Consider the following 56,957-nt stretch of genomic DNA (forward strand, 5'->3'; position numbering starts at 1 on the left):
GCCGGCGAGGAAGCGCGCTGATGGAATACCTGTCCTATATCGTCGCCGCCTATGCGGTCTTCGTCGTCGTGCTGGGCTGGGACTTCGTCGCCGGCCACTGGCAGGTGCGGCGCGAGCTGCGCCAGGCCCGCGCCCGCGCCGCGCGCGTCGCGGCTGCGGCGGCACGGCCTCGCAGCGGAGAACTGAGCCGATGAACCCCACCCGTCGCCGTCGCCTGCTGTGGGTGCTGGGCCTGGTCGCCGCCGCCGGCGTCGCCACCGCCCTGGTCGCCACCGCTCTGCAACGCAACATCGCTTATCTGTACACGCCCAGCGAAGTGCTGCGCGGCGAAGCCGGCGAGACCGCCCGCTTCCGCCTCGGCGGGATGGTCGCCGCCGGGTCGTTCCAGCGCACCCGCGGCTCGCTGGAATCGCAATTCCGCGTCACCGACGGCGACGCCGAACTGGCGGTGCGCTACAGCGGCATCCTGCCGGACCTGTTCCGCGAGAGGCAGGCGGTGGTCGCGACCGGCCGCATGCAGGGCGACATCTTCGTCGCCGAGGAAATCCTGGCCAAGCACGACGAGACCTACATGCCGAAGGAAGTCGCCGACAAGATGGGCAAGGCGCACCAGAAGCACGACGTCGCGGCGCCGGGCGGCAAGGAGACGGCGCGTTGATCCCGGTCGGCGTTGCGGGCAAGAGCAAATCCCCCCTACCCCCCTTTTTCAAAGGGGGGAACAGCGAAAGCATCGGCGTGAACGTGAACGTGGACGTGGACGCACGAATCTGTTCGCACCTACCCGCCAGCCTCCCCCCTTTGAAAAAGGGGGGCCGGGGGGGATTTGCTGTTGCTGTTGCTGTCGCCGCCCCCGCGACGCCCGCCTCACGTCCCACCCCGTCCAGCGAGCCGCGCCATGCTGCCTGAACTCGGCCAGATCGCCCTGATCCTCGCCCTGCTGGTCTCGCTGGTGCAGTCGGTGCTGCCGATGCTCGGCGCCCAGCGCGGCATCGGCCCGTGGATGGCGATCGCGCGCCCGGCCGCCTACGCGCAGTTGCTGTTGGTCGGCCTGGCGTTCGCCATCCTGACCCACGCCTTCGTGGTCCAGGACTTCTCGCTGCGCTACGTCGCCGAGAACAGCAACAGTCTGCTGCCGATGGGCTATCGCTACTCGGCGGTGTGGGGCGCGCACGAGGGTTCGCTGCTGTTGTGGGCGCTGGTGCTGGCGCTGTGGACCGGCGCGGTGGCGCGGTTCTCGCGCGCGCTGCCGGCGCCGGTGATCGCGCGCGTGCTGGCGGTGATGGGCGTGGTCAGCGTCGGCTTCCTGGCCTTCCTGATCTTCACCAGCAATCCCTTCGCCCGCCTGCTGCCGGCGGTGGCCGAAGGCCGCGACCTCAATCCGCTGCTGCAGGACCCGGGCCTGATCATCCACCCGCCGATGCTCTACATCGGCTACGTCGGCTTCGCGGTGCCGTTCGCGTTCGCGATCGCGGCCCTGCTCGACGGCAAGGTCGACGCGCGCTGGCTGCGCTGGACCCGGCCCTGGACCAATATCGCCTGGGCTTTTCTGACCCTGGGCATCGCCCTGGGCTCGTGGTGGGCGTATTACGAACTGGGCTGGGGCGGCTGGTGGTTCTGGGACCCGGTCGAGAACGCCAGCTTCATGCCCTGGCTGGCCGGCGCGGCGCTGCTGCATTCGCAGGCAGTGACCGAAAAGCGCGGCAGCTTCCGCGGCTGGACCCTGCTGCTGGCGATCGCCGCGTTCTCGCTGTCCCTGCTCGGCACCTTCCTGGTCCGCTCCGGCGTGCTGACCAGCGTGCACGCCTTCGCCGCCGATCCCTCGCGCGGCCTGTTCGTGCTGGTGTTCCTCGGCCTGGTGATCGGCGGCTCGCTGCTGCTGTACGCGCTGCGCGCGCCCTCGGCCACGGACGACCCCGGCAAGCCGTTCGAGCCGGCGTCGCGCGAGACCCTGCTGCTGATCAACAACCTGTTGCTCGCCACCGCCTGCGCGATGGTCTTGCTGGGCACTTTGTACCCGCTGCTGGCCGATGCGCTGGAGCTGGGCAAGATCTCGGTCGGTCCGCCGTACTTCGCGCTGATGTTCGTGCTGCTGATGACGCCGCTGGTGCTGCTGCTGCCGTTCGGGCCGCTGTTCCGCTGGCAGCGCGAACAGCCGGCACGACCGCTGGCGATGCTGGTGCCCTGGCTGGGCCTGGCCCTGGGCGCGGCGATCGGCGCGTTCTTCCTCGCTCCGCAGGGGCCGTGGAAGGTCGCCGCCGGCGTCGGCGGCGCGGTCTGGGTCGGCGCCGGCACCCTGCGCTTCGTCTGGACCCGCCTGCGCGGCGACGGCACGCGCTATACCGCGGAAATGCTCGGCATGACCCTGGCCCACCTCGGCGTCGCCGTGTTCCTGGTCGGCGCGCTGCTGGTCGAGGGCCTGAGCGTGCAGCGCGAAGTCGCGCTGGCGCCGGGCCAGAGCGTCGACCTGGGCCGCTACGCGTTCCGCTTCGACCGGGTCGCGCACCGGGTCGGGCCGAACTACGAGGCCGACTACGGCACCGTCACCGTGTTCGACCGCGGCCGCGAGCTGACCGTGCTGCATCCGGAGAAGCGCGCCTACGCCAGCGGCGGCCAGGTCATGACCGAGGCCGCGATCGAGCGCGGCCTGAGCCGCGACCTGTACGTCGCCCTGGGCGAGTCGCTGGGCGACGGCGCCTGGGCGCTGCGCGTGCACGTCAAGCCGTTCGTGCGCTGGGTCTGGGCCGGCGCCTTGCTGATGATGCTGGGCGGCTTCGTCGCCGCCGCCGACCGCCGTTTCCGGCCTGCGCTGGCGCAAGCGAAGCAGCCGGCCCGCGCCGAGTCGGCCGCTTTGGCCATGGCCGACGGCCCGCAAGGGTTTTTCGAACACGAGCGTCACCGCCGCAACGACGACAGGCCGAACGCGGACGCGGCGGACGATGGAGATTGACCGATGAACAAGAGCCGCTGGCTGCCGCTGGCCGTCTTCGCCGCCCTCGCCGTGCTGCTCGCCGCGGGCGTGTGGCTGAGCCGCAACCCCAACCGCGAGGCCCTGCCTTCGCCGCTGATCGGCAAGCCGGCGCCGGCGTTTTCGTTGCCGGTGCTGCACGAAGCCGGGCGCCTGCTGTCGTCCGAGGAACTGCGCGGCGCGCCTTACCTGCTCAACGTCTGGGGCAGCTGGTGCCCGGCCTGCCGCGACGAGCATCCGGTGCTGACCCGTTTCGCCGAAACCAAGCGCGTGCGCGTGCTCGGTTTCAACTGGAAGGACGAACACGCCGACGCGCTGCGCTGGCTGGAGCAGTACGGCAATCCGTACTGGGTCGTGGTCACCGACTACGACGGCAAGTCGGCGATCGACTGGGGCATCTACGGCGCGCCGGAGACCTTCCTGGTCGACGCGCGCGGCATCGTGCGCTGGAAGTACGTCGGCCCGTTGAACGACAAGGTCATCGCCGAGCAGCTGCTGCCGATGCTGGACGAGGTCGAGAAGACGCGATGAAGGCGGCTACGGCGATCGAGAGCAAATCCCCCCTGCCCCCCCTTTTTCAAAGGGGGGAATCCGATGGGAGAGAACGACGCTGCCGGCCGGCGCATCGCCACGCTGTTCCCCCCTTTGAAAAAGGGGGGCAGGGGGGATTTGCTGTTGCTGTTGCCTTCTCCCACTCGCGCCGACTCCTGGCGACCATCGCCCTCGCTCTCGGCCTCGCGCTGAGCGCCCCGCTGCTCGCCCAGCCCGCCAACGACCCGGCGCCGCTGAGCTTCCACAGCGACGCCGAAGAACGCCGCTTCCACGCCCTGGTCGCCGAGCTGCGCTGCGTGATGTGCCAGAACCAGTCGCTGGCCGATTCCAATGCGCAGATCGCCCACGACCTGCGCCGCGAGGTGCTGGACCTGATGCGCCAAGGCCAGGACGACGCCCAGATCAAGCAGTTCCTGGTCGCGCGCTACGGCGAGTTCGTGCTGTACCGGCCGCAGGTCGAATCCAAGACCTGGCTGCTGTGGTTCGGTCCGGCGCTGGTGCTGCTGGCCGGCGGCTTCGCGGTCGTGCGCCTGGCGCGCGGCCGCCGCGCTCCGGGCGACCGTGCGCCCGCCGACGCACGCAGCGATGAGGAACAGGAATGGTGAGCGCGGGAATGGTGAGCGCAGTGGCCATGGGCAGCGCGTCGATGTCGATGTTCGTCGCCGCCGCGGCGCTGTTGGTGGTGCTCGGCCTGGGCGTCACCCTGTATCCGCTGTGGCGCGCGCGGCCGCTGCTCGGCGCCGGCCTCGGCCTGGCGCTGGGCCTGGCGACGCTGGCGATCTACCTGGCGATCGGCACTCCGCGCGCGCTGGACGCGCAGCAGAGCAAGGCGCCGCAGAACCTGGCCGACGCCATCGTCCAGCTCGAAGCCGAACTGCAACGCGATCCGCGCCAGATCGAAGGCTGGCGCCTGCTCGGCAGCGCCTACACCGCCGAAGGCCAGAGCGCCAAGGCGCGCGACGCCTACGCGCGCGCGGTCGCGCTGGCGCCGGACAATCCCGATCTGCTCGCCGAAGCCGCCGAAGCGCGCGCCCTGGCGACCCGCGACCGGCGCTTCGACGAGCAAGCGGTGAGCATGCTGCAGCACGCGCTCAAGCAGCAGCCGATGCATCAGCGCGCGCGCTGGTTCCTCGGCATCGCCCATCGCCAGGCCGAACGCCCGGCCGAAGCGGCGCAAACCTGGGAGCCGTTGCTCGGCGTGGTCGACGCCGGCACCGCCGCCAGCCTGCTGGAGCAGATCAACGGCGCGCGCCAGGAAGCCGGCCTGGAACCGCTGCCGGCGCCAGTCGCGGCTGCGGCCAACGCAGGGTTGAAGATCAAGGTCGAACTGGCGCCGACCCTGGCCGCGCGCGTGCCGGCCGGCGCCAGCGTGTTCGTGATCGCGCGCCAGGCCGACGGCCGGCCGATGCCGGTCGCGGTGGAAAAGCTGGCCGCCACCCGGTTCCCGGTGCAGGTCGTGCTCGACGACGGCGACAGCCCGATGCCGACCGCCAAGCTGTCCCAGCTCGAGCAGGTGCAGGTGCTGGCGCGGATCTCCGCCACCGGCAACGCCATGCCGCAGGCTGGCGACCTGGCTTCGCCGCCGGTCGTGGTCAAGGTGCGCGGCAACGCCGACGAGATCGTGTTGCGCATCGACCGCACCGTCGAGTGAAACCGATGGCACGACGCCGGACGCAGCGCCAGTGCTGCGCCGGGCACAGAATCGCGCCGGCGCGCAGCGCGTCCGGCGACGATGGTTTACCCTGCTTCGCGGGCCGGAGCGCGCACTCGAGCGCGCACTCGCCGACGCCCGCCGACGCCCTCCAAGGACACCGGCTCCGCCGGCCAGACGAGTTACAGGCATGACCGAATTCATTCCCCCCGGCACCCGTCATATCGACCTGCCCTCGCCGTTCGCGATGAAGCGCGGCGGCGCCCTGCACGGCGCGCGCATCGCTTATGAGACCTGGGGCGAACTCAATGCCGAGCGCGACAACGCGATCCTGATCGTGACCGGCCTGTCGCCCGACGCCCACGCCGCAGCCAACGCCGCCAACCCGGAACCGGGCTGGTGGGAAGCGATGCTCGGCCCGGGCAAGCCGATCGACAGCGCGCACTGGTTCGTGATCTGCGTGAACTCGCTCGGCAGCTGCAAGGGTTCGACCGGCCCGGCCTCGATCGAAGCCGCCACCGGCGACACCTACCGCCTGCGTTTTCCCGAGTTGTCGGTGGAGGACGGCGCCGACGCCGCCGCGCACGTGGTGCGCGCGCTCGGCGTCGAGCGGCTGGCCTGCGTGATCGGCAACTCGATGGGCGGGATGACCGCGCTGGCCCTGCTGATCCGCCATCCCGGCCTGGCCCGCGCCCACATCAACATCTCCGGCGCCGCGCGCGCGTTGCCGTTCTCGATCGCGATCCGGTCGCTGCAGCGCGAAGCGATCCGGCTGGATCCGCAATGGAACCAGGGCCGCTACGACGACGCCCACTACCCCGAGTCCGGCATGCGCATGGCGCGCAAGCTCGGCGTCATCACCTACCGTTCGGCGCTGGAGTGGGACGGCCGCTTCGGCCGGGTGCGGCTGGATTCCGACCGGGTAGAGGAAGAGCCCTTCGGCCTGGAATTCGAGGTCGAGAGCTACCTGGAAGGCCATGCGCGCCGCTTCGTGCGCCGCTTCGACCCCAATTGCTACCTCTACCTAAGCCGCTCGATGGACTGGTTCGACCTGGGCGACTACTGCGACAGCGACGGCCTCGACAACGATGAACGGGTGCGCCGCGGCCTGGCCGCGATCCGGATCGAAAAGGCCCTGGCGATCGGCGTTCACACCGACATCCTGTTCCCGCTGCAGCAGCAGCAGGAAATCGCCGACGGCCTGCGCGCCGGCGGCGCCGACGCGCGCTTCCTGCCGCTGGAGTCGCCGCAGGGCCACGATGCCTTCCTGGTCGACATCGGCCGATTCGGACCGGCGGTCGGCGGATTTCTCGCCGAGCTGCGGACCGGCGTAGAATCGCCGGCATGAACGCCACCGACGCCCTGCCCGACCTCGACTTCCCCGGCCACGACAAGCTGGTCGCCGCGATCGACGCCGCCGTCGCCGCCGGCGACGAGCACGCAGTCACCGCCGCCTTGCGCAACACCTTGTGCAAGATGATCCGCGACCGCGACGTGCACCTGCCCGAATGCGTGTTCGACCCGATCGACGACCACTACGCGCGGCGCGAGATCTACCGGAGCCGCGAGCTGGGCTACAGCGTGGTCGCGATGACCTGGGGCCCCGGCCAGGGCACGCCGATGCACGACCACAGCGGCCTGTGGTGCGTGGAAGGCGTCTGGGACGGCGAGCTGGAAATCACTCAGTACGAACTGCTCGAGCGCAACGGCGAGAACTTCCGTTTCCGCGCCGCCGGCGGCATGCACGCCGGCCCCGGCAGCGCCGGCAGCCTGATCCCGCCGCACGAGTACCACACCATCCGCAACGCCAGCAACGACTCGGTCGCCGTGTCGCTGCACATCTACAAGGCACCGATGGAGTGCTGTTCGATGTTCGTGCCGCGCGAGGGCGAATGGTTCCGTCGCGTCGATCGCGCCCTGGCCACCGACGAAGCGGCCTGAGCGCAGGTAGCCGCGGCTTCGATCGCCCCGCTTCCAACGATCCACCGCGGTTCCCGGATTTTCCGCGCGCAGCGCGCGCGCACCGCAGCTCCGTTTTCGACCGCCCAGGCGGCGCGATCGCGTAACGGCCGGTTCGCCGGCCGCAGGCGCGATGGCGGCCCGCCTCAGCCACGAAGGCCCCGCCATGCTCAACGACCTGCTGCTCGCCGCCGCCCATCACCTGCTGGTGTTCGCCCTGGTCGCGATGCTGGTCGCCGAATCGATGCTGTTGCGCGGCCCGATCGACGCATCCACCCTGCAGCGCCTGGCCAAGCTCGACGGCGGCTACGGCGGCTGCGCCGGACTGTTGCTGGCGATCGGCCTGGGCCGGTTGTGGTTCGGGGTCAAAGGCCTCGACTTCTACCTGCACAACCCCTGGTTCCACGCCAAGCTCGGCGCCTTCGTCCTGGTCGGCCTGCTCTCGATCCTGCCGACCGTGCGCTTCCTGCGCTGGCGCAAGGCCCTGGCCGCCGACCCGGCCTTCCTGCCCGACGCCGCCGACGTGGCCCGGATGCGCGCCATCGTGCGCTTCGAACTGGTCCTGCTCGGCGCGGTGTTCGTGCTCGCCGCGGCGATGGCGCGCTACGGCGGCTTCTGAGCCGCCCCGCCGCGGCAGCGCTTCCTGTAGGAGCGGCGTAAGCCGCGACCAACCGCAGCGACGTTCGCAAGCGCACCAGCCGAAGACCGGATGGCCGGCGCCTATTCGCGCGTCGGACCGTGCAGCCCCGCCTTTTTGAGGCGCCGCTGCCGTACACCGCTTCGGTGGTCGCGGCTCATGACCGAAGGAAATCCCCGTGGGACGCCGCTCCTACAAAAGAGCGCGCCATAGCGACGCCGCCTGCCTGTAGGAGCGGCGTAAGCCGCGACAACCGCAGCGACGTTCGCAAGCGCATCACCCGAAGACCGGATAACCGGCGCCTATTCGCGCGTCGAACCGTGCGGATCCCCGCGTTGTGAAGCATCGCTGCCGTACACCGCTTCGGCTGTCGCGGCTCACGCCGCTCCTACACAAGCCGCACTCCCCTCAATCTCCCGGCTGGGATGCCGCGCCGGCCCGCATCCGCGGGCGCTCATCGCGCAAGGCCACCGGCCACCGCGGGCTCACGCCGCGCAGGTAACGGCCCAGGCGATAACTGTCGAAACGGCAGAAATCCGCGCCGCGATGAAGGAAATTCCAGCCCCGACGCAGATCGAAGCGCAGGTCGTAGACGCAGCCTCCGGGCGGCGCTTGCAGGCGCAGCGTCTGCTCGTCGCCGGCTCCCAAACCGCGCACGGGCAGCGCGATCTTGCGCCATTCCTCGCTGCCCGTCGGCGCGATCCACACCTCGCGCACGCTCTGCGCGGTGTCGTTGAGCAAGGACACGGTCAGGGATTCGGCCCTGGCGTTCGACGCCGCCAGGATCAGGAACGAACAGCACGACAACCACAGCGCACGCATGGCGACCTCCGGTGCGAAACAGACGGATAAGCGACGAATGCGATCGGCCGTGACCGACCGGATCGCTCTTCGCCCGCAGCATCGAGCCGGCCTTCGCCCGGCGACAGCCCCATTACGACGAAGCCGGCCGCCCAGGGCGCGAACCCAGGCGGCGCGCGGCGAAACCATCGCGCTCGCGTCGGCTGCCGCCGCCTCGGGCGAGGCCCCGCATCGCCGCCCGTCCCGCCCGAACCGAGCGGAAAGACCGGGGCGCGCGGCCAAATCGCCGGTTTCGCCTCAACGTGTATGATTGCGCGCGCTCGTCCGGCCGCGATGCCGCGACCGGATCGGCACGGGCCCGAAATGCTCTACCGCCGTTCGCCGCAAACGCGCTCGCCCTCTCGCCCCGCAGGTCGCTCCCGGGCGAAAGACCGATCGTTTCGATGGATCGATCATGCTGAGCCAACACTTCCTGTTCTTCTTCTCCATGCTCGGCGCCTTCAACGGCCTCGTCGCGGCTTCGTTCCTGTGGTGGCGGGCCAAGGGCGCCCCCACCCAGCGCTGGCTGTCGCTGCTGATCCTGGCGGTGAGCATGCGGGCGGGAAAATCCGTGGCCTTCTATTTCTGGCCGGACATCCCGCGGATCGTGCTGCAGATCGGCCTGACCGCCTGCTTCATGATCGGGCCGTGCCTGTTCTTCCTGCTGCGCTCCAGCCAGGGCGATACCCCCGGCCCCGGACGGGCGGACCGCTGGCACATCGCCGGCCTGCTGACCCTCGCCGCCGCGGTCAACCTGTTCCTGCCCTACGACAGCCACGTCGAGCTGTGGCGGCAACTCGTCACCCCGGGGATCATCTACTCGTGGCTGGGCTATCTCCTGCTCGCCACCGCGCAGTTGTACCTGCACCGCGCGCGGCTCTCGGGCACGCCGGCCGGCCCGCTGTTGCTGGGCACCGTGGCGGCCATCTGGGTCATCTGGATCGCCTACTACACCTCCGGCTACACCTCCTACATCGTCGGCGCGCTGTCCTTCACCTTCGTCCTGGCGTTCAGCGTGCTGGTCTATCTGCGCCTGCGGTCAGGCCAGGCCCCGATCGAGCCCTACCAGGACCGTCGCATCCCCGAGCCCGAGGCGGCCGTGCAACTGCAGTCCCTGGCCGAGTTGATGGCGCGCGAGCGCCTGCACCTGGACCCCGGACTGACCCTGCCCCGTCTCGCGCGCCGTCTCGGCCTGCCCCAGACCCGGCTGTCGCAGTTGTTGAACGACAACAACCAGACCTCGTTCAAGCAGTACCTGGCGCAACTGCGCGTGACCCAGGCCAAGGCGCTGCTGCGGCAGACGCCGCCCAAGCCGCTCGACGTCGTGGCGACCGAAGCGGGCTTCCAGTCGATGTCGACCTTCCACAGCACCTTCAAAAAGCTGGCCGGGATCACGCCCGCCGCGTTCCGGAGCGCCGCCAGCGACTCCTGAAAGCCATTCCAGCACTCCTGGAAGATACGGCAACAGCTTGATTTAAAAGGGAACGCATAGGTTACGGACTCCTTCCGACGAGCCCGTGCCCATGCCCCTATCCCGCTTCCTCCGATCGATCCCGCTGCTGGTCCTGTCGGCCTGCCTGGGCTGCGTTCCCGACGCCCACGCGGCCCCGGGCATCGTCGGTCCGGTCGTCGTCGACGCGCTGAGCGACACCTCCGCCCAACGCGCCGGCACGCTGCCCACGGCCGCGCACGCCGATCTCCGCCAGCCCGCCCGAGGCGGCCAGGGGCGGATCCTGTTCGTCGTCGCCAGCAGCAAGGTCCACGGCAGCTCGACCCTGCCGGCCAGCATCAGCTTCGGCGAAGTCGTGCATGCCTGGGACACGTTCCAAGCCGCGGGCTACGCGGTCGACTTCGTCTCCCCCGACGGCGGCGACGTGCCGATCCTCGACCGCTACGTCGGCAAGGACATGGAGCCGCGCCTGAAGGACGAGCGGATCATGAGCGGGCTGCGCAACACCGCCCGCCCGGCCCAGATCGACCCGACCCGCTACCGCGCGGTCTACTACGTCGGCGGCAGCAACGCCATCTACGGCGTGCCGGAGCACCCCGTGCTGCAACGGATCGCCGTGCAGGTCTACGAGCGCAACGGCGGCGTCGTCTCGGCCGTCTGCCACGGCACCGCCGGCCTGGTGAACCTCAAGCTCGCCGACGGCCAGTACCTGCTGGCGGGCAAGCGCGTCACCGGCTATCCCGAAGAGCACGAGCGGCAGGGCGAGGCCTACTTCAAGCAGTTCCCCTTCCTGATGCGCAAAACCGTCGAATCCCGCGGCGGCCTGTTCCATGCCCTGGACGGCGACAAGCCCTACATCGAAGTCGACGGCAGGCTGGTGACCGGCCAGAACTACGCCTCCGCCACCCAAGTCGCGCAAGCCGTGGTCGAGATCCTGCGCCGCCAAGCCGCCCGACCGCCGGTCCGCGGCGCCAAGAAAGCCTGAACCCCGCAACCCCCTTCTCTCTCCGGCCGACGCCGGCCCTCAGCTACGTCCCAACAACCGCAGGAACCACCATGAAACTATCGATCCGATCCGCCGTTCTCGCCTCCGCCCTGCTCCTCCCCGCCTCCGCCCTCGCGCAAAGCAGCGACCGCGCCGCGGTCGACCGCGCCATGCAAAGAATGATGCAGGCCTTCGAAGCCGGCGACTCCAACATCGCCTTCGAAGTGCTGCGCCGGGACGGCGCGGTACTCGGCTACTCCGCCTCCAGAGGCCAGGTGGTCGTGCGCACCACGGAAGAATGGGCCAAGGGCTTCCCCGGCAAACCCGCCGACGACGAAGATCAGCGCCACCGCAGCTACGAAATCCTCGACGTCACCGAAAACTCGGCGGTGGTCAAAGTGAAGCTGGACTATCCGGCGTGGGACGGGGTGGACTATCTCGCACTGTCGAAGATCGACGGCAAGTGGATGATCGTCAGCAAGTCTTGGAGTGGGAGGGCTAAGGCGAAGTAAGCCCCGCGTAGCCCCATATCGGAGGCATGGGCGCCGGCTCGATGGAACATAGTCGGCGCCCTTGCCCGGCCGCCTGCCCAGGTTGAAACGGAATCCGTCTTGCGGCCCTACCGCCCGCAGTCGGACTGGTGTCGTCCCCATGTCGGGTTCCTGTCGTCACGCAGGGCCGGCCTGCGGCAGGATGATGAAGGGAACCCGAGCCGCCGGTGCCGAGGAGCATCCATGCACGTCAACAGCGCCCGCCTTCGAGAGCTGCGCATCGCCCGCCAATGGTCGCAGGAGCAATTGGCTCAGCTGAGCGGCTTGAACCTGCGCACCATCCAGCGCCTCGAATCGGGCGCGAAGATCTCGACGGAGTCCTTGCGCGCGCTGGCCGCCGTCTTCGAGGTGCCGGCCGAAAGCCTGCTGGTGGGCGACCCGACGCCCAGCCAGCCGGCCCTCAGGGCGATGCGCGAGGGCGTGCTGCGCGGCCTGGAATTCACCGGCCTCACCGCGCGCGCGGATTTCTGGTGGTTCGCGCTCGCCGTGGCCATGCTGCTGGCCTTCGCCCAACTGCTCGCCGAGGCCGTGGGCCCGCTGCCGATGCAAATCGCCTCGTTGGTCGTGCTGTTGCCGTGGATCGCGGCATGCACCCGGCGCCTGCGCGACGCCGGCTTCAACCCTTGGTGGCAGTTGATCAGCTTGGCGCCGGTCGGCGGCATCCTGGTGCTGCTGTATCTGCTCACCTACCCGAGCAAGACAGAGTCGCCGGTCGAGGGGACGGCGGGCTGAGTGCGACGTCATTGCGGGGCGGACGAACCAGCACAAAAAAGCCCGCGATCGCTCGCGGGCTTTTGATTTCCTTGGTGCCGGAGGTGGGACTCGAACCCACACGCTTTTAAGGGCGGCGGATTTTGAGTCCGCTGCGTCTACCGATTCCGCCACTCCGGCAGCGGGCTGCGCAGTATAGCGGGGCTTGCGCGCGGAGTCTGCCCCCTACGGCGCGGCCTCGAGCACCGGGGTCTGCAGCGGACCGGCCGGCCGGAAGCGGCGGCTCAGTGCGGCTCGGCCGCGACCGCGTAGGCCGGCTCGTCGAAGGCCTCGGATGCGTCCCCGGCGCGGACGGTCCGGGTGCGGGCCGACCCGGCCCCGAGCTTGCGCAGTCCGTTCTCGGCCGGCGGCGACGGCCGCTGGGGCCGCAGCGGGGCCGCTTCGGGCGGAGGGGTCACGGTGCAGTGGATGGCGGCGGCAGTGAGCATGGGATCAAGACCGATGATGGGAGCCTGGGACGGGCGGATCGACGGATCGGGATCTGCGGATCGGACGGGCGGATCGAAGCTGCGGGGCTGAGCGGGCGGCTGCGGGCGACGGCAGCCCAGGCAGCGGCGGGCGCGCCCGCGTTGCAGGGACGACGGCCGCGACAATAGGCCGCCGCACGGACATTGCGGCTCCAGGCCGCGCTCCCAGCGCCACACGCGCCAGAGCGAGTGCAGCGCCATCGCCGCGCCGACCGCCAACGCCGCCGCTTGCAGGCCGCGCGCGATCGGCGCGAACGCGGCGGCCTCGGGCGCGGCCGCGGCCTGCAGCAGGAGCGCGCCGCTGGCGACGCCGCCGGCGGCGACCACCACGGGCGGTGCGAACAACTGCAGCAACATCCTGGCACCACGATTCATGAATGCGTCTCCCCGTCTGCGCCGGCTAGCAGAACGTGGGACGGTCTCAACTGCTGAGACGATGGCCAGAATAGTGCCAGGCACGATGTGCTGCCTCTGCCATTCGTCGTGTGAAACGCGCGACCGATGCCGCTTGCGCCCGCGCCGACGCTGTGAGCAATCTGGCGCAAGCGCGAGGCTAGAATGGCCGGATGTGCCTGATTGCCCTCGCCTGGGACCACCACCCGCGTTATCGCCTGGCCCTGATCGCCAACCGCGACGAAGCCCATGCCCGTCCCAGCGCCGCCGCCGGACCCGATCCGGAGGCGCCCGAGGTTTACGGCGGCCGCGACCTGCTCCAAGGCGGCAGTTGGCTGCAGGTCTCCGCGCGCGGACGCTTCGCCGCGGTCACCAACGTCCGCGCCGGGCGCAATCCCGAAGCGCGACCGCGCTCGCGCGGCGCCCTGGTCAGCGAGTTCGTGCGCGGCGAGGCCGATGCCGAGTCCTATCTCGCCGCGCTGGCGCCGCAGGCGGCCGATTACGGCCGCTTCAATCTGCTGCTATGGGACGGCACGCAGCTGCGCTTCGCCAGCAATCACCCCGAGTTCCAGACCGCGCCGGTCGCGCCGGGGGTGCACGCCATGTCCAACGGCGCCTTCGATGCGCCCTGGCCGAAGAGCGGCCATGCCACCCGCGCCTTGTCGGCCTGGTTGGCCTCGCCCGCCTCGCAGGCCCGCGCCGCCGACAGCGCCGGCGTCGCCGAACTGCTGGCCGCGCTGGCCGACACCGCGCCGGCGCCCGACGCGGCCCTGCCCGACACCGGCGTCGGCCTGGAACTGGAACGGATGCTGTCGCCGCCGTTCGTGCTCGGCGAGGGCTACGGCACCCGCTGCAGCACCGTGGTGCTGGTCGAAGACGAAGCGGTGGTGTTCGTCGAACGCCGTTTCGGGCCCAACGGCGTGGTGGCCGGCGACAGCGCGGTGCGCTTGCCGTTCAGCGCCGATCGCCCCGCGTAAGAATCCGCGCGCGAGTTGCGCGCTGGAGTCGAAGCGGGCGCACGCTGGAGCCGAAGCGGGCGCGAACGCGCCGCGCCGGCGCCGCGCGCAAGACACAACTCGAATCGGATCGAGGCACGGAATCGAAGTCTGCAAATGAGAAGGCCCAGGCCTCGAGATTTCCTCGGGTGTCCGGGCCTTCCGTTGTCGGAGCGATTGCATCGGACTCGCGTCCGTTGGTTGTTCTCCGACGCATGCAGAGTACGTCCGGTAGCGTTACCGGCCGATCAAATTTTCGTGATCGCGCCGGCGCTCGCGCTCGCATGGCGCCTGTTCATTCGCATCGCCCGAATAAATGCGCGCTACCGTCGCCGACCCGGCGCTCTGCTCGGCCGGCAGCCGCGACCACGGCCACCAGCCCCGCCCGGTCTGGGCGTAACGGTCGGCGGCGCGCTCGAAGCGGTTGCGCACGCTGATCCCGCCGCAGAGCAGGTACAAGGGCAGGAACAGCGGCCCCAGCACCATGTATTGATAGACGTGGGCGCGTTCGTGGTCGGACAGGCGGATCGGCGCCTCGATGCAGTGGCCGGCATCGTGGGCGTAGGTGAAGCACGGCGAATCCAGGTCGGCGCCGGTGTGCAGAATCACGTTGCCGAGTGTGATCGCCCCGCCCGGCCCCCACGGCCAATGATGAAACACCAGCGCCAGGTCTTCGCCGCGCCAACGCGCGCGCGCGCCGAACGGCATCGCGGCCAGGCCGGCGAGCAAGCCGAGCACGGTCACCGGCGAGGTCCACACCGCGCCGAGCGCGCCGCCGGCGATTCGCAGCCAGGCGCTCAGTCAGCACCCCTCTTCGGGCATGACCAGCCACAGGATCAGATACAGCAGCACCATCGGCAGACCAAAGCTGGCCAGCGCGAGCACCACGAACGCGGCCCGCACCAGCACCGGATTCCAGCGCAGGCGCCGGGCGATGCCGCCGGCGACGCCGGCGATCATGCGGTCGTGCCGCGAGCGGCACAGCGGTCGCGCGGAACTGCTCATCCGGCCCAGGTCTCCGAGTACTGGCGGTCCGGAATCAGTCTAGCGCGTCACCGCGACGGCGGTGTCGAGGCGCCGGCCTTGCGTAGCTGAACGAGCTGGGCCTGCAGCCAGGCCGCCGATCCGATCGGCGCCGCCTGGCCGCAGCGCATCCGGTAAGGCTGGCCGCTGAGGCTGCTGCGGGTGGCCGCGCGTTCGATGAACAGCTCCGGAGTATCGGCCAGACCGCGCTTGCGCAGATAGGCCAGCTTCTTGCGCAGGTGCGCCTGGGCCTGGCCGGCGTCGTGCCAGCTGCCGTTGCGCTCGAACTGACAGCCGGAACGGCCTAGCGTCTGGATCAGCTGCTCGATTTCGCGTTCGGCCTGGGCGCTGGGCGCGGCCTGGACGCCGAAGCCGGCCAACAGGCCGGCCAGCAGCCAGCCGGCGCGGCGCAGGCGGCGGGGTGCCGCGGTGCGGCGCTGCATCGGATCGTCCATCGAAACTCGCAAGTCCCTGCCGTCGTTCATGGCGCAGTCGTTCATGGCGGAGCCGTTAATGACGCGATTAAAGCGCACCCAGCCAGGCCCCGACCACGTGCTTCCAGATCGCGTAGCCGTCGCCGTTCATGTGCAGCCGGTCCTGCAGGAACAGGGTCTCGCGCGGCGCGCCTTCGCCGTCGAGCATCGGCGTGTACACGTCCAGGTAATCGACGCCGTCCGCGCGCTCGGCGTAATCGCGGACTAACGCGTTGGCCGCACGCACCTGCGGCAGCAAGGCCGCGCGCGAGGGGCTGGGCTTGATCGAGACGAAACCGATCCGCGCCTGCGGCTCGGCCTGGCGTACGCGCTGGGCGAAGGCGGCGAAGTCGTCGCGCACCTGCTGCGGCGAGCGGCCTTCCGACAGATCGTTGTCGCCGGCGTAGAACACCACCGCGCGCGGCCGGTACGGCAGCACGATGCGCTCGGCATAGCGCAACGAATCGTAGACGCGCGAGCCGCCGAAGCCGCGGTTGATGCTGGCGACGCCGGGGAAATCCTGGTCCAGGCTGGTCCAGTAGCGGATCGACGAACTGCCGACGAACACCACCCCGCCCGGCCGGCGCCGGACCCGCGCATCCTCGGCTTCGAAAGCGCGGATGTCGGCTTCCCATTTATCCGGATCGCGCGGCGCGGCGCCTTCGGCGGCGAGCGCCGCCGGCGCGGATGGCGTTGCGGCCGCGGCCTCGGCGGAACGCGTCGGCGCGCCGACGCAGGCGCTCAGCGCAAGGACGAAACAGACGAGCAGGCAGCGGCGCATGCGGCGTTCCGGTCGGAAGGGAGCGACAGACTAACCCGGAAACGCCGCGGCGCGGCCGCCGCAACTGCAGCGGCGCGCAGTGTCCGCGCCGCCGCGTGGACCGCGGCGGCGGATCGCGCTCAACGCGAGCGCTGAGCCAACCAGTCGTGGATCGCGCCCGGCACCTCGCGCTGGGCGCGGCCGGACACGTAGATGCCGATGTGGCCGCCCTTGAACGACAGCTCGCTGTAGTCCTCGCTGCCGACCAGGCCCTTGAGCGCCTTCGACGCCGCCGGCGGCACCAGGTGGTCCTGCTCGGCGTAGATGTTCAGCACCGGCATGTCGACATAGCCGAGGTCGACCGCACGGCCGCCGATGTCGATCCCGCCCTCGACGAAGCCGTTGCCCTGGTAGAACTGCTTGATGAACTGGCGGAAGGCTTCGCCGGCCTGGTCGGGCGAGTCGAAGATCCACTTCTCCATGCGCAGGAAGTCTTCCAGCGCGCGCTTGTCGTCGAGGATGTCGATCAGGCCGACGTACTTCTGCACGAACAAGCGCCAGGGTTTAAGGGTCAGGTAGCACCAGTTCATGACGTCGGCCGGCACGTTGCCGAGGGTGTCGACGAATTGGTCGATGTCCAGGCCGCGGGTCCAGTTCGACAGCATGTTGTCGTCGGTGTGGAAATCCACCGGCGTCACCATGGTGATCAGATTGCGCACCTTGCGCGGATTCAAGGCCGCGTAGCACAGCGAGAACGCCCCGCCCTGGCAGATGCCGAGCAGATTGATCGCGTCCTGGCGGTACTCGCAGCGCAGGTGGTCGACGGCGCCGCCGAGGAAGCGCTGGATATAGTCTTCCAGCTCCAGATAGCGATCGGAGCGGTCCGGATAGCCCCAGTCGAGGATGTACACGTCCTCGCCGCGCTCGAGCAGGCCGCGCACGATCGATTTGTCGGCCTGCAGGTCGACCATGTACGGGCGGTTGACCAAGGCGTAAGCGATCAGCAGCGGCACCTTGGCGGTCGGCGCTTTGTCGCCGCGGAAGCGGTACAGCACCACCTTGCCGTCGCGCCAGACTTCCTCGCGCTCGGTCGCGCCGTAGTCGATGTTCTCGACCTGGCGCAGCGATTCCAGCCCGGCGCGCAGCTTCTGCTGCGCCTGCATCGCTTCCTGGGCCAGGGATTCGGCGCTGAAATTGATCGGTGCGGTCATCTCAGCGCGCTCCCTTCTTGGCCGGCTTGGCGGCGGACGACTTGCTCACCGCGGCGGACTTGCCGACGGCGGCGGGGCGCGCCGGCGGTTGCGGGCGGGCGATCGCGGTCTTGCGCGGCGGCTTGACGGCCGGCTTCGCCGCGCTGACGCTCGGCGCGGCGGCGACCGCTTGCGCCGCGCGCGGCTTGGCCGCCTTGGGCTTGCTTGCGGCGGGCTTGCTTGCGGCAGGCTTGCTCGACGCCGGTTTGGCGGCGGCGGGCTTGCTTGCAGCGGCCGGCTTGCGCGGCGGCTCGGCCGGCGCGCCGGCCGGAGCCGAGCGCGACTGCAATTCGTCGCGAAGCCGGCGCAGCTCGCGTTCGAGCTGGACGATCTTGCGGTGCGCGGCGTCGATCTCGGTGCGGGTCGGCATGCCCAGACTGCTGCTGGTCTGCTCGATCTCCTTCTGCACGCCGGCGCGCAGGCGCATCTGCGAATTGACCAGGTCGGCGTAGGCGCCGCGGAAACGCGGCGACAGCGCGATCTCGGCATAGGCCTCTTCGGCCGCGTCGATCCACAGGTCGAACAGGGCGCGCGCGGTACCGATCTGCCGGCCCGGCTCGCTGCGTTCGGCCAGCTTGTTTTCGAAGCGCGCGAACGCGTCCTGCGCGGCCTCGGCCATCAGCGCGTTATAGGCCTGGCTGCGCTGCTGATAATCCAGATAGGCCTGGCCCAGGTGTTGCACGCGTTCCTGGTGTTCGCGCGAGAAACCCAGCGCCGGCACGCCGAGCCAGGCGCGGCCTTCGCTGTGCAGGTTCTGCAGATACGGCGCGATCTGCTCGACCCAGCGCGAGAAATCCTGCTGGCCGGGGCCGCGCATCGCGCCGAACACATCGGCGAAGGGATTGCCGCCCTGCCCGCCCATCGCCTGCTTCCAGGCGCCGGCGATGTCCGCCGCGGAAGCGTCGCGGCCGGCGAACTGCGCGGCCAGTTTCTGGATTTCGCCGAACCAGGCGCGCGCCTGGCTGTTGAAGCGGTCCAGGGTATCGTCGGCCTGCGGGCTGCTGCCCTTGGCCAGCTGCGACCACCATTGCACGGCCTCGTTCCATCCCGGCATCGAGGGTTGCGCCGGCTGCGGCGCGGCGCCGCGCATCATCTCGCCCCATGCGCCCCAGTATTGTCGCGCCAGTTGCTCGAATCCATCGGAACCGACGGCGCCGAAGCCGCCGGGATTGTTCGAGCCGAAACCGAAATTCGCCATCGCCGCCTCCAGGATTTGTCCCGATCATAGCAACCGCGTGTTGCCGGGCGGTGGTTGTGTCGGATAGCACGCGAGGAAGGTGAACCCGGAAACTGCGCGGGTGAAGGCGCGGCCGACCGTTGCTGCTGCCTTCGGAAAGGGACGACACGGACGCGAGGGATTTGCTTTGGCTGTCGCGCGCAGGAGCAAAAGCGAAAGCAAATCCCCCCTGCCCCCCTTTTTCAAAGGGGGAACGGCAGGAGGCCGCAGAGAGATGGAGGTTGTGCCAGCGACGCTCGTGCCGCTTTCCCTTTGGAGCCGTTGCCCCCTTTGGAAAAGGGGGCGGCGGCCGCGCAGCGGACGCGGGGGATTTGCTTTTGCTTTTGCAGTCGCACGCTGGAGCAAGAGCGCCGCCCCTTTCGAAGGGAACGGCGCGAAAGAACGCCGAGTGCGAACGTTGTCGCCGCAGCTCAGGGCTTGGGAATGCGCAGCGTCTTGCTGATCATCAGCGAGCCCGACAGCGCGAACATCAGCACCAGCGGGTGGAACAGCCAGGGGCCGACGCGGATGCCGCCGAACCACAGGTCCGGGCCGATCGCGCCCTGCCAGGCGGCGACCGCCAGCACGATCACCAGGATCAGGCTGGTCGGAATCGGCGTGCCCTCGAAGTACTTGACCTTGCCTTCGTCGCCGGCCAGGGCCTCGGCGGTGACGTTGTAGCGCGCCAGGCGGCTGACGCCGCAGCCGACGAAGTAGCTCAGCACCACCCAGTCCCAGCCGCCCTGCAGGCCGCAGGCGTAGGCCAGCGCCGCCGGCGCGACGCCGAAGGAGATCACGTCGGCCAGCGAATCGAGCTCGCGCCCGAGCGTGGACGAGGACTTGCGCCAGCGCGCGACCTTGCCGTCCAGGGCGTCGAAAACGAACGCCAGCGGAATCAGGGCCATGCCGATCATCAGATCGCGCACGCCACCTTCCTGCAGGAAGCGCATCGCAGCGAAGATCGCGCCGGTGCCGCAGAAGGCGTTGGCGAGGGTGAACCAGTCCGCGAGGTGGAATTCGCGAAGCATCGAGAAATGACGCGCCATGCGGTGCTGCTCCGTGACGGACGGCCGCGGCCGTCCCGAGGGGGCGTCCAGCCTGCCAAAGCCGGAGCGCCGGCCGCAAGAGGCCAAGGTCGCATCCGCCGCCCCGCGGGCGGCGGACGAGCGCGATCAGCGCGGAATCGCCAACTGCGACGCCTGCAGGGCCTGCCCCGCCTCGCGCAGGCCGGTGTCGACGGTGGCGTCGGCCGGCAACGGCGCGCCGTCGGCCAGATGCGCCTCGACCCGGTCCAAGGCCGCGTACACGTAGGGCAGCAACGGCTGATAGCGGGTCGCCAGCGCCGGCAAGCCGAGGAAGGCGTCGAAATGCTGGACGTTGCGCACCTGCCAGTAAGCGACCTGCGCGCCGGCGCGGCGCGCCATCGCCACATAGGGCTCGCTGCTGAACGCCGGTGGAATCAGGCCGTCGTCGAGACCGTGCACGACCACGATCGGCAGCCCCTTGCGCGGCGCCGAAGCGCGGGTCGCGGCAATGCCCTCGCGCACCCGCCGGTGGGCGGCGGCGAGCCCGGGCGCGGGGTTGGCGTCGGCGCTCTTGCCGGTCCACAGCGCGCGCAGTCCGGCCAGCGGCGCCAGCGCCTGCGCGGGGTCGCCGCCGGACGGCGCGAACAACTGCACGCCGGCGCCGGGCGGAATGCCGCTGGCGTCGGACCACCACGCGGCGCGCTCGTTGGCGCCGGCCGCGCGCGCCAGCGGCGGCTTGGCCGCCGCATCGGCAGCGGCGTAAGCGAACGGCAGCCAGGGCTGGTCGTACTTGGATCCGCCGGCGCCCGGCTTGGCCGCCGGCGCATAGCGCCCGTAAGCCGAGGCATAAGTCGCCGCGACCGCGCGCCACAGGTCGAAGCTGACCGACAGCGCGCCGGCGCGCAGCGCGGCATCGCTCCAGCCGTTGTCGCGCAACTGCCGGTAAGCGGCCTCGGCGCGCGCCTCGTTGGACGCCTCGGCCGCGCCGTCGCCGAGCAAGCCGTGCGCTGCGGCATAGGCGCAATAAGCCTCCGCCGTGGCCCCGGCCGGCGCCGCCGGCATCGCCGCCAACGGCTTGTGCTGCAGCGCGCACGGCATCAGCAGCGCGGCTTCGGTGGTGTAGTCGTACAGGGCGCGCGCGCCGTCGACATGGACGTTGGGTTCGCCAGCCACCACCGCATCGAGCCAGGGCTCGTCGTCGAGCTCGGCCGCGCGCAGCACCGCGCCGCCGCCGTTGGAAATGCCGACCGCGATGACCCGGGTATTGGCCCAGGTGAACGGCGCCTGCTGCGGATAGGCGCGATCCAGCGCGCTCAAGCCGAACTGCGCGGCCTGGCGCACGTGCCGGCCCCAATCGGCTTCCGGGTTGTCGCCCGAGTGCGCGTGCTTGAACGCGACGCCGCCCGCCGCGGCGCGCTCGGCCGCGCTCGGCAGGAAGGCCAGATCGCCGTCCTCGGGTTTGCCGACGCTGCCGTCGGCGCGCACGCCCAGGCCGGCGTCGAGATCGAAATAGTCGGTGCCCGCGCCCTTGTCGGTGTAGGCGACCGCGCAGCCCTTGGGCAGGCCCCAGGCGCCGGCGACCGCGATCGCGCCGTAGATCCCGCGCGAGCCCGACGAGGCCGCCACCAGCAGGCAGCGCTTGCCGGCATCGAAGGCGTCCGGCACCTGCACCAGCACGCGATGCGGCTGGTGCGCGCCGGGCAGGCGGGCATAGGCGCTGTACTCGCGTCCCTCGACCCGCTGCACGCTGCCGTAGACCTCGCCGTAGCCGCCGCCGACGGCGAGGTCGGCGATGCCGCGCCAGTTCGCCCACAGCGCGCGCCGGCGCAGCTCCGCCGCGGTCGGATGGGCCGGATCGGCGAATGCCGGCGGCGCCGCCGCACGCAGGCCGTCCAGGCCGAGTCCGGCGCTGAGCAGATCGTCGTGCTCGCCGCGGTGCTCGGTCTGGCGTTGGGCGCTGAACATCGGCGAGGCGTCCTTGGTGGGCTGGGCCGCCTTCGCGCGCGGCGCGGCGACGGCGGTCGGCGCCGCAGCAGCGGCGCCGATCAGGGCGAACGCGGCGCAGGCCGCGGCAACACGGGAATGGAAGGCGTTCATCGGCGCAGGCTAGCAAGCCGTGCGCGCCGGCCCATCGTACTTTGGTACAGCCCGGCCGTCCGCGCGCGGCAGCCTCGGCGCGGCCTGCTAGGCTAACGGCGATGCCGACCCTGCTGATCGCCGACGACCATCCGCTGTTCCGCGCCGCGCTGCGCCAGGCCGCCGCCGATGCGGTGCCCGACACCTTGGTGCGCGAAGCCGGCACGCTCGACGACGCGCTGGCCGCGCTCGAAGCCGAGCCCGGCATCGACCTGGTCCTGCTCGACCTGCACATGCCCGGCAATCACGGCCTGGCCGGACTGGCGGCGATCCGCGCCCAATACCCCGGCACCGCGGTGGCGGTGGTGTCGGCCAACGACGATCCGCGGGTGGTGCGGCGCGCGCTCGATCACGGCGCCGCCGGCTACCTGCCCAAGAGCGCCGGCCTGGACGAACTGCGCGATGCGATCCGCGCCGTGCTGGCCTGCGAGCAATGGCTGCCGGCGCCGCTGCGCGCGGCGGTCGCGCGCACCCACAGCGAGCGCGGCGACGCCGACCTGGCCTCGCGCCTGGCCAGCCTGTCGCCGCAACAGTTCCGGGTCCTGACCCTGGTCGCGCAAGGCCTGCTCAACAAGCAGATCGCCGATCGCCTGGACGTGCAGGAACGCACGGTCAAGGCGCATCTGTCGGCGATCTTCGACCGCCTCGGCGTGCGCAACCGGACCCAGGCCGGGGTGGTGCTGCGCGAGCTGGAATTGTCCGATCCGGCGCGCCGGATCGAGGACTGAGCGCGCAGTCACACGCAGGTCTCTCGCTCGTTCGCGCCCGCTCACCCTGCCTCACCGGCGGCCGCTGCGTTTGTCCACACAGCCTGTGGACAAACCTGCGGACAGAAAGGTGGAGAGCATGCCGAATCCTTTGTGGCATAAGCATTGCAATAGGGTTGGCGAGAAAATGACCAGCGAAAATCCTTGACATCGCTCACGCGATCTCACCTTCGCGTTTTCTTCACCCGCCGCCTTGCGCCGCGCATTCAGGCGCCGACCCCGCCGGCCGCCAGCAGACGATCCAGAACCGACTTCAGCGCCAGCGGCTTGACCGGCTTGGCGAGCAGGGCGACGCCGGCCTCGTGCACCGCTTGCCGCACCGCAGCACCGGTATCGGCGCTGAGCAACAGGCAAGGCCGCGCGCCGAACTCGGCGCTCAGACGCCGCGCCAGGGCCAGGCCGGTGTCGTCGTGGTCGAGGTGGAAGTCGAACAGCCACAACGCCGCCGGCCGCTCGCGCAAGGCCTGACGCGCGCCCGCGTCGCCGCTGGCGGTGCTCACCTCGCAGCCCCAGCGACGCAACACCTCGTCCAGCGCCGCCAGCGCCTGCGGATCGTTGTCCACCGCCAGCACGCGCAGGCCGGCGACGCTGCGCTGCGCGCCGGCCGGCAGCGCGGTCTGCGGCGTCGGCGCATGCGGCACGCGCACCGCGAACGCGGTGCCGCGCCCGGGCGTACTGCGCAGGCTCAACGGCGCGTGCAGCAATTCGGCGATGCGGTCGGCGATAGACAGGCCCAGGCCCAGGCCCTGCCCCGGCGCGTCCTCGCCGCGGCGGAACTCTTCGAAGATCGCCGCGCGCTGCGCCTCGGGGATGCCCGGCCCGCTGTCCAGCACCTCCACTGCCAACGCGCCGCCGCGCCGGCGCACGCCGAGCAGCACGCCGCCGCGTTCGGTGTAGCGCACCGCGTTGGCGAGGAAATTCTGCAGCACCCGGCGCAGCAGTTGCGGGTCGCTGCGGGTCCAGGCGCGGCTGGCGACATAGCGGAAACGCAGCCCGCGCGCCGCCGCGATCGCGCCGAATTCCGAGGCCAACGGCTCGAGCACCTCGGCGAGCGGGAACTCGCGCGGCTGCGGCACCAACCCGCCGGCCTGCAGGCGCGACATGTCGAGCAGGCCGGTCAGCAGGTCGCCGGTGGAATCCAGCGCGCCGCCGATCTGGGCCACGGTCTCGCGCTGCGCCGGCGCGGTCAGCTGCTGGGCCAGCGCGTCGGTGAACAACTGCGCGGCGTGCAAGGGTTGCATCAAGTCGTGGCCGACCGCGGCCAGGAAGCGGCTCTTGGCTTCGTTGGCGCGCTCGGCCTCGCGCTTGGCCACTTCCAGGTCGGCGGTGCGCTCGGCCACGCGCTGCTCCAGGGTCTCGTTGGCCTGGATCAGCCCGGCTTCGGCGCGGCGGAAGGCGGTGACGTCGGTGAAGGTGGCGACGAAGCCGCCGCCGGGCATCGGGTTGCCGCGGATTTCGACGATGCTGCCGTCGGCCAGCACGCGCTCGGACAGATGCGGGGTGCCGGCGCGCATGAAGGCCAGGCGCCGCTGCAGCGCGCGCTCCAGGTCGCCCTGCATCGGCAGGCGCTGCATCGCCCAGCGCGCCAGGTCGGCGATCGGCCGGCCGACCTGCAGCAGTTCGGGCGGATAAGCGAAGAACTCGGCATAGCGACGGTTCCACGCCACCAGGCGCAGTTGCGCGTCGACCACGCTGATGCCCTGGCTCATGTTCTGCAGCGCGGCCTCGAGCACGCGCTGGTTGAAGCGCAGGTCGGCCGAGGCTTCGCCGACGATCGCCGCGACCGTGTCCAGGTCGCGCCCGGTCTCGCGCCGCGCCGCATCCAGCAGCACTCGCGCCGAAGCCGAGCCCAGCACCGCGGCCAGCTCGCGCTCCAGCGCGGCCTCGACCTCGGCCGCGACCGGCGCGCCGGTCGGCACCGCATCGAGCAACTGGGCGACGCGCTCGCGCGGCAGGAAGCGCAGCCCGGCCGCGCGCAGGGTCTGCACATCGAGGCCGCGGCGCGCGCTGTGCGGCGTCTCGCGCCGCCATACCGCGGCCAGCACGGTCGCCAGCGTGCCCAGGAACAGGCTGGCGCCGACCGCGCGGCCGAGCCGGCTCCAGCCGGTCAGGCCGAACAAACGTTCCGGCGCCAGCCACGACCAGCCTAGCGGGCCTTCGTGCAACCAGGCCGGCGCGAAGCCGCGCGCGTCGTACAGCATCGGCAGCAGCAAGGCCCAGGCCCAGGCGGCGAAGCCGACCGCGATGCCGATCACCGCCGCGCGCGCCGGCGTCTGCGGCCGCCAGACCGCGAAGGCCAGCGCCGGCGCCAGGGTCGCCAGGGCCGAGAACGACACCGCGCCGACGTCGGCCAGGGCCTCGCTGCCGGCGATCAGGCGGCTATAGCCCCAGGCCAGCAGCATGATCGCGACGATGCCGCCGCGACGCAGCGCCAGCACCCGGCCGCGCAAGTCGCTGTCGCGCGCCCAGGCGCCGCGCAGCAGCCCGGGCGCGAACCAGTGGTTGCCGATCATCAGGCTCAGGGTCAGGGTGCTGACCACGACCATGCCGGTGGCGGCGCTGAGCCCGCCCAGGAAAGCGAACAACGCCAGCAACTCGTGCCCTTGCGACAAGGGCAAGGCCAGCACGTACAGGTCCGAGGGCACCTGGCTGCCGAGCATGGCCTGCCCCACCGTCGCCAACGGCAACACAGGCAGCGCGATCAGCAACAGGTACAGCGGAAACTGCCAGCGCGCGGTGCGCACGTCGCGTTCGTCGCGGCATTCGACCACGCCGACGTGGAACTGGTGCGGCAGGATGAACATCGCCAGGCCGCCGAGCAGCACCAGCGGCGCGAAGCCGCCGGTCTCGCCGGCCGGCGGCGCCGGCGCGGCGCCGGCGACGGCCGCGCCGGCGTCCAGCCCGAACCAGACCAGGGCGCCGATCGCCAGCATCGCGGCGAGCTTGAACACCGACTCGAAGGCCATCGCCAGGACCAGGCCGCGGTTGTGCTCGGCGGCGCTGGCGCGGCGGGTGCCGAACAGCATCGCGAACAAGGCCATCGCCAGGGCCACGTACAAGGCGCTGTCGCGCCAGGCCGGCGAAGCCGCGCCGTCGGTGGCGCGGGTGGTCAGCATCGCGAAGCTCATCGCCACCGCCTTCAGCTGCAGGGCGATGTAGGGAATCAGGCCGAGCGCGGCGATCAGGGTCACGGTCGCGGCGAGCCAGGCGTCCTTGCCGAGCCGGGTGGCGATCAGGTCGGCCAGCGAGGTCGCGTTGGTTTCGCGCGCCAGCTTGACCAGCCGCACCATGAAGCCGACCGCGAAGGCGTAGAACAGGATCGAACCGAGGAAGGTCGGCGGCAGCGGCCAGCCGTAGCGCGCGGCCTGGGTGACGGTGCCGTAGAAGGTCCACGAGGTGCAGTGCACCGCCAGCGACAAAGCGTAGATGTGGCGCCAGTGCCGGGCCAACGCGGCCGGCCGGCGCTCGGCGAACAGCGCGGTGCCGAACATCAGCGCCAGCCAGGCCAGGCTGGCCAGGGCGACGACGGTGAGGCTCAGCATGGGCAGCGGGTGCGCGGCATCGGCGCAGGATAGCGCCGCGGAGGCGGGGGCGTCTTCGGGGCGGGCAAGAGCAAGAGCAAATCCCCCCTGCCCCCCTTTTTCAAAGGGGGAACGGCAACGGCAACGACGCAAGCAACGGCAACAGCAAGGGCACGACCGCGGTCGAGGCTGCGCCGGCGGCGGCCCACAGCAACGCTACTTCATGATCGCAGCACGCCCTCCCAGACCGGTTCCCCCCTTTGAAAAAGGGGGGCCAGGGGGGATTTGCCTTTGCTTTGCTTCGCCGTCGCTCCGGCTTTGCGTCGCCCACCACCCGCTCGCCGCAAAAAAACAAGCCCCCGCGCGAACGCGGAGGCTTGCCTCTCCGGAGCCCGCGCGGCCTCCTGCCGCGCGCGATCAGAAGTCGTACTTGACCGAGAAGGTGTACTGGCGCGGCGGCCCGTAGAAGCCGGTGTACACGCCCAGCGCCGAATTCAGGCTGTAACCGGTGGTGCGGTACTCCTTGTCGGTCAGGTTGCTGCCCTGCAGCGACAGCCTCCACGGCCCGCGGCTCTTCCAGGTCACGCCGGCGTTGACCAGGCCATAGCCGTCCTGGGTGATCGGCAGCGCGCCGGTGCGGACGATCTCGGTGGTCGCCACCACCTCGCTCTGGTAGCTGTAGCCCACCCGCGCCGACAGATTGCTGCCGTCGGACAGGTCGGTGCGGTACTCGACGTTGACCGCACCGGAGAAATCGGGCGCGTTGGTGAATTCCTGCTCGTCGGCGATGTTGATCCCGGCGTACATGAACTCGTCGTACTTCGCGTCCAGCCAGGCCAGGTTGCCCGAGACCAGCCAGTGCTCGTTCGGCAGCCATTGGTACTCGACTTCGAAGCCCTGCACCGTGCCCTTGCCGGCGTTGGTGAAGTCGCCGAAGAACGCGTCGTTGGTGCCGTCGCCGTTGCTGTCGTAGGCGGTGAACACCGACAGCTGGATGTCCTTGTACTTGTTGTGGAAGTAAGCCAGGTTCAGGAACAGGCGCTGGTCGAAGAAGGCCATCTTGCTACCGACCTCGTAGCTGTCGACGACCTCGTCGTCGAACGGCTCGGCCGAGCGCGGCACCGCCGCGGCCTGGGCGCGGATGTTGTAGCCGCCCGACTTGAAGCCGCGGGTGGCCAGGCCGTACAGCAGGATGTCCGGGGTGATCTGGTAATCCAGCGAGACCTTGGGCGAGGTGTTCTTGAAATTGATCTTGCGGTCGAAGTTGGCCGCGACCACCCCGCTGGGGATGGTGAAGTTCGGATCGCGATAGCCCTGGTTGAGCACCTTGGCGCGCTTGTCCTCGTCGGTGTAGCGCACGCCGACGTCGAGCTTGAGCCGGTCGGTCAGGTCGAAGGTCCAGTCGGCGTATGCGGCGATGCTCTCGGTAAAGACCGTACCCTGGGTGTCGCCGAAGCTGAGGTTGAAGAAGTTGTTCAGCACCTGGCCGCCGGCCTCGCCGTCGAAGCCGTAGATGCCCATCACTCCGCGCGCGCGGCCGCCGCCGTCGTAGTTGGCCTGCAACTCGTGGCTGACCTGCTGGTCGCGGTAGAACGCCTTCACGTCGGCGATCTTGTTCTGCAGGGTGTCGAAGTCGATGTTGGTCTCGGTATCGGACTCGCGCTTGGCCAGCACGTACTTGAAGGTCCAATCCTCGTTGGCGCGCCAGTTGACCGTCGCCGACGCGCCCTTGATGGTGGTGTCGTTGACGTTGGGCATACCGTTGCGCACGTCGTAACGGTCGTCCAGCGGCAGGGTGCCGCGGGCGAAGCGGTTCGGCGCCAGCATCTTCGCGCCGCGCACGCCGGACTGGTCGTCCATCCAGTCGAACGCGAACTGGATGTCCAGCGCGTCGCTGACATAGGCGCCGAGGCTGCCGCGCAGGGCCAGCACTTCCTTGTCGCTGACGTCCTGGCCGGTGACCACGTTCTTGCCGAAGCCGTCGCGGTTGAGGCTGGCGACCGAGATCCGCCCGCGCAGCGCGTCGTCGCCGCCGATCGGGCCGCCGATCGCGGCCTTGACGTCGAGCTGGCCGTAGTTGCCGACCGTGACCGAGGCGAAGCCGTCGAGCGAGGTCGGCAGGCCGCGCGAGATGTACTTGATCGCGCCGCCGATGGTGTTCTTGCCGTACAGCGTGCCCTGCGGGCCGCGCAATACTTCGATCCGTTCGATGTCGAACACGTCCAGCAGCGCGCCCTGCGGGCGGGCGATGTAGACGTCGTCCATGTAGATGCCGACGCCTGGGTCGACGCCCCACAGCGGATCGGACTGGCCGACGCCGCGGATGTAAGCGGTGATGGTGCTGCTGGAGCCGCGCGCGGCGTAGATGGTCAGGTTCGGCACCTGCGCGTCGAGGTCGGACAGGTCCTCGACGTTGAGCCGGTCCAGCGCCTCGGGGGTGAAGGCGGTGATCGCGACCGGCACCTCCTGCAGGGTTTCCTCGCGCTTGCGCGCGGTCACGGTCAGCCCGCCGAGGGTCTTGGCCTCGGCCTGCGCGGCCGGCGCCGCGTCCTGCGCCCAGGCCGCGGGCGCCAGCAGCGCGCCGGCGATCGCCAGGCTCAGGTAGTTGCGCGCGGTCCTGCCCACGGTGGCGCCGCGCGGTTGCTTGCCTTGCTTCACGTCTGTCTCCTCCCCAGAAACCGGTCGGCGGTCGGACCGTCGCCACCGCCGCCGCCACTCCCGTCCCTCGGCGGGAATGGCGGCGGCAGCAGGACGCTGGCCCCCGCCATGCAGCGCAGACTAGGAGGCCGCCGCCGCCGCGGCTGCTGTACCTTCGGACAATGCCGGGCTCCGGCGGGCTTGCCGACACTGCGTCCACGACGGGCGCCGGGCCCGTCACGGGGAACGAAACCGATGGCGTTTTTGATCGTGCTGGCCGCGCTGTGCTTCCTGATGTACGTCGCCTACCGCGGCCACAGCGTGATCCTGTTCGCTCCGGTGGCCGCGCTCGGCGCGGTGCTGCTGACCGATCCCAGCCTGGTCGCGCCGATGTTCACCGGCCTGTTCATGGACAAGATGGTCGGCTTCCTCAAGTTGTACTTCCCGGTGTTCCTGCTCGGCGCGATCTTCGGCAAGCTGATCGAACTGTCCGGTTTTTCCAAAGCGATAGTCGCCGCCACCATCCGCCTGCTCGGGCGCGAACGGGCGATGCTGTCGATCGTCGCGGTCTGCGCCCTGCTGACCTACGGCGGCGTGTCGCTGTTCGTGGTGGTGTTCGCGGTGTATCCGTTCGCCGCCGAGCTGTTCCGGCAGAGCGACATCCCCAAGCGGCTGATCCCCGGCACGATCGCGCTGGGTGCGTTCACCTTCACCATGGACGCCCTGCCCGGCACGCCGCAGATCCAGAACATCATCCCGACCGCGTTCTTCGGCACCGACACCTGGGCCGCGCCCTGGCTGGGCCTGCTCGGCGGCGTGTTCATCCTGATCGTCGGCCTGAGCTATCTGAACTGGCGGCGCCGGGTCGCCGCCGCGGCCGGCGAAGGCTACGGCGACAACCTGGTCAACGAACCGGCGCCGTTCGCCGGCGACGCCCTGCCCCATCCCATGCTGGCCCTGCTGCCGCTGGTCCTGGTCGGCGTCGCCAACAAACTGCTCAGCGTATGGCTGCCGCAGGTTTACGGCAGCGAGCACCGCTTCGACCCGGCGGTGATCGGCAATGCCGCGCCGGTGGTGCAGGAAGTATCCAAGGTCGCGGCGATCTGGGCGGTCGAGGGCGCGCTGTTGATCGGCATCGCCACGGTGCTGGTCTGCGCCTGGAAGGCGATCGCCGGCCGCTTCGCCGAAGGCAGCAAGGCGGCGATCGGCGGCGCCTTGCTGGCGGCGATGAACACCGCCAGCGAATACGGCTTCGGCGCGGTGATCGCAGCGCTGCCCGGCTTCCTGGTGGTCGCCAACGCGTTGGCCGCGATTCCCAACCCGCTGGTCAACGAGGCGATCACCGTGACCGCCCTGGCCGGCATCACCGGCTCGGCCTCCGGCGGCATGAGCATCGCCCTGGCGGCGATGGCCGACAGCTTCATCGCCAACGCCAACGCCGCCGGCATTCCGATGGAAGTGCTGCACCGGGTCGCGGCGATGGCCTCCGGCGGCATGGACACCCTGCCCCACAACGGCGCGGTGATCACCCTGCTCGCGGTCACCGGCCTGACCCATCGCCAGGCCTACAAGGACGTGTTCGCGATCACCCTGATCAAGACCGCGGCGGTGTTCGTGGTCATCGCCACCTTCTACGCCACCGGGCTGGTTTGAACGTCCGCTGCGCGCCGCCGGAGCGCGTCTGCGACTGTAGGAGCGGCATCCCACGGGGATGTCCTCCGGTCATGAGCCGCGACCTTCGCAGCGTTGCGCGCCGGCGTCCCATCCGAAGGCCGGCGCTCCGAGCGTCGGGAAACGCTTGGACACAGGCGCAGCGACGAAGGATCCAAGCGCAGGCAAGGATCGATTGCGCATCGCCGCCGTTTCGCGCGTAAAGATCCAAACCATTTACGCACCGCCTGCGTCGGCCGTGCCGGGTTCGCGGCACAATGCCGAGCGCGCGGACGTTTGCCATTTTTTGCCACGTCCAAAGCCTTGCCCACGCGCTCCACGGCGCTGGGCGACGCGCGCGGATCGACCTATAGTCGGCCACTCGCCTTCGCTCAGCGTGCCCGCATGCGCCTCGTTCTCGCCGCATTGTTGTGCCTGTCGTCCCTGCTCGCGCCGCCGTCGGCCCGCGCCGCGGAACCCCTCGACCACCGCGCCATCGCCTTCTACTACAACTGGTACGGCAGCCCGGCCGTCGACGGCGAGCGCCTGCATTGGGCGCACGACGTGCTGCCGGAGAACGACCGCGACACCACCCGCAAGCGCATCCCCGGCGACGGCGACATCGCCGCGAACTTCTATCCCCAGCTCGGCGAGTACAGCAGCGCCGACCCGGCGATCATCGAGCGGCATATGCGCATGCTGGTGCAGGCCCGGATCGGCACCCTGGCGGTGACCTGGCTCGGCGTCGACGACCCCAGCTACAAAAGCCTGGCGCCGCTGTTCGCCGCCGCCCAGCGCCACGGCGTAAAGATCTGCTTCCAGATCGAGCCGGCGGCGCGCAAGACCGCCGACGATGCGCGCGCGGCGATCATCGAGATCCTGGACCGCTACGGCCAGCATCCGGCGTTCTACCGCGACGCCAAGACCCAGCGGCCGCTGTTCTTCGTCTACGACTCCTATGTGATCGACCGCAAGCAGTGGGCCCGGGTCCTGAGTCCCGACGGCGCGCAGACCATCCGCGGCGGCGGCTACGACGCCGACGTGCTCGGCCTGTGGGTCGGCGCGGACGAGCACGCCTTCTTCGAGCAGTCCGGTTTCGACGGCTTCTACACCTATTTCGCCAGCCGCGGTTTCAGCTACGGCGCCACCCCGGAGCATTGGCCGGCCTTGCAACGCTGGGCGAAGCAGCACGGCAAGCTGTTCGTGCCCTCGGTCGGACCGGGCTATATCGACACCCGGGTGCGGCCGTGGAACGCCAAGAACACCAAGGACCGCGAGCGCGGCGCCTACTACGACGCGATGTTCCGCGCCGCGATCGACAGCGGCGCGCCCTTGATCGGCATCACCTCGTTCAACGAATGGCACGAGGGCACCCAGATCGAACCGGCGGTGCCGTTCGAGCACGCGGCCTTCGATTATCTCGACTATGCGCCGCGCGCGCCGGACTACTACCTGGACCGTACCGCGTACTGGCTGGAACGCTTCGGCCGCTGAGCCAGCTTTTGTAGGAGCGGCGTGAGCCGCGACAACCGAAGCGACGAAGTACCACGTTGGCTGCCGGCGCAGATCGGCTCAAAGAGCGATCCCGGTCTTCGGCAGCGGCGCTCGCGTCCGTCGCTTCGGTTGTCGCGGCTCACGCCGCTCCTACATGAGCTATGTCAACGCTCGCGCACCGGGCGTTTGGCCAGGCGCCGCTGCAGGGTGCGGCGGTCGACGCCCAGCACCCGCGCAGCGGCGGAGACGTTGCCGCCGCATTCGGCCAGCACCCGTTGCACGTGCTCCCAGCCCTGCCGGCGCAGCGAGGCGGCTTCGGCCGGCGGCTCCGGCACCGCTTCGGCCGCGGGCTCGGCGAAAGACTGCGCCAGGGCCTCGATGTCGAACGGCTTGGGCAGGTAGTTCCAGGCGCCGCGGCGCATCGCATCGACCGCGGTGGCGATGCTGGCGTAGCCGGTAGCCAGCACGATCCGCGCCTGCGGGCAGCGCTGGCGCAGGTCGCGGATCAGCAGCAGGCCGTTGTCGGCGCCGAGCTTGAGATCGAGCACGATCCCGTCCGGGGCGAATTCGTCCAGCGCCGCCAGCGCGCTGTCGGCGTCGTGGCGCGCCTGCACTTCGATCCCGCGCCGCGCCAGCAGCCGGGCCAATACCTGGCAGAACGCCAGGTCGTCGTCGATCAGCAGCATCCGCGCCGGCAGGCTCATGCCGCGCCCTCCGCCTGCGGCGCCAGCAGCGGCAGGTCGACTTCGGTCGCGCAGCCGCCGCCGTCGCGTTCGACCTGGCGCATCCGCCCGCGGCTGCGCTCGATCGCCGCCTTGGAAATCATCAGGCCGATGCCCAGCCCGCCGCCCTCGCCGTCGTGCAGGCGCGGGCGTTCGGCGATGCGCTGCGGCCCGGCGCCGCGGTCGAGGATGCTCAGGATCAGCCAGCCGCTGCGCACCGTGGTCGCGACCTCCACCGGCAGTTCGCGGCCGAGCGCGGCATTGGCGTCGGCGGCGTTGTTGATCAGGTTGATGATCGCCTGCTGCAAGCCGGGGTCGACCCGCACCTCGCCGCCCGCGGCGCCGGCGCGGAACTGGGCGCTGGCGTTGGGCCGCAGCAGGCGCCAGCGGTCGACGCAGGCGTGGACGAAACCGTCGGCCGACTCCACCGTCGGCTCGCCGGCGGCGCCGCGGCGGGCCATCTCGGCCAGTGCGCGCACGTGTTCGCGGCAATGGCTCAGCTGCGCGCGCATCAGCTCGATGTCCTCGCGCGCCGGCGGCGCTTCGTGGGCCAGCCAGTCGTCGACCAGCAGGCCCATGGTCGCCAGCGGCGTATTGAGCTCGTGTGCGGTGCCGGCGGCGAGCGAGCCCAGCGCCGACAGCGATTCGTCGCGGATCGCGCGCTCGCGCGCTTCCGACAGCCGCCGCCGCTGTTCGCGCACCACGCTCATGAACCGGCTCAGCACCACCGCCATGATTCCGGCCGAGAGCAGGAAGTTGATCCACATCCCGGTCACGTGCAGCTGGAAATCGCCGCCGTGCATATGCGGCAAGGGGATGTTGTGGCGCATCAGCCAGGTGTACAGGGCCGCGGTCAGCGCGGTCAGTCCCAGCATCGGCGCGATGTCCAGGCCGATCGCCGCCACCGCCACCGGCAACAGGTACAGCGAGACGAAGGGATTGGCCGGGCCGCCGGAGAAGTACAACAAGGCGGTCAGGGTCAGCAGGTCGACCAGCAGTTGCAGGATCAGCGCGCGCGGGCCGGCGTCGCGATGGCGCAGCGACCACCAATGGCTGAGCACGTTGAACGCCAGCAGCCCGGACGAGATCGCCAGCAGCTCGCGGGCCGGGATCGGCAGATTGAGGCGCTGGACCACGAACACCACGGTCAGCATCTGCCCGGCCACGGCCATGTATCGCAGGTAGATCAGCAATTGCAGCACGGCTCGGCCCACGGAACGCGACAGCCGGATTATCGCATCCCGGCGCGGCCGCGCCGGGGGCTGCGGCGATCGGTCCCGGGCGGCGGGTCAGTTCGCCTGGTGGTGCGCCGCGCGCCGGCGCTCAACGCCCGGTCCTGAGCGGCGCAGGCGATCGCGAAAAAGCGGGCCTGCGCCCGCTTTTTCGTCTTGCTGCGCGTCGGCGGGCGGCGCTTAGAGATCGGCCTGCACGGTAACGCCGGAGTAGTTCGAATAGCCGAACACGCCGATGTAGAACTCGCCGGTGGGCGGATTGTTGACCAGCACGCCCTCGTTGCTGCCGTCGCGCGCCGGGCTGAGGTCGAACACGTCCTCGGTCGGCGCCGAACCGTGCTTGAGGAACAGGTCGGCATCGCCGGCGCCGCTCATGGTGACGCTGAAGCTGGCCTGGCCCGGCGGCACGAACAGCTTGTAGTAGCGGAACGATCCGCTGGCTCCGGCCAGGCCGCCGACCGCGACGCCGCTGCTCAGTTCGGTGGCCGCGACCGCCTCGTCCAGCAGGTAAGGCCGCGCATGCATGCGCACCGTGCTGCCGTCGTACTGGCCCCAGATAGGCAGGAACCGGCCCGAATGGCCGACGCAGAGTTCATGGAAACCGAACACCTGCGCATCAGCCGGCGCCTGGTCGATGCGGAACACGGCACCGACCGGGCTGCCGTCCTTGCGGTACTGACGGGCCCACATCCGTGGCGACGAGTACCAATCGTCGCGGTCCTCGCCCGCGGCCCACATCACCACGAAACCGCCGTCCTCGGCCACGCCGACGCGCGGGTCCATCGCCGACGCCGCGCCCTCGTCGACCGTAACCGGCCCGCCCAGCTTGGCGCCCGACGGCGCGTAACGCTGGAAGCGGATCGCACCGCGGTAAGACAGGTCGTTGTGTTCCAGCCACACGCCGACCTGGTCGCCGTTCTGGTTTCCGGCGATGGACGAACGCGAGGCCCGCGCCCACGGGTCGCTGCCGATGTCGAAGGGCTGCACCACGTTTCCGGCGGCGTCGAAGCGGATCGTGCCGACCCGGCTGAAGGATTGCCCCTCGGCGCCGTACTCCCAGACCAGCGAGAAGCGGCCGGCGCCGTCGATGGCGAAATCCCAGGGGCCACGCGGCCGCGCCGCGCCGTTGCCGCTGGCCGCGGTCAGCACCGCACTGCGCGGGGTACCGTCACGCTCGAACACCCGTGCGCGGATCGCCTGCCAGCCGCTGCCGTCGTCCTCCTGCCAGGCCACCGCGAACACCCCGTTGTTGTTCATCGCCACACGTGCGACCCAGGCCTGGCCGTTGCCGGGATCGACGCGGAAGCGCGGCGTCAGCACACCGCCATCGCGGGTGTAGACCGCCGCATGAATCGCGGAATGATCTTCGGCTTCCTCCACCACCACGTAGTTGCCCAGGCGGTCGGTCGCCAGATCGGCCAGCGGCACGCCCGGCAGCACCTGCGGTGCGCTCCAGATCGGCGCGCCTTGGCGGTCGTAACGATTGATCCGGGTCGTGCCGGAGGCCGCGTCCGGCAGCATCAGCACGGCCTCTCCGCCCGCGCCGACCGCGCAGCGCATTTCCGCTGCGGGATTGTCCTGGGCCAGGCCCGGCACTACGTAGGCATTGCCCAGGGCGCCGGCCGAAGCCGGCGCGATCGCCAGCGCCATCAGCGCCGTCAGCCCCGCGGCTATAGCGGGTCGAGCGCCGGGTCCTAGCCGATGGTGCTTTTCGTTTGCTTCGCGCTTCCGTACTGCGTCTCGTCCTGCGGACATCCTGTTCCTCCTGTGGTGCGGCCCATGCCGGCGCATCTGCGCCTGGGCGCTCCTCATTGTCGCCCAGCCCGGTTGCACCGGTTGCGACAGGACGGATGCCGCTGCGGCCGCGGCCCGGGTCGTCCGGGCCGCAGCCACGGCGTTCAGCGGAAGCGGTAGTTCACTTCCAGCCAGAACTGGCGACCGTAAGGGTCGTAGTTGCCGACCGGATAGAACGGCCAGCCGCCGCCGCTGCGGTCGGCCGGCGGGCGCGAGTCGCGCAGGTTGTTGACGATCAGCGCGACCGATCCCTGTTCGTTGAAGCGATAGGACACGCTGCCGTTGTAGCGCGCGTACGGGGCGATGCGGCCGCTGCCGTCGCCGTTGGGCAGGCTGCCGTAGCGCAGGCCGGTCAGGTTGGCGGTCCAGTCGCCGATGTTCCAGGTCACTCCGGCATTGACCTTGCTGCGCCAATCGGTGGAATCCAGCGAGTCGCGCAGGTCGATCGCCGGATCGTCTTCGAACTGGCGGTAGTCGTGCTTGAGCACCAGGGTGTAGCCCAGGCGCGCGGCGAAGTCGCCGTAGCGGCCCGCGCTCCAGCGTAGGTTGCTCTTCAGGTCGATGCCGTCGGTGCGCTCGGAGGCGGCGTTGATCGCGTTGATCAGCACCCGCCGCACCTGGTCCGGCTGCACCGGCGCGTCGGACGGGTTGCGGATCACCCGGCTGAGCGCGTTCTGGCACAGCGGCGAACGGATGTCGCGCGGTTCGCCGCCGACGGTGCGGCCCAGGCGGCAGTCGGCCTCCTCGCGCAGGATGCGGCTGCTGCTGAGGTTGGTGACTTCGTCCTCCAGGCGGATGCTGTAGTAGTCCAGCGACACGTCGAAGCGCTCCGACGGCGACCACACCAGGCCCACGCCGTACGACTTTCCGGCCTCCGGCTTCAGGTCAGGATTGCCGCGGCTGGTGTAGTCGATCGCCAGGCCGGAGTAGTCGCAGTCGTCGTAGGGCTGGCCGGCGGTGCGGCAACGCCAGTAGTCGGTCATGCCCGGGCTATAGCCGCGGGTTTCGGCGGCGAAGATGTAGTTCATGTCCGGCGCGCGGAAGCTGGTCGCGGCGGTCGCGCGCAGCAGCAGGCTGTCGAACGGACGGAACTCCAGGCCGGCGTTCCAGGTCGCCTTGCCCGACTTGCGCCCGGCGAAGCGGAATTCGTCGTAGCGCGCCGCCGCCGAGGCGGTCAGGCGCGAGAACAGCGGCACGCTGATTTCGGCGCCGATCGCGTAACGGTCGCGTTCGCCTTCGGCGCGCACGCCGGCGCTGGTGTTCCAGAAGGTGCCGTCGCCAAGGTGCGGGTCGGGCCGGTTGATATAGCCCTGGTTGCCGGCCTCGACCACGCCGGCGAAACCGACCGGGCCGGCCGGCAGCTCGAACAGTTCGCCGTTGACGGTGAAGGCCAGGTTCTGGATCCAGGCGGCGTTGTCGCTTTCGTGGAAGCCGGTCAGGCGCTCGTAGTCGGCCGGTGTCAGCGGCCGGTACAGGCGCGAGGGGTCCGGGTTATACACGCCGATGCCGTTGCGCGTGCCCAGGCGCGGGCCGAGGTAGAACTCGTTGATCCCGGCCAGGAACTGGCGGCGCTTGGTCTGGTTCTCGTAGCGGCCGCGGTTGTAGGCCAGCTCGTAGTCCCAGCCCGATTCGCCGAAGCTGCCGCGCACGCCGGCGGTGAAGGCCCAGGAGCGCTCCAGGAAGCGGTTGTTGTTGGCGTGCGCCGAGCCGATTTCCTCCGGCGCGATGCGCCGGTACCAGATCTCGTTGAGGCCCGTGGCCTGGTTGTAGAAATAGTTGTTGTCCGAGGTCCAACTCGGCGCGCGGGTGTTGTTCTGGATGCTCGACACGCCCAACTGCACGTCGGCGAACAGGTCGGTGCGGTCGTTGAGGTGCCAAGTCAGCGAGCCGTAGGCGTCGGCGTTCTTCTTCTCGGTCTGCACGGTCCAGAACGCCGGTGCGGCCTCGTTGCTGCCGCAGTACCAGCCCTGGCGCGGATTGTTGGCGCGGAAGGTCGAACCGCCGTACAGGCCGCCGAGGGTCGCGCAGTTCGCGCCCGGGTCGATGAAGCCGTTGCTGCGCGCGTTGCGGCGGAACCCGACCTGGGTCGGCAGCAGCGCGGTGCCGGCCGGGTTGTCGAGCAGCGAATCCATGAAATCGCGCTGGTCGCCCCAGATCGCCTCGCGGTTCAGCAGTTCGATGCCGAACACCGAATCGAACCGCTCGCCGGACCAGCCGCTGACCAGTTGCAGGCGCTGGTTCTGGCCGCCGCCGTGTTCGGTGCCGCCGACGCGCAGGTTGACTTCGGTGCCTTCGAACTTGTCCTTGAGGATGATGTTGACCACGCCGGCCACCGCGTCGGAGCCGTACACCGCCGAGGCGCCGCCGGCCAGCACTTCGATCCGCTTGATCAGCGCGCTGGGAATGTTGGCCAGGTTGACCACGTTGACCGAACCCTCGTAAGCCAGCGGGTAGTCGGCCAGGCGGCGGCCGTTGACCAGCACCAGGGTGTGGTTGGGGCCGAAGCCGCGCAGGTTGATGGTGTTGGCGGCCGGCGTGAACGTGTTGCCGAAGTCTTCGCCCTGCACCGAACCGGTGTTCTGGGTCAGCGCGCTGACCGCGTCGAAGGCGCTGCGATAGCCCTGCGCGTCGATGTCTTCCTTGCTGATCACGGTGACCGGCGACGGCCCTTCCAGGCTGGCGCGCGGAATGCGCGAGCCGGTGACCACGACCTGTTCCAGATCGGTGGTGGCGCCGGCGGGCGGACCGGCGGGCGCGGTCTCCGCGGCGAGTGCGGGAGCGGCGAGCGCCGGCAGCGCCAGCGCGAGCAAAACGGAAAGCGGACGGCGTCGCAGCCGCAGGGCAGCGTGCATGGAGGATCCTCGACAGTGGGGTTGGACCGGCCGCCGGGACTGCACCCCCGTGCCCGCGGTACGGCGTTCCGGCCATGGTTGTTGCTATGCAGCATGCGCAGAAATGAACCCCGCGCATCTGCTTATGGCGAGCCGGCATTTGCCTGTCGCCAGCGAAGCTGCGCCGCACGGCGCAGCAAGGCTACGCAGCGGCGCACGCGCGATCCGCGCAACGCGTCGCGACTCTCGAACGTGGACGGCGTTCGCGCAATCGCCAGAATCGGCAAGCCGTCGCGCTCGACGCGCGCCGCGACGCACGCGACCGACGTGACTTCGCGCACGCGGACAACGGTACCGGTGACGAACGCGTCAAAGCGCGTGCGCCGGAGCGCATCGAAACGGTGACGCAGCGCAGCTCACGGCGAATGGATCTGTGACGCAGCCAAGGCTTTGCCGCGAACGGGCGGCATTAAGCTCGCGCTCCCTGAACGAGGTCGCAGGACTGCCATGAACCGCACGCTTTCCGCTTCAGAACAGGCGGCGACTCGCAGCCGGCTGGTGCAGCGCTACGGCGCGCTCGGCCGCAGCGCGCCGTCGAAGGCCGCGCGCGCCAAGCTCGCCGGCGAGGCACCGCCGCTGGCCGACGCGTTCGCCGCGGCGCTGCCGCTGGACCTGCCGCGGCCGCCGTTCTGGATCCGCGTGCTCGGCAACCTCAGCTACGGCGCCACGCCGCAGTCGATCGCCGAATTCAACGCGCTCGGCACCACCGACACCCAGCGCCTGGCCAACTACGTCGACTGGCAGTTGGACTGGCGCGCGATCGACGACAGCGCGGTCGAAACCCGCCTGGCCAACGCCGGCTACACCACCCTGGGCAAGTCGCTGATCCAGTTGTGGACCGACCACGTCAAGCCCAACCCGGCCTACGAAGTGCGCATGCGCCCGGCCTGGGAATGCCAGCGCGCGGCGCTGGTGCGCGCGGTGCACTCCAAGCGCCAGCTGCACGAGATCATGGTCGGCTTCTGGCACGACCACTTCAACGTCACCGTCGGCGACTACGACGCCGGCCCGGTGTACGTGCACTACCAGCGCGACGTGATCCGGCCGAACGCGCTGGGCAACTTCCGCACCATGCTGGAGGAAGTGGCCAAGAGCACCTCGATGCTCTACTACCTCGACAACGCCTCCAACACCCGCGCCGGCCCGAACGAGAACTTCGCCCGCGAACTGCTCGAACTGCACACGCTGGGCGCGGAGAACTACCTGGGCTTCATGGATCCGTTCCAGGTGCCGCCGGATGCGCAGGACCCGAGCTATCCGGCCGGCTATACCGACATCGACGTGTACGAGACCGCCTCGGCGTTCACCGGCTGGTCGATCAAGAACGGCCACTGGGAATTCCCCAACGACAACGACGGCAGCTTCGTCTACCGCCAGTCCTGGCACGACGCCGGCCCCAAGTTCCTGCTCGGCCGCATGCTCTACCCCGAGCAGCCGGCGATGAAGGACGGCCGCGACGTGCTCGACCGCCTCGCCAGCCATCCGGGCGTGGCGCGCTTCGTGTGCAAGAAGCTCATCCGCCGCTTCATCAGCGACACGCCGGATCCGACGATGGTGCAAAGCGCCGCGGCGATCTTCCGCCAGAACTGGCGCAGCCCGGACCAAATCGCCCTGACCCTGCGCCATATCCTGGTGTCGACCGCGCTGGCGCAGACCTGGGGCGCCAAGGCGCGGCGCCCGTTCGAGGCCGTCGCCGCGGCGATGCGCACCCTCGGCAGCGACTGGACCATCGCCGTCGGCACCCAGAAGAGCGACGAATTCGCCTGGCGCATGGGCTTCACCGGCCATGCGCCCTACGACTGGCCGGCGCCGAACGGCTACCCGGACACGCATCAGGCCTGGTCGGGTTCCAGCAGCTATGCGATGACCTGGAAGCTGCTCAACTGGATGACCGAAACCAGCGACGGCGGCGTGCCGCTGGCGCCGATCCTGGCGACCACGCGCGCGCAGGTGCCGCAGTGGACCGCGACCAAGCTGGTCGACTTCTGGTGCCGGCGCATTCTCGGCTATCTGCCGACCGCGGCGCGGCGCCAGACCCTGATCGCCTTCATGGCCCAGAACGGCGACCCGGCCACCTACGTCGTCACCGATACCAACGCCTGGGCCGGTACCGACCTCAAGCGCCACTACAACCAGGAACGGCTGCGCAGCATGGTCTCGCTGATCCTGATGTCGCCCGAATTCCTCAGCCGCTAGCAGGACGCCCGCCATGACCCTGACCCGACGCGAATTCCTCAAGGGCACCTGCGCCACCGCCGCGGCCGGCGCCGTCGCCGGCCCGTCGCTGCTGTTCGCCCCTTCCGCCCACGCCGCCGCCAACGGCCACGACACGGTGATCCACCTGTTCCTGCGCGGCGGCCTGGACGGGCTCAACCTGGTGGTGCCGATCGACGGCGCCGACCGCACGTTCTACGAACAGGCCCGGCCGAACCTGGCGATCGCCGCGACCGGCACCTACGGCGCGCTGCCGCTGACCCTGGCCAGCGGCGCCGGCACCGGCTTCGGCCTGCACCCCTCGGCGAGCGGCCTGCGCGACCTGTGGAACGCCGGCCACCTCGCCATCGTCCACGCCTGCGGCCTGGCCAGCAGCGTGACCCGCAGCCACTTCGACGCCCAGCTCTACATCGACCTGGGCACGCCGGGCCAGCAAGGCATCGGCAGCGGCTGGATGGCGCGGGCGATGAACGTGCAGCCCAACCTCAACGGCGCCGAGCAACTGCCGGCGTTGGGCGTGGCCTCGCGCCAGCCCACCGGGCTGTTGGGTTCGGTGCAGGCGCTGACCATGTCCAGCCCGGGCGATTTCGCCCTCAACGCCGGCGCCTGGTCGTGGCAGCGCACCCGCACCGATTCGCCGGCCGGGCTGCGCGGCGTCAACGAAACCCTGGGCAGCCTGTGGGCCGGCAGCACCGCGCTGGAACTCGGCGGCCAGCGCGCCGACCGTTCGCTGCAGGTGATCGCGCGCCAGTCCTACAGCGCGGCGCCGACCGGCTGGCCGAACAGCGACTTCGCCCGCCAGTTGTGGACCATCGCCCAATCGATCCAGTTCAACCTCGGCCTGCACTACGCCACCCTCGACCTGGGCGGCTGGGACACCCATAACGGCCAGGGCACCGCCGGCAGCGGCTATCACTACTACCAGAACAAGATCGCCGAACTGTCGCAGGCGCTGGCCGCGTTCTACGCCGCGCTCGACAGCAGCGGCCACGCTTCGCGGGTAACCGTGATCGTGCAGTCCGAGTTCGGCCGCCGGGTGCGCGCCAACGCCAGCGGCGGCACCGATCACGGCTACGGCAATCCGGTGCTGGTGCTCGGCGGGCCGGTCAACGGCCGGCGCTTCTACGGCAGTTGGTCGGGCCTGGATCCGGAAATCCTCTCGCCGCATTTCGGCGACGTGCCGGTCACCACCGACCACCGCCAGGTGCTGTCGGAGATCCTGGTCAAGCGGATGGGCAACAGCAACCTGGCGACGATCTTCCCGGGCTACGCCAATTACGCGCCGCTGGGCCTGATGCGCGATTTCGGCACCCTGGCCAAGCCCGCGCCGCGCCTGCGCGCGCGCCCGATCAAGCCTGCGGCGGCCGACGAACCCGACTTGCTCGAACGCCTGATGCGCTATGTGCAGGAGTTGGTGGACTGAGCCGGGACTGAGCCGGGACTCGGGACTCGGGACTGGGGACTCGGTTCAAGAGCGTATCCGCCTATCCGAGCTTACCGCCCTGCTCCCGAGTCCCCAGTCCCGAGTCCCGAGTCCCACCGAACTTGTCCGCAAACACCTGCGCCACCCAATCCACGAACACCCGCACCCGCGGCGACAGTTGTCGGTGCTGCGGATACAGCACCGACACCGGCACGCCGGGGCTGGCGTAATCGGCCAACACTTCGATCAGGCGGCCATCGGCCAACTGCGCTTCGACGCCGTGGCGCGGCAACTGGATCAGCCCGCAACCGCGCACCGCGGCGGCGACATAGCAGGCCGCGTCGCTGACCGAAATCCAGCCGTCCAGGGCGTACGCGCGCAACTCGCCGTCGACGGTCAGCTCGAACGGGTAGCGCAGGTCGCGGTTGCTGGCGAAGAAACCCACCGCCTGATGCGCCGACAACTGGTCGGGATGGCGCGGCGTGCCGAAGCGCCGCAGATACTCCGGGCTGGCGCAGACCACTTCCGGCATCACCGCCAGCCGCTTCGCCACCAGGCTGGAATCGCGCGGCTGCCCCGAGCGCACCACGCAGTCGATGCCCTCGCGCACCAGGTCGACCAGCCGATCGCCGCTGCTGATCGCCAGATCGACCTGTGGATAGCGCGCGCGGAACTCGTCGATGCGCGGCAGGATGATCCCGGTCGCGTGGCTGCCGTGCAGGTCCAACCGCAACACCCCGCGCGGATTGCGCGCCACCGCGGTCAGGGCCGACTCGGCATCGTCGAGTTCGGCCAGCACGTGCACGCAGCGCTCGTAGTACGCCTGTCCGTCCAGGGTCGGACGCACTTGGCGGGTAGTGCGCTCGAGCAGGCGCACGCCCAGGCGCGCCTCGAGCTGCTTGATCGCGTGGGTGGCGGTGGCCTTGGGCAGGTCGAGCACGGCCGCGGCGCGGGTGAAACTGCCCAGCTCGACGATGCGGACGAACAGGCGCAGGGCATCGAAGCGGTCCACGGGCAGGCTCCGGGCATTGTTGGCGATTATTGAATTGTATTGTCTGATCCGACTTATTTATCCAGGAACAGGCAATACGCAGACTGCTCCCACCGCGAAGCCGGGCCTCCCGCCCGGCCGCCCACCGGAGCCTCGCCATGACCGTCTCGCCCTCCCCGACCCGCGTCGCCCTCGTCACCGGCGCCTCGCGCGGCCTCGGCCGCGCCATCGCCCTGCGCCTGGCCGCCGACGGCCACGCCGTGGCGGTCAACTACGCCGGCAACGCCGCCGCGGCCGAAGCCGTGGTCGCACAGATCCAGGCCGGCGGCGGCCAGGCCGTCGCGGTCCAGGGCGACGTCGCCGACGCCGACGACGTGCAGCGCGTGTTCGATCTGGCCGAACACCGCTATGGGCGCCTCGACACGGTGGTCAACAGCGCCGGGGTGATGCCCTACCAGCCGATCGCCGGCGGCGATCTGGCCGAGTTCGACCGGGTCGTCGCGATCAATCTGCGCGGCGCGTATCTGGTGCTGGGCCAGGCCGCGCAGCGGTTGGGCGAAGGCGGCCGCATCGTCGCCCTGTCGACCAGCGTGATCGGCAAGGCCTTTCCGACCTATGGCCCCTACATCGCCTCCAAGGCCGGCGTCGAAGGCCTGGTGCACGTACTCGCCAACGAACTGCGCGGACGCGGCATCACCGTCAACGCGGTAGCACCGGGCCCGATCGCCACCGAGTTGTTCCTCAACGGCAAGAGCGAGGAGCAGGTCGCCCACTTCCGCGGCCTGGCGCCGCTGGAGCGCCTGGGCACGCCGGAAGAGATCGCCGCCGCGGTGTCCTTCCTCGCCGGCCCCGACGGCAGCTGGGTCAACTCGCAGGTGTTGCGGGTCAACGGCGGCTACGTGTTCTGAGCCGCCTGCGCCAACGCCCCTCCGCCTCCCAGACCCGCTTTTGCTTCCGCGTTGTTCACCCCTTCGGCTTTGTTCCCCCCTTTGAAAAAGGTAATTCCCTACGAATCTGGACCAGATTAGGCTGGTTCCAGATGCAAAAATGTCCTGTTTGCCAACGTGCGCGGCCATGGAAATTGAGCGATGGACGGCTCAAGTGCCGGGCGTGCGCCCATCGCTTTCGTCCGGCCGTCTTGGCCTGGGAATCGGTCCGATTGAGCGCTTCCCAGAAGCGGCAACTGATCGAACGTTTCGCTCTGGGCGTACCGGTCTACCGGCAGCGATTCCGGCCCGTATGCAGCCCGGCCACGGCAGAAAAGTTCTACCGCGTCCTGCGGGCTTGCTGCGCCTTCGAAGAGCAGTGGCGAGGGCCGTTCGATGGGGTCGTGGAATGCGACGAAACTACGTTTGGCGGCATACGTCATGGCAAAACCGGTTGGGGCGCCGCCGGCAAGGTGATCGTGTTCGGCATCGTCAAGCGCAACGGCCAGGTCAAGGCCATGCCGATCGCGGCGCACGATCGCGACAGCGTGATGCAGCAGATCGAGGCGCACACCCGCGAAGGGTCGCTGTACTACACCGACCGCTGGCAGGCGTACGCCACGCTGAAGCTACGAGGCGACCACGTGATGATCCGCAAGGAGAAGGGCAAGCCGGTCGGACGCGACCACATCAACGGCATCGAAGGCTTCTGGAGCTACGCCAAGAACTGGTTAGCCCCGTACCGTGGGGTGCCCGCCAATTCTTCCATCTGTATTTGGGTGAAGTTTGCTACCGCTACAACCACCGGGCCGAAGACCTGCAAGCCTTGCTGGACAAGGCTCTGCGGGTCATAGACCTTGACCAAATCACTCCACTTTTGGTCCAGAAACGTTAGGAATTACCTTGAAAAAGGGGGCCATGGTTCGCGCGCGTCGCGCAGGCACCTGCCCTAGCGGTTCCCCCCCTTTGAAACGCTACTCCCCCTTGAATGCTGTTCCCCCCTTTGAAAAAGGGGGGCTAGGGGGGATTTGCTTTTGCTTCGCTCCGCACACCGATTCCAGCGCCTCGCCCCGGTCGCGGCTCACGCCGCTCCTACAAACGCCGCAGCGCGCCCAAGAAGCTCCGCTGGGCCGCCGAACGGCTTGCTGAATCGCGGCGCGGCGCTGTCGCGGCCCATGGCCGACGCCCGGCTGGCCTGAGCCGCACCGCAGCGGCGTTGGCCTGGATGACGGAACGGGGGCCCTCAGGAGCAGTCGCCATGAATTCGTTCGGACATCGTCCCACCCTGTTCGTCCTCGTCCTCGCCCTGGGCACCGCCCATTGCGCCCCCGCCCAGGCCAGCCAGGTCGGCGGCTGGTGGGGCGGCGACTGGACCTGCACCATCGACGGGCGCCCGGCGCGGATGCGCTGGACCGCGGTCGACGATACCCACGTCGATTGCGACGGCGACGAAAGTTGCAGCCAGAGTTCCGGCGCGCGCTGGCGCGGCCGTTTCTCCGACAACGGTTCGGCCTGGGTGGCGCTGAACAATCCGCGCCCCGGCGTACGGGGCGGGCTGTTCTTCAATCACGCCGACGGCAATCGCTGGTACCTGCCACGGCCGAGCAACGGCCGCAGCAACGGCTGGACGACCTGGAACGGCCAGCGCTATCCCCTCTCGTGTTGGCGCTGACGCCCGCTGGGCGCGCCTGAGTCGGCACGCGCGGATCGGCGTGTGCGGCCGACATGCGCGGGCCGACGCGCGCCGGCGATGGTGCGTGGCGAAGATGCGCCCCGCCGCGAGGCGAATCAGGGCAAATACGGCCCTTTCGCCTCGCCCCAACCCCAGCGCGGCATCGGCGCGTCCGCGTCCACGCTCGCGCCGGGCTGCGAATTGATCACCGCCAGACGCGACCCCCACTCCAGATAACCGACCAGGGCCGAGCGGAACTCCGGGTCGTCCGGCAGGCCGAGCTGATCGGCGGTGTCGAGCAGCAACTCCATCCAGCGCCGGCGCTGCGGCTGGGCGAGATGGCGGTTGAGGTGCTGGCGGATCATCTGCGGATGGCCGCCGTGGCGCCGCGAGTAGTCGTCCGGACCGCCCAACACCTCGGCCAGGAACGCAGCCACGTGCGCCGGATGATCGCCGCCCATATGCGCGAACACCGGCGCCAGCAGCGCGTCCTCGCGCACTCGCTGGTAGAAGCGTTCGGTCAGCCGCTGCAACGCGGCGCTGCCGCCGCACCATTGGTACAGGCTCGGTATTGCGGTGTCGCTCATGCAGGCTCCGGCAGGCGATCGCGCCCCGGACAGGCGAGCGGTCCGTCACGGCGATCGGATCGCGCACGTTGCGCCGCCGACGCCTCTGCGAATGCGACCGCGCGCACGTTCGCACAGACCCTTACCGGATCGCGATGCCGCCGCCGGCCCGCGGGTGCACTCCGGCACATGCCGCCCGCGCCGGCGCGGACCAGCATCCGCGCATGAGCGACCGCCCTGCCTGCTACCCCGATCCTTCGACCGAGCTGTCGGCGGCCGGTTCGGCGCTGCCGCAACTCGACGTGCTGACCTCGCCGGTACCGGTCGGCCGCTTCGACTCGCCGCTGGACGACCGCCACGTGCTCTGCCTGCACCTGGGCGCACCGGTGCCGGTGTCCTACCGCGCCGGCCGCCACGAGTGCCAGGGCGTACGCCTGCACGGCCAGTTCTGCGTCGTGCCCGGCGGCAGCAGCACGCGCTGGACCCTGAGCCGGCCGGCGCGCTCGCTGCTGCTGCGGCTGACGCCGTCGCTGTGGCGCGACACCGCGCACAGCCTGGGCGCCGGATCGGGCGACCAACTCGCGCCGGCGATCCATATCCGCGATCCCCAGGTCGAACGCATCGGCTGGATGATGCAGGCCGAAGAACGCGACGGCTTCCCCGGCGGGCGCCTGTTCGCCGACGGCCTGGCGTCGGCACTGGCGGCGCGCCTGCTCGCGCTGCAGTCGCGCAAGCCCCTGGCGGCGGGTCCGGCCGGCGCGCTGCCGGCGTGGCGCCTGCGCCAGGTGCTCGAATACATCGAAGCGCACCTGGAGCGCGACCTGCGCCTGGCCGAACTGGCGGCGGTCGCCGGCTTCAGCGTGTCCCACTTCAAGCCTTTGTTCAAACAGGCCACCGGCCTGCCCGCGCATCGCTTCGTGCTGGAACGGAGGGTCGAGCGCGCACGCACGCTGCTGCAGGAAGGCCGCGGCAGCATCAGCGACATCGCCCAGGCCTGCGGCTTTTCCCACGCCAGCCACATGGCCCGCAGCCTGCGCCGGTCGCTGGGCGCGACCCCGTCGCAGATCGCCGCGGCGGCGCATTGAGCGCAGCGTCCCGAACCGGCCGGCGCCGCGCGCACCGATCGGATCCAGCGCGATCGCATCGAGCCCGATCCGATCTAACGCGGTCCGACCAAGCCCGATCGAAACGGCACGATCAAGGCGGCACGATCGAGGCGGCACGATCGAAGCGGCGCGCTCGAAACCGGCGCGTTCGTATCGGCGCGCTCAGCGCGGAGTTCGGCGCGCCTCGCCCAGGGTCGCGGCCGGCGCACCCTTGCCAGGTGTCCAGCCCTGCAGGGAAAAGTCGTCCGGCAGCGGCGCGGACGGCGGCTGCAGGCGCACGCGCGCAGCGATCCGCATCCCCACCGGCGCCAGTTCGGCCAGCCGCGCGGCGCGATCCTCGCTGGTGCTGAGGGTCGCGAACTGCCCGCTCGGGTCCGGCGCTTGCGCGGGTTCGGGGCGGGTCACGGTCGCGGTCTTGACGATCTCGACGGCGTAGCTCGCATCCGGCTCGGCCTGGATCCGCACCCGATACTGCTCCTGGCCGTAAGCCCAATCGGTGCTGGCGGTCCGCTCCAGGCTCGCGCCGGGCGCGGGCCAGCGCGCATCCCGGTCGAGCAGCATGCCCAGCCACAGCAGCGGCGGCGCCGCGACCAGGCCGACATAAGCCGCCGGATCCTCCGGCATCGGTCCCGGCGCCGCGCCTTTGACGAAACGGCGGCCGTTACCGAGCAACAGCACCTCGAGCCGCTGTCCGCCGTTGTCGATCTCGACCCGGGTCTCGTCGCCGGCATGACGCTCCACCCGGCCCAGATAGTCCGCATCGCCGGTGCCGCTGCTGCGGGTTTCGATCCAGCTTAGGCATTCGACCACCTGGTCGATGCGCGCGCAGTCGCGCGCCGCATCGGCGCTGTCCGCAGCGGCCGCGCGCGCCTGCGCCGCAGGCCAGCCGCAGCACGCCGCCGCCAGCCAGCCCGCCAACAACGAAGCTCTCACCGACCGTGTCCTCATGACTCCATGCTCCCTGTCCGCGCAAGCCGGCCAGTATAGGTCGCGGCGCGCGGCGCAAGGTTTTCACAGCGCGGCGTTCACTGCAGGGTTTTCACATCCGGGCGAGGCCCGCGTTTGCAGCCATGAGCGCAGCCTTGCTTCCGCGCAATGCCGCGCCGCCCTCGTCCACCGCACAGGCCGCGCCGTGAGCCATTCCCTGCCCGAACCATCGCTCGATATCGGCCGCTTTTCGCTGGACCTGCATCCCCATGTATCGCAACCGGCGCCGAACGGCCCGCAGCCCGGCCTCGTCTACGGCGCCGATTTCAAGGTCGGCTACACGCCGGCGCTGGCGCGCAATCCGCTCGGGCTGATCCAGCTGGTGTTTCCGCAGACCAAGCGTTTCGAGCATACGAACCTCTACGCCTGGAACGTCGACAAGCGCGCTCCCGACACCGGCCAGAGCCTGCTGATGGCCCGCTGCCTGTACGGCAGCGATGACGGCGACTCGACGGCCGGCGGCCAACGACGCCGGCTGGGCGCGGACCAATGCTGGCTGGCGGCCGCGCCGCGCGAAACCTGCAAGAGCATCGCCGCGGCGGTGGTTCCTACCGCGACCCTGACCAAGTTCGCCCAGTACGCCGTCGATCTGGTCACCGGCAAGATCGCCAATGCCGGCATGCTCTGGGGCTACTACGTGCTGCCGCCGGGCGGGGCCGGGCAACCCTACGCGATGCAGGTGCAGCCGCCGCAGGAGACGCGCCTGCGCAGCAACAACGAGCACCTCAGCGCCCTCGCCGGCTTTCTCGGCGTCCCGACCGCCGAGGTCAGGAGCCACATCGACTGAGCGACAGGCGCCGGCCGACGTGCGCGTTGCCGACCCGCCGGCGCGACGCGGACAAAAGAAAAGCGGGCCGAAGCCCGCTTTTCTCCGATCGCTGCGATGCGCGGGCCGATTACTCGGCGGCCACGCCCTCGCCTTCTTCCACGGCCTTCATCGACAGGCGGATGCGGCCCTGCTTGTCGACTTCCAGCACCTTGACCTTGACCAGGTCGCCTTCCTTGAGCTTGTCGCTGACCTTCTCGACGCGCTCGTTGGAGATCTGCGAGACGTGGACCAGACCGTCCTTGCCCGGCAGGATGGTCACGAAGGCGCCGAAGTCCATGATCTTGGCGACCTTGCCTTCGTAGATGCGGCCCGGCTCGACGTCGGACACGATCTGGTCGATGCGCGCCTTCGCGGCCTGGGCGGCGGCGGCATTGACCGAGGCGATGACGATGGTGCCGTCGTCCTGGATGTCGATCTGGGTGCCGGTTTCCTTGGTGATGGCCTGGATGGTCGAACCGCCCTTGCCGATCACTTCGCGGATCTTGTCCGGGTGGATCTTCATCGTCAGCAGGCGCGGCGCGTACTCGCTCAGCTCGCCGCGCGGCGCGGTGATGGCGTTGGCCATCTCGCCGAGGATGTGCAGGCGGCCGGCCTGGGCCTGGGCCAGGGCGACCTTCATGATCTCTTCGGTGATGCCCTGGATCTTGATGTCCATCTGCAGCGCCGAGATGCCTTCGGCGGTGCCGGCGACCTTGAAGTCCATGTCGCCGAGGTGATCCTCGTCGCCCAGGATGTCGGACAGGACGACGAAGTTGTCGCCTTCCTTGACCAGGCCCATCGCGATGCCGGCGACCGGCGCCTTGATCGGCACGCCGGCGTCCATCAGCGCCAGCGAGCTGCCGCAGACCGAAGCCATCGAGGACGAACCGTTCGACTCGGTGATTTCCGAGACCACGCGGATGGTGTACGGGAACTCTTCCATGGTCGGCATCACCGCCAGCACGCCGCGCTTGGCGAGGCGGCCGTGGCCGATTTCGCGGCGCTTGGGCGCGCCGAAGCGGCCGCATTCGCCGACCGAGTACGGCGGGAAGTTGTAATGGAACAGGAAGTGTTCCTTGTACTCGCCCGAGACGGCGTCGATGATCTGGCCGTCGCGCGCGGTGCCGAGGGTGGCGACCACGATCGCCTGGGTCTCGCCGCGGGTGAACAGCGAGGAGCCGTGGGTGCGCGGCAGCACGCCGACCTTGGAGGCGATCGGGCGCACGGTGTCGAGCGCGCGGCCGTCGATGCGGACCTTGGTGGTCAGCACCGAGCTGCGCATGGTCTGGTACTCGAGCTCGCCGAATTCCTTCGACAGGTCGGCGCCGTTCCAACCGTCGGCTTCGGCGCGGCCGGCCAGCGAAGCCAGCACGTCCTTCTTGATCGCGCCGATCGCGTCGCGGCGCTGCAGCTTGTCGCGCACCTGGAAGGCCTCGGCCAGCTGGCCGCCGACCGCTTCCTTCAGCGCCGAGATCATGGCGTCGTTCTTGGCCGGAGCTTCCCAGCTCGACGGCTTGGTGCCGGCTTCCACGACCAGTTCGTTGATCGCGTTGATGACCTTCTGCATCTCGCGATGGCCGAACATCACCGCGCCGAGCATGACCTCTTCGGACAGCATCTTGGCTTCGGATTCGACCATCAGCACCGCGTTCGAGGTGCCGGCGACGACCAGTTCCAGCTCGGAATCGGCCAGTTCGGTCGCGGTCGGGTTGAGCAGGTACTGGCCGTTCTTGTAACCGACCTTGGCCGCGCCGATCGGGCCCTGGAACGGCGTGCCGGCCAGCGCCAGCGCGGCCGAGGCGCCGATCAGCGCCGGGATGTCGCCGTCGACTTCCGGGTTCAGCGACATCACCGTGGCGATGATCTGAACTTCGTTCTTGTAGTCTTCCGGGAACAGCGGACGGATCGGACGGTCGATCAGGCGCGAGATCAGCGTTTCCTTCTCGGTCGCGCGGCCTTCACGCTTGAAGAAGCCGCCCGGGATGCGACCGCCGGCGTAGAACTTCTCCTGGTAATCCACGGTCAGCGGGAAGAAGTCCTGGCCCTCGCGCGCGCTCTTCGCTGCGACGGCGCTCACCAGCAGTACGGTGTCGTCCATCTTCACGATGACGGCGCCGCTGGCCTGACGGGCGACTTCGCCGGTCTCCAGGGTCACCTGATGGTTGCCGTACTGGAAGGTCTTGGTAATTTTTGCCACGTTGGGTTCCTTCGGTATCTATGCGTTCCGGTCGGAGCCCTTGCTCCGCTCCGGTCGGCCGCCGGCGCAGCGACCTGAGGATGGTTGTGTTTCGCGCGCGCTCCGGCGCTGCATCGCACGTGGCCCGAGGGCCGGTCCAGTTCGGCGGTCGCGCTCGCGTACCGTCGCTGGCGGCGCTGCCTCCTGCATCGCCCGGCGGAGCTTTCGTGCCCGCCAAAACAAACCGCGGCGCATCGCTGCGCCGCGGTTGGGTGTCCGGTTAGCGGCGCAGACCGAGCTTCTCGATCAGGGCCTTGTAGCGCTCGCCGTCTTTGCGCTTCAGATAGTCCAGCAGGCTGCGACGGCGGTTGACCATCATCAGCAGGCCGCGGCGGCTGTGGTGATCCTGCTTGTGCTGCTTGAAGTGACCGGTCAGCAGTTCGATGCGGGCGGTCAGCAGGGCGACCTGGACTTCCGGCGAACCGGTGTCGTTGGCGCCGCGCTTGTTATCTTCGATGATCTTGTTGGTGTCGATCGACATGACGATTTCTCTTTAGATGCGCGGCCCGCAGAAGCGAATCGGTCGCGGCCCGAGGCCGTCCCGACGCACCGCTTGGCCCGCCGTTTGCTGAAGTAAGGAAAGCCGTTCTCGCGATCTCCGCGGCGCGTGCGCCGGGAAGTGCTTGAAAAGCGGCGGGATTGTAACAGCCCGGAAGCACGAATGCGACCCGCGGGCCAATCGGCGGGCAAGAAGCTTGCCCTGTTCAGTTTTCCGCGCCGAACCGTCGCGCCACGCCGTGGCGGCTCAACCGCCCTGCGCGGCCCAGCGGAACAGCCGTTGCGGCTGCAACCGGCCCTCGCCCTGGCGCAGGCCCAGGCCGAGGCAGCGCCCGGCCTCGCCGAACACCGCGACCAGGCCCGGCTCGCCGGCCTCGCAGGCCACCGCCTGACCGCGGCCCAGGCGCTGCGCCGCGGCCGCGTCCAGTTCGACCCGGCCGAACCCGCTGAGCCCGGCCTCGATCGGCAGCAGGCAGGCGTCCAGCGCCCGGTCGCCGCCCTGCCCGGCCAGCTCGCGCAGTTGCTCCAAGGTGGTCATCTGCGGCTGCAGGAAGGGCTCGACCCACAGCCGGCGCAGGCTGGCGACATGCGCGCCGCAGCCCAGGGCCTCGCCGAGGTCGCGCACCAGGCTGCGCACGTAGGTGCCCGAGCCGCATTCCACATGCAGATGCAGGCGCGGGCCGTCGCGGCCGGTCAGGCTCAGCGACTGCACCGCCACCTCGCGTTCGGGCGCCTCGATCGCCTCGCCGCGGCGGGCCTTGGCGTACAGCGGCTCGCCGCCCTGCTTGAGCGCGGAATAGATCGGCGCGCGCTGGCGGATGATGCCGCGCAGCGGCGCCAGCGCGGCCTCGATCGCCGCATCGTCGAACTCCGGCACCGGCCGTTCGCGCAGCGGCGCGCCGTCGGCGTCGTCGCTGTCGGTGGTCAGGCCGAGCACGGCGGTGGTGGTGTAGGCCTTGCGCGCGCCGAGCAACAGGCCGGCGATCTTGGTCGCCTCGCCGAAGCACAGCGGCAGCAGTCCGGTGGCCAACGGGTCCAAGCTGCCGGTGTGGCCGCCCTTCTCCGCGCGGAACAGGTGTCGCGCCTGCTGCAGGGCCTGGTTCGAGCTCAGGCCCTGTGGTTTGTCGAGCAGCAGGATGCCGTCGACCGTGCGCCATTGGCGTTTACGCGTGGTGTTCAAGCAGGGCGTCCGGGTTCGAAGTTCGCAGCCGCGCAGGCCGCAAGGCGGATGGCCGAATGCTCCCATATTGCGCGGCCCGCGGCGCGTGAAGCGACGCGCGCCGACCGGCGGTCGGCATCGCGCGCGACGGCCGGACCGGCCATGGGATCTGGGTTGGGTCCCGCAGCGGCGGGCGGACCGGAGCGGACCGCCCGGACGACGGCTCAGCCGGCCTTGCCGCTGCCGTCGCTGTCGTCGCCCTCGGCCGGCGGCAGGTCGCGCAACAGGATGTTGATGCGTTCGCCGCGGTCGACCGAGTCGTCGTAATGGAAGTGCAGCTCCGGCACGTGGCGCAGCTTCATCGCCCGGCCGAGCTGGTAGCGCAGTTCGCGCGCCAGTTCCTTGAGCGCCTTGACCGCCTCGGCGGCGCGCTCGCTCTGCAACGCGGTCACGAACACCTTGGCGTGGGCCAGGTCGCGGCTGATTTCGACATCGGACACGCTGACCGACGGCAGGCCGTGCTCGCGCACGGCCTCGTGCACCAGCGTCCCGAGCTCGCGGCGGAGCTGGGCGGAAACGCGATCGGTGCGGTGGAACGATTTGCTTGGCATTTGTACGGGAATCGAGAATGGGGAGTCGGGAATCGGTGAAAGCAAGACCGATAGGCCTGGATGCTTCGCGAAGATTCCCGACTCCCGGCCTTACGGAGAGTCGGTGGACCGGAGAGGAACCGATCGCCCGGAATCGCTCTGGCGATTCCCGACTCCCGATTCCCCATTCCCGGCTTACAGCGTGCGCTGCACCTCGATGCGCTCGAAGCACTCGATCTGGTCGCCCGGCTTGACGTCGTTGTACTGCTTGACGCCGATGCCGCACTCGGTGCCGTTGCGCACTTCGTCGACGTTCTCCTTGAAGCGGCGCAGCGATTCCAGCTCGCCCTCGAAGATGACCGCGTTGTCGCGCAGCACGCGGATCGGCTTGCTGCGCTTGACCACGCCTTCCACGACCATGCAGCCGGCGACCGCGCCGAACTTCGAGCTGCGGAACACGTCGCGCACTTCGGCGATGCCGATGATCTCTTCGCGGATCTCGACGCCGAGGATGCCCGAAGCGACCTGCTTCACCTGGTCGATCACGTCATAGATGATCGAGAAGTAGCGCAGGTCGACGCCGTTGGACTCGATGATGCGGCGGGCCGAGGCGTCGGCGCGGACGTTGAAGCCGATCACCGTGGCCTTGGCGGTGGCCGCGGCGTTGGCGTCGGACTCGGTGATGCCGCCGACGCCCGAGCTGATCACGTTGATCCGGATCTGGTCGTTGGACAGCGCCACCAGCGCCTGGCGCAGCGCTTCCACCGAACCCTGCACGTCGGCCTTGACCACCAGGTTGAGGCTCAGCTGGCCCTCGCCCTTGCCCATCTGGGCCATGATGTCTTCCATGCGGTTGCCGGCCTGGGCGACCAGGCGCGACTCGCGGCGCTTGGCGTCGCGCTGCTGCGCCACGTCCTTGGCCAGGCGCTCGTCGTCGACGACCACGAAGTCGTCGCCGGCGTCGGGCACGCCCGACAGGCCCAGCACCTGCACCGGGATCGACGGACCGGCGCTCTCGACCTGCTTGCCGGTTTCGTCGAACAGGGCGCGGACGCGGCCGTAATGCACGCCGCACACCAGGTAATCGCCCTTCTTGAGCTGGCCCTGCTGGACCAGCACGGTCGCGACCGGGCCGCGGCCCTTGTCGAGCGCGGATTCGATCACCGTACCGGTGGCGCGGCCGGTCGGCACCGCCTGCAGTTCCAGCACTTCGGCCTGCAGCGAGATCGCGTCGAGCAGATCGTCCACGCCGGCGCCGGTCTTGGCCGACAGCTCGACCATCTGGGTCTCGCCGCCGAAATCCTCGGCCACGACTTCTTCGCCGAGCAGTTCGTTCTTGACCCGCAGCGGATCGGCGTCGGACTTGTCGATCTTGTTGATCGCCACGATCAGCGGCACGCCGGCCGCCTTGGCGTGCTGCACCGCTTCCTTGGTCTGCGGCATGACGCCGTCGTCGGCGGCGACCACCAGCACGACGATGTCGGTCAGCTTGGCGCCGCGCGCGCGCATCGAGGTGAAGGCGGCGTGGCCCGGGGTGTCGAGGAAGCTGATCACGCCCTTCGCCGTTTCGACGTGGTAGGCGCCGATGTGCTGGGTGATGCCGCCGGCTTCGCCCGAGGCGACCTTGGTCCGGCGGATGTAGTCCAGCAGCGAGGTCTTGCCGTGGTCGACGTGGCCCATGATCGTGACCACCGGCGGACGCGCGGACTTCTCGCCCTGCGTCTCTTCGACGTGTGCGATCAGCGCGTCCTCGGCGTCGTTGGCGTTGGCCTTGATCACGGTGTGGCCGAGTTCTTCGGTCACCAGCGATGCGGTGTCGTGATCGATGGACTGGTTGATGGTCGCCATGACGCCCATCTTGAACAGCGCCTTGACCACGTCGCCGCCCTTCAGCGCGAGCTTCTGCGCCAGGTCGGCCACGGTGATGGTGTCGCCGATCGCGACTTCGCGCACGATCGGCGCGGTCGGACGCGAGAAGCCGTGCTGGCCGCCGCCGGAGCGCGACTGCTCGGAGTGGCGGCGCGGCTGCGGCTTGGACTTGCCGCGCGAGCTGCTGCTGCGGCGGGCGCGGTCGGAGGCGCTGAGGTGCAGCTGGCCGGCGAAGCGGTTGGCCGCATCGTCGTCCTCGACCCCGGCGACCATCGCGTGCGAGCCGCGGGTCTTGTGGCGCGCGGCGCTGTTGCGGTCGTCGGCGCGCGGCGCGACGGCCGGGGCCGGCTTGGGATGGCCGTGGCCGTGGGTGGCCGGGGGCTTGCGCGCCGGCTCTTGCTCGTCGGCCGGCGCGGCCGCGCTGGCGTCGGCGAGCTTGCTCCGCGCCTCTTCCTCGGCCTTGGCCTTGGCGGCGTCCTCGGCGACCTGGCGCGCGGCTTCGGCGGCCTCGGCGCGGCGGCGGTCGCTGTCGGCCAGGCGCTGCTGCTCGGCCAGGTTGCGCTGCTTGGATTCTTCGAGCTTGCGCAGGATCTCCGCGCGCTCGTCGTCTTCCGACACGGCCGAACCGGCCTCGTTCGGCTTGACCAAGGTCACCTTCTTGCGCACCACCACGTCGACCGTGGTGCGGTTCTTGCCGCCGCCGACGGTGATTTCCTGCTTGCGGCTGCGGTTGAGGGTGATCTTCTTCGCCGCCTCGTCCGCGTCGGCCGGCTTGTCGGCCTTGCCGTGGGAGCGCTTGAGGAAGCCGAGCAGCTTGACTTTTTCGATGCTGGTCACGACCTGGTCGGGGCCGCTGAACTTCATGCCGGCCTCGGCCAGCTGTTCCAGCAACTTCTCGACCGGCGTGTTCACCAGTTCGGCCAGCTTGCGGATGGTGGTTTGCTGCGACATTCGGTTTTTCCGTGTCCTCGTGGCGCGGGACGGATCCCGCGCGTGATGGCGCCATTCTAGCTCCGCGCGCGCCGCACGACCGGCTCGCGCAGGCCGTCTTGGCCTGCCCGCGGACCGGGCCATGCCCGATCCTGCGAATCCGCCCCCGGCCGGG

Annotated in this window: 47 protein-coding genes, 1 tRNA gene and 2 pseudogenes (1 of these 50 cut by a window edge); 25 read left to right on the forward strand and 25 right to left on the reverse strand. The window is 70.0% G+C overall.

The features are described from left to right. The 10 genes and pseudogenes from ccmC to K4L06_RS19180 form a co-directional block, all read left to right on the forward strand. Nucleotides 1–21, forward strand: partial view of a heme ABC transporter permease CcmC gene (ccmC, locus tag K4L06_RS19135; RefSeq protein ID WP_221672908.1) — the end only. It extends 738 nt beyond the left edge of the window; 21 of the gene's 759 nt are visible here — the last part of the coding sequence; its start codon lies beyond the left edge, outside the window; the stop codon is at nt 19–21. Beyond that, the gene (gene ccmD, locus K4L06_RS19140; RefSeq protein ID WP_221672909.1) at nt 21–194 is read left to right on the forward strand and encodes a heme exporter protein CcmD; all 174 of its coding nucleotides are present in this window, start codon (nt 21–23) and stop codon (nt 192–194) included. Before ccmC ends, ccmD begins: the two co-directional genes overlap by 1 nt. Then, nucleotides 191–658, forward strand: a complete 468-nt coding sequence (ccmE, locus tag K4L06_RS19145; protein WP_221672910.1) for a cytochrome c maturation protein CcmE — start codon at nt 191–193, stop codon at nt 656–658. Before ccmD ends, ccmE begins: the two co-directional genes overlap by 4 nt. Nucleotides 659–895: 237 nt before the next feature. After that, a pseudogene (locus K4L06_RS19150) lies at nt 896–2,800 on the forward strand (heme lyase CcmF/NrfE family subunit); the annotation flags it as partial. A gap of 150 nt (nt 2,801–2,950) precedes the next feature. Next, nucleotides 2,951–3,496: a DsbE family thiol:disulfide interchange protein gene (locus tag K4L06_RS19155; protein WP_221672912.1), complete on the forward strand. Its 546-nt coding sequence runs from the start codon at nt 2,951–2,953 to the stop codon at nt 3,494–3,496. 176 nt (nt 3,497–3,672) lie between these two features. Next, the gene (locus K4L06_RS19160) at nt 3,673–4,122 is read left to right on the forward strand and encodes a cytochrome c-type biogenesis protein (RefSeq protein ID WP_221673698.1); all 450 of its coding nucleotides are present in this window, start codon (nt 3,673–3,675) and stop codon (nt 4,120–4,122) included. A gap of 41 nt (nt 4,123–4,163) precedes the next feature. Continuing rightward, the gene (locus tag K4L06_RS19165; protein ID WP_221673699.1) at nt 4,164–5,168 is read left to right on the forward strand and encodes a tetratricopeptide repeat protein; all 1,005 of its coding nucleotides are present in this window, start codon (nt 4,164–4,166) and stop codon (nt 5,166–5,168) included. Between the two features lie 190 nt (nt 5,169–5,358). Further along, complete coding sequence (locus tag K4L06_RS19170; RefSeq protein WP_221672913.1) at nt 5,359–6,516, forward strand: homoserine O-acetyltransferase; 1,158 nt, start codon at nt 5,359–5,361, stop codon at nt 6,514–6,516. Next, entirely contained in the window at nt 6,513–7,109 is a 597-nt protein-coding gene (locus tag K4L06_RS19175) for a cysteine dioxygenase family protein (RefSeq protein WP_255595277.1), read from the forward strand. Before K4L06_RS19170 ends, K4L06_RS19175 begins: the two co-directional genes overlap by 4 nt. A 151-nt stretch (nt 7,110–7,260) precedes the next feature. Further along, entirely contained in the window at nt 7,261–7,746 is a 486-nt protein-coding gene (locus K4L06_RS19180) for a DUF2214 family protein (protein WP_255595278.1), read from the forward strand. Between the two features lie 426 nt (nt 7,747–8,172). Here the strand turns inward: K4L06_RS19180 and K4L06_RS19185 are convergent, their stop codons facing one another. Next, complete coding sequence (locus K4L06_RS19185) at nt 8,173–8,586, reverse strand: hypothetical protein (RefSeq protein ID WP_221672914.1); 414 nt, start codon at nt 8,584–8,586, stop codon at nt 8,173–8,175. Nucleotides 8,587–9,019: 433 nt separating this feature from the next. Between K4L06_RS19185 and K4L06_RS19190 the strand changes: the two genes are divergently transcribed. From K4L06_RS19190 to K4L06_RS19205, 4 genes are all read left to right on the forward strand, one after another. Further along, entirely contained in the window at nt 9,020–10,036 is a 1,017-nt protein-coding gene (locus K4L06_RS19190; protein WP_221672915.1) for a helix-turn-helix transcriptional regulator, read from the forward strand. A 91-nt stretch (nt 10,037–10,127) separates the two neighbouring features. Further along, nucleotides 10,128–11,039 carry a type 1 glutamine amidotransferase domain-containing protein gene (locus tag K4L06_RS19195; RefSeq protein WP_221672916.1) on the forward strand — a complete coding sequence of 304 codons (912 nt, stop codon included), beginning with the start codon at nt 10,128–10,130 and terminating at the stop codon, nt 11,037–11,039. A gap of 71 nt (nt 11,040–11,110) precedes the next feature. Further along, nucleotides 11,111–11,551: a nuclear transport factor 2 family protein gene (locus K4L06_RS19200; RefSeq protein ID WP_221672917.1), complete on the forward strand. Its 441-nt coding sequence runs from the start codon at nt 11,111–11,113 to the stop codon at nt 11,549–11,551. Between the two features lie 222 nt (nt 11,552–11,773). After that, the gene (locus K4L06_RS19205) at nt 11,774–12,322 is read left to right on the forward strand and encodes a DUF805 domain-containing protein (RefSeq protein WP_221672918.1); all 549 of its coding nucleotides are present in this window, start codon (nt 11,774–11,776) and stop codon (nt 12,320–12,322) included. A gap of 72 nt (nt 12,323–12,394) precedes the next feature. Here the strand turns inward: K4L06_RS19205 and K4L06_RS19210 are convergent. Continuing rightward, nucleotides 12,395–12,481, reverse strand: a tRNA-Leu gene (locus K4L06_RS19210). Nucleotides 12,482–12,585: 104 nt separating this feature from the next. Then, nucleotides 12,586–13,203, reverse strand: coding sequence for a hypothetical protein (locus tag K4L06_RS19215; RefSeq protein ID WP_221672919.1), 618 nt, complete (start codon nt 13,201–13,203; stop codon nt 12,586–12,588). Nucleotides 13,204–13,394: 191 nt separating this feature from the next. Here K4L06_RS19215 and K4L06_RS19220 point away from each other — a divergent pair, with 191 nt between their 5' ends. Then, nucleotides 13,395–14,198, forward strand: a complete 804-nt coding sequence (locus K4L06_RS19220; protein WP_221672920.1) for an NRDE family protein — start codon at nt 13,395–13,397, stop codon at nt 14,196–14,198. 387 nt (nt 14,199–14,585) lie between these two features. Here the strand turns inward: K4L06_RS19220 and K4L06_RS19225 are convergent. The 8 genes and pseudogenes from K4L06_RS19225 to K4L06_RS19260 form a co-directional block, all read right to left on the reverse strand. Then, nucleotides 14,586–14,924: pseudogene (locus K4L06_RS19225) on the reverse strand (hypothetical protein); the annotation flags it as partial. Between the two features lie 93 nt (nt 14,925–15,017). Further along, entirely contained in the window at nt 15,018–15,221 is a 204-nt protein-coding gene (locus K4L06_RS19230; protein ID WP_221672921.1) for a PspC domain-containing protein, read from the reverse strand. Nucleotides 15,222–15,268: 47 nt separating this feature from the next. Further along, on the reverse strand, nt 15,269–15,724 hold the full coding sequence (locus tag K4L06_RS19235; RefSeq protein ID WP_255595280.1) for a DUF5329 domain-containing protein: 456 nt from the start codon (nt 15,722–15,724) through the stop codon (nt 15,269–15,271). A 37-nt stretch (nt 15,725–15,761) separates the two neighbouring features. Further along, nucleotides 15,762–16,493, reverse strand: a complete 732-nt coding sequence (locus K4L06_RS19240; protein WP_221672922.1) for an SGNH/GDSL hydrolase family protein — start codon at nt 16,491–16,493, stop codon at nt 15,762–15,764. 119 nt (nt 16,494–16,612) lie between these two features. Further along, nucleotides 16,613–17,683, reverse strand: coding sequence for a class III poly(R)-hydroxyalkanoic acid synthase subunit PhaC (locus K4L06_RS19245; RefSeq protein WP_221672923.1), 1,071 nt, complete (start codon nt 17,681–17,683; stop codon nt 16,613–16,615). Nucleotide 17,684: 1 nt separating this feature from the next. Next, a complete protein-coding gene (gene phaE / locus K4L06_RS19250) occupies nt 17,685–18,920 on the reverse strand; it encodes a class III poly(R)-hydroxyalkanoic acid synthase subunit PhaE (protein WP_221672924.1) in 1,236 nt (411 codons plus the stop codon). A 449-nt stretch (nt 18,921–19,369) separates the two neighbouring features. After that, a complete protein-coding gene (locus K4L06_RS19255) occupies nt 19,370–19,984 on the reverse strand; it encodes a CDP-alcohol phosphatidyltransferase family protein (protein ID WP_221672925.1) in 615 nt (204 codons plus the stop codon). 126 nt (nt 19,985–20,110) lie between these two features. Continuing rightward, nucleotides 20,111–22,060 (reverse strand): D-(-)-3-hydroxybutyrate oligomer hydrolase, encoded by a 1,950-nt coding sequence (locus K4L06_RS19260; protein WP_221672926.1) that lies wholly within the window; start codon nt 22,058–22,060, stop codon nt 20,111–20,113. A gap of 101 nt (nt 22,061–22,161) precedes the next feature. Here K4L06_RS19260 and K4L06_RS19265 point away from each other — a divergent pair, with 101 nt between their 5' ends. Continuing rightward, nucleotides 22,162–22,827: a response regulator transcription factor gene (locus K4L06_RS19265; RefSeq protein WP_221672927.1), complete on the forward strand. Its 666-nt coding sequence runs from the start codon at nt 22,162–22,164 to the stop codon at nt 22,825–22,827. A gap of 245 nt (nt 22,828–23,072) precedes the next feature. Here the strand turns inward: K4L06_RS19265 and K4L06_RS19270 are convergent, their stop codons facing one another. Both K4L06_RS19270 and K4L06_RS19275 read right to left on the reverse strand, forming a co-directional pair. Then, nucleotides 23,073–26,408, reverse strand: a complete 3,336-nt coding sequence (locus K4L06_RS19270; RefSeq protein ID WP_221672928.1) for a PAS-domain containing protein — start codon at nt 26,406–26,408, stop codon at nt 23,073–23,075. Between the two features lie 396 nt (nt 26,409–26,804). Next, nucleotides 26,805–29,045 (reverse strand): TonB-dependent receptor, encoded by a 2,241-nt coding sequence (locus tag K4L06_RS19275; protein ID WP_343225787.1) that lies wholly within the window; start codon nt 29,043–29,045, stop codon nt 26,805–26,807. Nucleotides 29,046–29,279: 234 nt separating this feature from the next. Between K4L06_RS19275 and K4L06_RS19280 the strand changes: the two genes are divergently transcribed. Together K4L06_RS19280 and K4L06_RS19285 are read left to right on the forward strand one after the other, a co-directional pair. Continuing rightward, on the forward strand, nt 29,280–30,677 hold the full coding sequence (locus K4L06_RS19280; RefSeq protein WP_221672929.1) for a GntP family permease: 1,398 nt from the start codon (nt 29,280–29,282) through the stop codon (nt 30,675–30,677). Between the two features lie 402 nt (nt 30,678–31,079). After that, complete coding sequence (locus K4L06_RS19285) at nt 31,080–32,168, forward strand: glycoside hydrolase family 99 protein (protein WP_221672930.1); 1,089 nt, start codon at nt 31,080–31,082, stop codon at nt 32,166–32,168. 164 nt (nt 32,169–32,332) lie between these two features. On the opposite strand, the gene K4L06_RS19290 is transcribed toward K4L06_RS19285, so the two are convergent. The 4 genes from K4L06_RS19290 to K4L06_RS19305 form a co-directional block, all read right to left on the reverse strand. Further along, nucleotides 32,333–32,872: a response regulator gene (locus K4L06_RS19290; protein WP_221672931.1), complete on the reverse strand. Its 540-nt coding sequence runs from the start codon at nt 32,870–32,872 to the stop codon at nt 32,333–32,335. Beyond that, nucleotides 32,869–34,104: an ATP-binding protein gene (locus K4L06_RS22810; RefSeq protein ID WP_221672932.1), complete on the reverse strand. Its 1,236-nt coding sequence runs from the start codon at nt 34,102–34,104 to the stop codon at nt 32,869–32,871. The genes K4L06_RS19290 and K4L06_RS22810 overlap by 4 nt, the downstream gene beginning before the upstream one ends. A 198-nt stretch (nt 34,105–34,302) precedes the next feature. After that, on the reverse strand, nt 34,303–35,772 hold the full coding sequence (locus K4L06_RS19300) for a PPC domain-containing protein (protein WP_221672933.1): 1,470 nt from the start codon (nt 35,770–35,772) through the stop codon (nt 34,303–34,305). 248 nt (nt 35,773–36,020) lie between these two features. Beyond that, complete coding sequence (locus tag K4L06_RS19305) at nt 36,021–38,768, reverse strand: TonB-dependent receptor (protein ID WP_221672934.1); 2,748 nt, start codon at nt 38,766–38,768, stop codon at nt 36,021–36,023. Nucleotides 38,769–39,254: 486 nt separating this feature from the next. Here K4L06_RS19305 and K4L06_RS19310 point away from each other — a divergent pair, with 486 nt between their 5' ends. Together K4L06_RS19310 and K4L06_RS19315 are read left to right on the forward strand one after the other, a co-directional pair. Then, nucleotides 39,255–41,003: a DUF1800 domain-containing protein gene (locus tag K4L06_RS19310; RefSeq protein WP_221672935.1), complete on the forward strand. Its 1,749-nt coding sequence runs from the start codon at nt 39,255–39,257 to the stop codon at nt 41,001–41,003. A 13-nt stretch (nt 41,004–41,016) separates the two neighbouring features. Further along, on the forward strand, nt 41,017–42,444 hold the full coding sequence (locus K4L06_RS19315; RefSeq protein ID WP_221672936.1) for a DUF1501 domain-containing protein: 1,428 nt from the start codon (nt 41,017–41,019) through the stop codon (nt 42,442–42,444). A 61-nt stretch (nt 42,445–42,505) separates the two neighbouring features. On the opposite strand, the gene K4L06_RS19320 is transcribed toward K4L06_RS19315, so the two are convergent. Continuing rightward, a complete protein-coding gene (locus K4L06_RS19320; protein WP_221672937.1) occupies nt 42,506–43,456 on the reverse strand; it encodes a LysR family transcriptional regulator in 951 nt (316 codons plus the stop codon). A gap of 137 nt (nt 43,457–43,593) precedes the next feature. Here K4L06_RS19320 and K4L06_RS19325 point away from each other — a divergent pair, with 137 nt between their 5' ends. The 3 genes from K4L06_RS19325 (at nt 43,594) to K4L06_RS19335 (ending at nt 46,033) form a co-directional block, all read left to right on the forward strand. Next, nucleotides 43,594–44,343, forward strand: coding sequence for an SDR family oxidoreductase (locus tag K4L06_RS19325; protein ID WP_221672938.1), 750 nt, complete (start codon nt 43,594–43,596; stop codon nt 44,341–44,343). Nucleotides 44,344–44,594: 251 nt separating this feature from the next. Further along, nucleotides 44,595–45,215 (forward strand): IS1595 family transposase, encoded by a 621-nt coding sequence (locus K4L06_RS19330; protein ID WP_221672939.1) that lies wholly within the window; start codon nt 44,595–44,597, stop codon nt 45,213–45,215. Between the two features lie 404 nt (nt 45,216–45,619). After that, nucleotides 45,620–46,033 (forward strand): DUF6006 family protein, encoded by a 414-nt coding sequence (locus K4L06_RS19335; protein ID WP_221672940.1) that lies wholly within the window; start codon nt 45,620–45,622, stop codon nt 46,031–46,033. Nucleotides 46,034–46,149: 116 nt separating this feature from the next. Here the strand turns inward: K4L06_RS19335 and K4L06_RS19340 are convergent, their stop codons facing one another. After that, nucleotides 46,150–46,620 carry a group II truncated hemoglobin gene (locus K4L06_RS19340; protein WP_221672941.1) on the reverse strand — a complete coding sequence of 157 codons (471 nt, stop codon included), beginning with the start codon at nt 46,618–46,620 and terminating at the stop codon, nt 46,150–46,152. A 203-nt stretch (nt 46,621–46,823) separates the two neighbouring features. Between K4L06_RS19340 and K4L06_RS19345 the strand changes: the two genes are divergently transcribed. Next, on the forward strand, nt 46,824–47,684 hold the full coding sequence (locus K4L06_RS19345; protein ID WP_221672942.1) for an AraC family transcriptional regulator: 861 nt from the start codon (nt 46,824–46,826) through the stop codon (nt 47,682–47,684). Between the two features lie 183 nt (nt 47,685–47,867). On the opposite strand, the gene K4L06_RS19350 is transcribed toward K4L06_RS19345, so the two are convergent. Continuing rightward, nucleotides 47,868–48,638, reverse strand: a complete 771-nt coding sequence (locus K4L06_RS19350) for a hypothetical protein (protein WP_221672943.1) — start codon at nt 48,636–48,638, stop codon at nt 47,868–47,870. Between the two features lie 199 nt (nt 48,639–48,837). Between K4L06_RS19350 and K4L06_RS19355 the strand changes: the two genes are divergently transcribed. After that, the gene (locus tag K4L06_RS19355) at nt 48,838–49,479 is read left to right on the forward strand and encodes a hypothetical protein (protein ID WP_221672944.1); all 642 of its coding nucleotides are present in this window, start codon (nt 48,838–48,840) and stop codon (nt 49,477–49,479) included. Between the two features lie 109 nt (nt 49,480–49,588). Here K4L06_RS19355 and pnp read toward each other — a convergent pair whose 3' ends face one another. The 5 genes from pnp to infB form a co-directional block, all read right to left on the reverse strand. Beyond that, nucleotides 49,589–51,697 (reverse strand): polyribonucleotide nucleotidyltransferase, encoded by a 2,109-nt coding sequence (gene pnp / locus K4L06_RS19360; RefSeq protein ID WP_221672945.1) that lies wholly within the window; start codon nt 51,695–51,697, stop codon nt 49,589–49,591. Nucleotides 51,698–51,956: 259 nt separating this feature from the next. Continuing rightward, entirely contained in the window at nt 51,957–52,217 is a 261-nt protein-coding gene (rpsO, locus tag K4L06_RS19365) for a 30S ribosomal protein S15 (protein WP_221672946.1), read from the reverse strand. Nucleotides 52,218–52,481: 264 nt separating this feature from the next. Next, entirely contained in the window at nt 52,482–53,414 is a 933-nt protein-coding gene (gene truB / locus K4L06_RS19370) for a tRNA pseudouridine(55) synthase TruB (protein WP_255595291.1), read from the reverse strand. A 203-nt stretch (nt 53,415–53,617) separates the two neighbouring features. Continuing rightward, nucleotides 53,618–54,004, reverse strand: coding sequence for a 30S ribosome-binding factor RbfA (gene rbfA / locus K4L06_RS19375; RefSeq protein WP_221672948.1), 387 nt, complete (start codon nt 54,002–54,004; stop codon nt 53,618–53,620). A 174-nt stretch (nt 54,005–54,178) separates the two neighbouring features. Continuing rightward, nucleotides 54,179–56,803 carry a translation initiation factor IF-2 gene (gene infB / locus K4L06_RS19380; protein WP_221672949.1) on the reverse strand — a complete coding sequence of 875 codons (2,625 nt, stop codon included), beginning with the start codon at nt 56,801–56,803 and terminating at the stop codon, nt 54,179–54,181. Between the last annotated feature and the right edge of the window lie 154 nt (nt 56,804–56,957).

The sequence above is a fragment of the Lysobacter sp. BMK333-48F3 genome (assembly GCF_019733395.1).
Taxonomy (GTDB): domain Bacteria; phylum Pseudomonadota; class Gammaproteobacteria; order Xanthomonadales; family Xanthomonadaceae; genus Lysobacter.

What these genes read in the sequence shown, in the direction of transcription:
- ccmD (WP_221672909.1), top strand. Translation starts at nt 21, where the DNA reads ATGGAATACCTGTCCTATATCGTCGCCGCCTATGCGGTCTTCGTCGTC.
- ccmE (WP_221672910.1), top strand. Translation starts at nt 191, where the DNA reads ATGAACCCCACCCGTCGCCGTCGCCTGCTGTGGGTGCTGGGCCTGGTC.
- K4L06_RS19155 (WP_221672912.1), top strand. Translation starts at nt 2,951, where the DNA reads ATGAACAAGAGCCGCTGGCTGCCGCTGGCCGTCTTCGCCGCCCTCGCC.
- K4L06_RS19165 (WP_221673699.1), top strand. Translation starts at nt 4,164, where the DNA reads ATGTCGATGTTCGTCGCCGCCGCGGCGCTGTTGGTGGTGCTCGGCCTG.
- K4L06_RS19170 (WP_221672913.1), top strand. Translation starts at nt 5,359, where the DNA reads ATGACCGAATTCATTCCCCCCGGCACCCGTCATATCGACCTGCCCTCG.
- K4L06_RS19175 (WP_255595277.1), top strand. Translation starts at nt 6,513, where the DNA reads ATGAACGCCACCGACGCCCTGCCCGACCTCGACTTCCCCGGCCACGAC.
- K4L06_RS19180 (WP_255595278.1), top strand. Translation starts at nt 7,261, where the DNA reads ATGGCGGCCCGCCTCAGCCACGAAGGCCCCGCCATGCTCAACGACCTG.
- K4L06_RS19185 (WP_221672914.1), bottom strand. Translation starts at nt 8,586, where the DNA reads ATGCGTGCGCTGTGGTTGTCGTGCTGTTCGTTCCTGATCCTGGCGGCG.
- K4L06_RS19190 (WP_221672915.1), top strand. Translation starts at nt 9,020, where the DNA reads ATGCTGAGCCAACACTTCCTGTTCTTCTTCTCCATGCTCGGCGCCTTC.
- K4L06_RS19195 (WP_221672916.1), top strand. Translation starts at nt 10,128, where the DNA reads ATGCCCCTATCCCGCTTCCTCCGATCGATCCCGCTGCTGGTCCTGTCG.
- K4L06_RS19200 (WP_221672917.1), top strand. Translation starts at nt 11,111, where the DNA reads ATGAAACTATCGATCCGATCCGCCGTTCTCGCCTCCGCCCTGCTCCTC.
- K4L06_RS19205 (WP_221672918.1), top strand. Translation starts at nt 11,774, where the DNA reads ATGCACGTCAACAGCGCCCGCCTTCGAGAGCTGCGCATCGCCCGCCAA.
- K4L06_RS19215 (WP_221672919.1), bottom strand. Translation starts at nt 13,203, where the DNA reads ATGAATCGTGGTGCCAGGATGTTGCTGCAGTTGTTCGCACCGCCCGTG.
- K4L06_RS19220 (WP_221672920.1), top strand. Translation starts at nt 13,395, where the DNA reads ATGTGCCTGATTGCCCTCGCCTGGGACCACCACCCGCGTTATCGCCTG.
- K4L06_RS19230 (WP_221672921.1), bottom strand. Translation starts at nt 15,221, where the DNA reads ATGAGCAGTTCCGCGCGACCGCTGTGCCGCTCGCGGCACGACCGCATG.
- K4L06_RS19235 (WP_255595280.1), bottom strand. Translation starts at nt 15,724, where the DNA reads ATGAACGACGGCAGGGACTTGCGAGTTTCGATGGACGATCCGATGCAG.
- K4L06_RS19240 (WP_221672922.1), bottom strand. Translation starts at nt 16,493, where the DNA reads ATGCGCCGCTGCCTGCTCGTCTGTTTCGTCCTTGCGCTGAGCGCCTGC.
- K4L06_RS19245 (WP_221672923.1), bottom strand. Translation starts at nt 17,683, where the DNA reads ATGACCGCACCGATCAATTTCAGCGCCGAATCCCTGGCCCAGGAAGCG.
- phaE (WP_221672924.1), bottom strand. Translation starts at nt 18,920, where the DNA reads ATGGCGAATTTCGGTTTCGGCTCGAACAATCCCGGCGGCTTCGGCGCC.
- K4L06_RS19255 (WP_221672925.1), bottom strand. Translation starts at nt 19,984, where the DNA reads ATGGCGCGTCATTTCTCGATGCTTCGCGAATTCCACCTCGCGGACTGG.
- K4L06_RS19260 (WP_221672926.1), bottom strand. Translation starts at nt 22,060, where the DNA reads ATGAACGCCTTCCATTCCCGTGTTGCCGCGGCCTGCGCCGCGTTCGCC.
- K4L06_RS19265 (WP_221672927.1), top strand. Translation starts at nt 22,162, where the DNA reads ATGCCGACCCTGCTGATCGCCGACGACCATCCGCTGTTCCGCGCCGCG.
- K4L06_RS19270 (WP_221672928.1), bottom strand. Translation starts at nt 26,408, where the DNA reads ATGCTGAGCCTCACCGTCGTCGCCCTGGCCAGCCTGGCCTGGCTGGCG.
- K4L06_RS19280 (WP_221672929.1), top strand. Translation starts at nt 29,280, where the DNA reads ATGGCGTTTTTGATCGTGCTGGCCGCGCTGTGCTTCCTGATGTACGTC.
- K4L06_RS19285 (WP_221672930.1), top strand. Translation starts at nt 31,080, where the DNA reads ATGCGCCTCGTTCTCGCCGCATTGTTGTGCCTGTCGTCCCTGCTCGCG.
- K4L06_RS19290 (WP_221672931.1), bottom strand. Translation starts at nt 32,872, where the DNA reads ATGAGCCTGCCGGCGCGGATGCTGCTGATCGACGACGACCTGGCGTTC.
- K4L06_RS19300 (WP_221672933.1), bottom strand. Translation starts at nt 35,772, where the DNA reads ATGGCGCTGGCGATCGCGCCGGCTTCGGCCGGCGCCCTGGGCAATGCC.
- K4L06_RS19305 (WP_221672934.1), bottom strand. Translation starts at nt 38,768, where the DNA reads ATGCACGCTGCCCTGCGGCTGCGACGCCGTCCGCTTTCCGTTTTGCTC.
- K4L06_RS19310 (WP_221672935.1), top strand. Translation starts at nt 39,255, where the DNA reads ATGAACCGCACGCTTTCCGCTTCAGAACAGGCGGCGACTCGCAGCCGG.
- K4L06_RS19315 (WP_221672936.1), top strand. Translation starts at nt 41,017, where the DNA reads ATGACCCTGACCCGACGCGAATTCCTCAAGGGCACCTGCGCCACCGCC.
- K4L06_RS19325 (WP_221672938.1), top strand. Translation starts at nt 43,594, where the DNA reads ATGACCGTCTCGCCCTCCCCGACCCGCGTCGCCCTCGTCACCGGCGCC.
- K4L06_RS19335 (WP_221672940.1), top strand. Translation starts at nt 45,620, where the DNA reads ATGAATTCGTTCGGACATCGTCCCACCCTGTTCGTCCTCGTCCTCGCC.
- K4L06_RS19340 (WP_221672941.1), bottom strand. Translation starts at nt 46,620, where the DNA reads ATGAGCGACACCGCAATACCGAGCCTGTACCAATGGTGCGGCGGCAGC.
- K4L06_RS19345 (WP_221672942.1), top strand. Translation starts at nt 46,824, where the DNA reads ATGAGCGACCGCCCTGCCTGCTACCCCGATCCTTCGACCGAGCTGTCG.
- rpsO (WP_221672946.1), bottom strand. Translation starts at nt 52,217, where the DNA reads ATGTCGATCGACACCAACAAGATCATCGAAGATAACAAGCGCGGCGCC.
- rbfA (WP_221672948.1), bottom strand. Translation starts at nt 54,004, where the DNA reads ATGCCAAGCAAATCGTTCCACCGCACCGATCGCGTTTCCGCCCAGCTC.
- infB (WP_221672949.1), bottom strand. Translation starts at nt 56,803, where the DNA reads ATGTCGCAGCAAACCACCATCCGCAAGCTGGCCGAACTGGTGAACACG.